This is a genomic window from Kribbella pratensis, assembly GCF_004366075.1.
GTDB classification, from domain to species: domain Bacteria; phylum Actinomycetota; class Actinomycetes; order Propionibacteriales; family Kribbellaceae; genus Kribbella; species Kribbella pratensis.
Genome location: NZ_SODU01000003.1, coordinates 903,846 through 959,600 on the forward strand (window position 1 = coordinate 903,846; position 55,755 = coordinate 959,600).

58 protein-coding genes (2 of these 58 running past the window's edge) are annotated in these 55,755 nt (G+C 68.2%); 42 read left to right on the forward strand and 16 right to left on the reverse strand.

From position 1 onward, the window contains the following. The 3 genes in view from EV137_RS28520 to EV137_RS28530 are tightly spaced (at most 55 nt apart) and all read left to right on the forward strand, a layout consistent with a single transcriptional unit that may run on beyond the window. Positions 1-544, forward strand: partial view of a TauD/TfdA dioxygenase family protein gene (locus tag EV137_RS28520; RefSeq protein WP_134131450.1) — the 3' portion only. 386 nt of this gene lie to the left of the window's left edge; 544 of the gene's 930 nt are visible here — the last part of the coding sequence; its start codon lies beyond the left edge, outside the window; the stop codon is at positions 542-544. A gap of 55 nt (positions 545-599) precedes the next feature. Then, on the forward strand, positions 600-1,193 hold the full coding sequence (locus EV137_RS28525; protein WP_134131451.1) for a TetR/AcrR family transcriptional regulator: 594 nt from the start codon (positions 600-602) through the stop codon (positions 1,191-1,193). Then, positions 1,190-2,137, forward strand: a complete 948-nt coding sequence (locus tag EV137_RS28530) for a R2-like ligand-binding oxidase (RefSeq protein WP_134008953.1) — start codon at positions 1,190-1,192, stop codon at positions 2,135-2,137. The genes EV137_RS28525 and EV137_RS28530 overlap by 4 nt, the downstream gene beginning before the upstream one ends. On the opposite strand, the gene EV137_RS28535 is transcribed toward EV137_RS28530, so the two are convergent. After that, on the reverse strand, positions 2,111-3,274 hold the full coding sequence (locus EV137_RS28535; RefSeq protein ID WP_134131452.1) for an MFS transporter: 1,164 nt from the start codon (positions 3,272-3,274) through the stop codon (positions 2,111-2,113). The two genes, EV137_RS28530 and EV137_RS28535, sit on opposite strands and share 27 nt — an antisense overlap. 88 nt (positions 3,275-3,362) lie before the next feature. On the opposite strand from EV137_RS28535, the gene EV137_RS28540 reads away from it, so the two are divergent. Next, positions 3,363-4,241, forward strand: a complete 879-nt coding sequence (locus EV137_RS28540; RefSeq protein WP_202871185.1) for a LysR family transcriptional regulator — start codon at positions 3,363-3,365, stop codon at positions 4,239-4,241. 76 nt (positions 4,242-4,317) lie between these two features. Here the strand turns inward: EV137_RS28540 and EV137_RS28545 are convergent, their stop codons facing one another. Continuing rightward, positions 4,318-4,755, reverse strand: coding sequence for a winged helix-turn-helix transcriptional regulator (locus EV137_RS28545; RefSeq protein WP_134131453.1), 438 nt, complete (start codon positions 4,753-4,755; stop codon positions 4,318-4,320). A gap of 50 nt (positions 4,756-4,805) precedes the next feature. Between EV137_RS28545 and EV137_RS28550 the strand changes: the two genes are divergently transcribed. Continuing rightward, positions 4,806-5,993 (forward strand): MFS transporter, encoded by a 1,188-nt coding sequence (locus tag EV137_RS28550; RefSeq protein WP_134131454.1) that lies wholly within the window; start codon positions 4,806-4,808, stop codon positions 5,991-5,993. On the opposite strand, the gene EV137_RS28555 is transcribed toward EV137_RS28550, so the two are convergent. Then, positions 5,932-7,551, reverse strand: a complete 1,620-nt coding sequence (locus EV137_RS28555) for an AMP-binding protein (protein ID WP_238175609.1) — start codon at positions 7,549-7,551, stop codon at positions 5,932-5,934. The genes EV137_RS28550 and EV137_RS28555 overlap by 62 nt on opposite strands. A 110-nt stretch (positions 7,552-7,661) precedes the next feature. On the opposite strand from EV137_RS28555, the gene EV137_RS28560 reads away from it, so the two are divergent. Genes EV137_RS28560 through EV137_RS28580 form a run of 5 tightly spaced genes read left to right on the forward strand, consistent with a single transcriptional unit; the run spans position 7,662 to position 11,395 of the window. Next, positions 7,662-8,291: a nucleotidyltransferase domain-containing protein gene (locus EV137_RS28560; RefSeq protein WP_134131456.1), complete on the forward strand. Its 630-nt coding sequence runs from the start codon at positions 7,662-7,664 to the stop codon at positions 8,289-8,291. Continuing rightward, a complete protein-coding gene (locus tag EV137_RS28565) occupies positions 8,291-8,704 on the forward strand; it encodes a HEPN domain-containing protein (protein ID WP_202871186.1) in 414 nt (137 codons plus the stop codon). Before EV137_RS28560 ends, EV137_RS28565 begins: the two co-directional genes overlap by 1 nt. Continuing rightward, a complete protein-coding gene (locus EV137_RS28570) occupies positions 8,689-9,309 on the forward strand; it encodes an SIMPL domain-containing protein (protein WP_134131457.1) in 621 nt (206 codons plus the stop codon). Before EV137_RS28565 ends, EV137_RS28570 begins: the two co-directional genes overlap by 16 nt. Positions 9,310-9,369: 60 nt before the next feature. Next, on the forward strand, positions 9,370-10,605 hold the full coding sequence (locus EV137_RS28575; RefSeq protein WP_134131458.1) for an Nramp family divalent metal transporter: 1,236 nt from the start codon (positions 9,370-9,372) through the stop codon (positions 10,603-10,605). A gap of 19 nt (positions 10,606-10,624) precedes the next feature. Next, a complete protein-coding gene (locus EV137_RS28580; RefSeq protein WP_238175610.1) occupies positions 10,625-11,395 on the forward strand; it encodes a metallophosphoesterase in 771 nt (256 codons plus the stop codon). Here the strand turns inward: EV137_RS28580 and EV137_RS28585 are convergent. Further along, positions 11,369-11,932 carry a TetR/AcrR family transcriptional regulator gene (locus EV137_RS28585; RefSeq protein ID WP_134008935.1) on the reverse strand — a complete coding sequence of 188 codons (564 nt, stop codon included), beginning with the start codon at positions 11,930-11,932 and terminating at the stop codon, positions 11,369-11,371. The two genes, EV137_RS28580 and EV137_RS28585, sit on opposite strands and share 27 nt — an antisense overlap. Before the next feature lie 83 nt (positions 11,933-12,015). Between EV137_RS28585 and EV137_RS28590 the strand changes: the two genes are divergently transcribed. Both EV137_RS28590 and EV137_RS28595 read left to right on the forward strand, forming a co-directional pair. Next, positions 12,016-13,065, forward strand: coding sequence for a saccharopine dehydrogenase NADP-binding domain-containing protein (locus EV137_RS28590; protein WP_134131460.1), 1,050 nt, complete (start codon positions 12,016-12,018; stop codon positions 13,063-13,065). Positions 13,066-13,115: 50 nt separating this feature from the next. Continuing rightward, positions 13,116-13,490 (forward strand): DUF427 domain-containing protein, encoded by a 375-nt coding sequence (locus EV137_RS28595; protein ID WP_134131461.1) that lies wholly within the window; start codon positions 13,116-13,118, stop codon positions 13,488-13,490. On the opposite strand, the gene EV137_RS28600 is transcribed toward EV137_RS28595, so the two are convergent. After that, the gene (locus tag EV137_RS28600; RefSeq protein ID WP_134131462.1) at positions 13,454-14,227 is read right to left on the reverse strand and encodes an alpha/beta fold hydrolase; all 774 of its coding nucleotides are present in this window, start codon (positions 14,225-14,227) and stop codon (positions 13,454-13,456) included. The two genes, EV137_RS28595 and EV137_RS28600, sit on opposite strands and share 37 nt — an antisense overlap. Before the next feature lie 108 nt (positions 14,228-14,335). Between EV137_RS28600 and EV137_RS28605 the strand changes: the two genes are divergently transcribed. The 3 genes from EV137_RS28605 to EV137_RS28615 are packed head-to-tail and all read left to right on the forward strand — an operon-like array spanning position 14,336 to position 17,921. Then, complete coding sequence (locus EV137_RS28605; protein WP_134131463.1) at positions 14,336-15,118, forward strand: GNAT family N-acetyltransferase; 783 nt, start codon at positions 14,336-14,338, stop codon at positions 15,116-15,118. Then, on the forward strand, positions 15,115-15,636 hold the full coding sequence (locus EV137_RS28610) for a P-loop NTPase family protein (RefSeq protein WP_134131464.1): 522 nt from the start codon (positions 15,115-15,117) through the stop codon (positions 15,634-15,636). The genes EV137_RS28605 and EV137_RS28610 overlap by 4 nt, the downstream gene beginning before the upstream one ends. 2 nt (positions 15,637-15,638) lie before the next feature. Beyond that, positions 15,639-17,921: a helicase-associated domain-containing protein gene (locus tag EV137_RS28615; protein ID WP_134131465.1), complete on the forward strand. Its 2,283-nt coding sequence runs from the start codon at positions 15,639-15,641 to the stop codon at positions 17,919-17,921. Between the two features lie 13 nt (positions 17,922-17,934). Here the strand turns inward: EV137_RS28615 and EV137_RS28620 are convergent, their stop codons facing one another. Further along, positions 17,935-18,345: a DUF4259 domain-containing protein gene (locus EV137_RS28620; RefSeq protein WP_166680038.1), complete on the reverse strand. Its 411-nt coding sequence runs from the start codon at positions 18,343-18,345 to the stop codon at positions 17,935-17,937. Between the two features lie 81 nt (positions 18,346-18,426). On the opposite strand from EV137_RS28620, the gene EV137_RS28625 reads away from it, so the two are divergent. Beyond that, positions 18,427-20,067: a DNA repair helicase XPB gene (locus EV137_RS28625; RefSeq protein ID WP_134008919.1), complete on the forward strand. Its 1,641-nt coding sequence runs from the start codon at positions 18,427-18,429 to the stop codon at positions 20,065-20,067. Positions 20,068-20,172: 105 nt separating this feature from the next. Here the strand turns inward: EV137_RS28625 and EV137_RS28630 are convergent, their stop codons facing one another. The 4 genes from EV137_RS28630 to EV137_RS28645 form a co-directional block, all read right to left on the reverse strand. Further along, positions 20,173-21,033 (reverse strand): type IV toxin-antitoxin system AbiEi family antitoxin domain-containing protein, encoded by an 861-nt coding sequence (locus EV137_RS28630; protein ID WP_134131466.1) that lies wholly within the window; start codon positions 21,031-21,033, stop codon positions 20,173-20,175. 153 nt (positions 21,034-21,186) lie between these two features. Next, complete coding sequence (locus EV137_RS28635; RefSeq protein WP_134008915.1) at positions 21,187-21,897, reverse strand: FadR/GntR family transcriptional regulator; 711 nt, start codon at positions 21,895-21,897, stop codon at positions 21,187-21,189. Positions 21,898-21,924: 27 nt separating this feature from the next. Next, the gene (locus tag EV137_RS28640; protein WP_134131467.1) at positions 21,925-22,860 is read right to left on the reverse strand and encodes a dihydrodipicolinate synthase family protein; all 936 of its coding nucleotides are present in this window, start codon (positions 22,858-22,860) and stop codon (positions 21,925-21,927) included. A 14-nt stretch (positions 22,861-22,874) separates the two neighbouring features. Further along, positions 22,875-23,936, reverse strand: coding sequence for a sialidase family protein (locus tag EV137_RS28645; protein ID WP_134131468.1), 1,062 nt, complete (start codon positions 23,934-23,936; stop codon positions 22,875-22,877). 47 nt (positions 23,937-23,983) lie between these two features. Here EV137_RS28645 and EV137_RS28650 point away from each other — a divergent pair, with 47 nt between their 5' ends. The 5 genes from EV137_RS28650 (at position 23,984) to EV137_RS28670 (ending at position 30,354) form a co-directional block, all read left to right on the forward strand. Further along, positions 23,984-25,606, forward strand: a complete 1,623-nt coding sequence (locus EV137_RS28650; RefSeq protein WP_134131469.1) for an extracellular solute-binding protein — start codon at positions 23,984-23,986, stop codon at positions 25,604-25,606. Next, on the forward strand, positions 25,607-26,551 hold the full coding sequence (locus EV137_RS28655; RefSeq protein ID WP_134008907.1) for an ABC transporter permease: 945 nt from the start codon (positions 25,607-25,609) through the stop codon (positions 26,549-26,551). Continuing rightward, positions 26,548-27,435: a carbohydrate ABC transporter permease gene (locus EV137_RS28660; protein WP_134008905.1), complete on the forward strand. Its 888-nt coding sequence runs from the start codon at positions 26,548-26,550 to the stop codon at positions 27,433-27,435. The genes EV137_RS28655 and EV137_RS28660 overlap by 4 nt, the downstream gene beginning before the upstream one ends. Positions 27,436-27,535: 100 nt before the next feature. After that, positions 27,536-28,306: a phosphatase PAP2 family protein gene (locus EV137_RS28665; RefSeq protein ID WP_134131470.1), complete on the forward strand. Its 771-nt coding sequence runs from the start codon at positions 27,536-27,538 to the stop codon at positions 28,304-28,306. Between the two features lie 38 nt (positions 28,307-28,344). Continuing rightward, a complete protein-coding gene (locus EV137_RS28670; protein WP_134131471.1) occupies positions 28,345-30,354 on the forward strand; it encodes a HelD family protein in 2,010 nt (669 codons plus the stop codon). Here the strand turns inward: EV137_RS28670 and EV137_RS28675 are convergent. From EV137_RS28675 to EV137_RS28685, 3 genes are read right to left on the reverse strand one after another with little or no spacing between them, the layout of a single operon-like run. Beyond that, on the reverse strand, positions 30,340-31,758 hold the full coding sequence (locus EV137_RS28675; RefSeq protein WP_134131472.1) for a hypothetical protein: 1,419 nt from the start codon (positions 31,756-31,758) through the stop codon (positions 30,340-30,342). The two genes, EV137_RS28670 and EV137_RS28675, sit on opposite strands and share 15 nt — an antisense overlap. Next, the gene (locus EV137_RS28680) at positions 31,755-32,756 is read right to left on the reverse strand and encodes a hypothetical protein (RefSeq protein WP_134131473.1); all 1,002 of its coding nucleotides are present in this window, start codon (positions 32,754-32,756) and stop codon (positions 31,755-31,757) included. The genes EV137_RS28675 and EV137_RS28680 overlap by 4 nt, the downstream gene beginning before the upstream one ends. Positions 32,757-32,787: 31 nt before the next feature. After that, on the reverse strand, positions 32,788-33,978 hold the full coding sequence (locus tag EV137_RS28685; protein ID WP_134008895.1) for an MFS transporter: 1,191 nt from the start codon (positions 33,976-33,978) through the stop codon (positions 32,788-32,790). A 207-nt stretch (positions 33,979-34,185) separates the two neighbouring features. Here EV137_RS28685 and EV137_RS28690 point away from each other — a divergent pair, with 207 nt between their 5' ends. The 4 genes from EV137_RS28690 (at position 34,186) to tuf (ending at position 40,853) form a co-directional block, all read left to right on the forward strand. Continuing rightward, a complete protein-coding gene (locus EV137_RS28690; protein WP_134131474.1) occupies positions 34,186-34,497 on the forward strand; it encodes an ArsR/SmtB family transcription factor in 312 nt (103 codons plus the stop codon). Between the two features lie 55 nt (positions 34,498-34,552). Next, entirely contained in the window at positions 34,553-36,802 is a 2,250-nt protein-coding gene (locus EV137_RS28695; protein WP_134131475.1) for an outer membrane protein assembly factor BamB family protein, read from the forward strand. Between the two features lie 205 nt (positions 36,803-37,007). Continuing rightward, complete coding sequence (locus EV137_RS28700; protein ID WP_134131476.1) at positions 37,008-39,389, forward strand: HD domain-containing protein; 2,382 nt, start codon at positions 37,008-37,010, stop codon at positions 39,387-39,389. A 276-nt stretch (positions 39,390-39,665) separates the two neighbouring features. After that, on the forward strand, positions 39,666-40,853 hold the full coding sequence (gene tuf / locus EV137_RS28705; protein WP_134131477.1) for an elongation factor Tu: 1,188 nt from the start codon (positions 39,666-39,668) through the stop codon (positions 40,851-40,853). 19 nt (positions 40,854-40,872) lie between these two features. Here tuf and EV137_RS28710 read toward each other — a convergent pair whose 3' ends face one another. Next, positions 40,873-41,139 (reverse strand): DUF4031 domain-containing protein, encoded by a 267-nt coding sequence (locus tag EV137_RS28710; protein ID WP_134008886.1) that lies wholly within the window; start codon positions 41,137-41,139, stop codon positions 40,873-40,875. Continuing rightward, the gene (locus EV137_RS28715) at positions 41,136-41,840 is read right to left on the reverse strand and encodes a copper homeostasis protein CutC (protein WP_134131478.1); all 705 of its coding nucleotides are present in this window, start codon (positions 41,838-41,840) and stop codon (positions 41,136-41,138) included. The genes EV137_RS28710 and EV137_RS28715 overlap by 4 nt, the downstream gene beginning before the upstream one ends. Before the next feature lie 100 nt (positions 41,841-41,940). Here EV137_RS28715 and EV137_RS28720 point away from each other — a divergent pair, with 100 nt between their 5' ends. The 10 genes from EV137_RS28720 to EV137_RS28765 all read left to right on the forward strand — a co-directional run bounded on the left by EV137_RS28720 (position 41,941) and on the right by EV137_RS28765 (position 48,236). Further along, the gene (locus EV137_RS28720; protein WP_134009171.1) at positions 41,941-42,978 is read left to right on the forward strand and encodes a LacI family DNA-binding transcriptional regulator; all 1,038 of its coding nucleotides are present in this window, start codon (positions 41,941-41,943) and stop codon (positions 42,976-42,978) included. A 73-nt stretch (positions 42,979-43,051) separates the two neighbouring features. Further along, the gene (locus EV137_RS28725; RefSeq protein WP_134131479.1) at positions 43,052-43,276 is read left to right on the forward strand and encodes a hypothetical protein; all 225 of its coding nucleotides are present in this window, start codon (positions 43,052-43,054) and stop codon (positions 43,274-43,276) included. Between the two features lie 108 nt (positions 43,277-43,384). After that, positions 43,385-43,729, forward strand: coding sequence for a DUF8819 family protein (locus EV137_RS28730; protein WP_133782362.1), 345 nt, complete (start codon positions 43,385-43,387; stop codon positions 43,727-43,729). A gap of 58 nt (positions 43,730-43,787) precedes the next feature. Next, positions 43,788-44,153: a hypothetical protein gene (locus tag EV137_RS28735; RefSeq protein WP_134131480.1), complete on the forward strand. Its 366-nt coding sequence runs from the start codon at positions 43,788-43,790 to the stop codon at positions 44,151-44,153. Then, on the forward strand, positions 44,150-44,584 hold the full coding sequence (locus EV137_RS28740; protein ID WP_238175612.1) for a hypothetical protein: 435 nt from the start codon (positions 44,150-44,152) through the stop codon (positions 44,582-44,584). The genes EV137_RS28735 and EV137_RS28740 overlap by 4 nt, the downstream gene beginning before the upstream one ends. Then, positions 44,581-46,089, forward strand: coding sequence for a multicopper oxidase family protein (locus tag EV137_RS28745; RefSeq protein ID WP_134131481.1), 1,509 nt, complete (start codon positions 44,581-44,583; stop codon positions 46,087-46,089). The genes EV137_RS28740 and EV137_RS28745 overlap by 4 nt, the downstream gene beginning before the upstream one ends. A 125-nt stretch (positions 46,090-46,214) precedes the next feature. Continuing rightward, positions 46,215-46,544 carry an ArsR/SmtB family transcription factor gene (locus tag EV137_RS28750; RefSeq protein ID WP_134131482.1) on the forward strand — a complete coding sequence of 110 codons (330 nt, stop codon included), beginning with the start codon at positions 46,215-46,217 and terminating at the stop codon, positions 46,542-46,544. Between the two features lie 26 nt (positions 46,545-46,570). Beyond that, the gene (locus EV137_RS28755; protein ID WP_134131483.1) at positions 46,571-47,041 is read left to right on the forward strand and encodes an SRPBCC domain-containing protein; all 471 of its coding nucleotides are present in this window, start codon (positions 46,571-46,573) and stop codon (positions 47,039-47,041) included. A 2-nt stretch (positions 47,042-47,043) separates the two neighbouring features. Continuing rightward, positions 47,044-47,643 carry a dihydrofolate reductase family protein gene (locus EV137_RS28760; protein WP_134131484.1) on the forward strand — a complete coding sequence of 200 codons (600 nt, stop codon included), beginning with the start codon at positions 47,044-47,046 and terminating at the stop codon, positions 47,641-47,643. A 2-nt stretch (positions 47,644-47,645) separates the two neighbouring features. Continuing rightward, positions 47,646-48,236 (forward strand): dihydrofolate reductase family protein, encoded by a 591-nt coding sequence (locus EV137_RS28765; protein WP_134131485.1) that lies wholly within the window; start codon positions 47,646-47,648, stop codon positions 48,234-48,236. Here EV137_RS28765 and EV137_RS28770 read toward each other — a convergent pair. After that, complete coding sequence (locus EV137_RS28770) at positions 48,215-48,886, reverse strand: aminoacyl-tRNA hydrolase (RefSeq protein WP_238175613.1); 672 nt, start codon at positions 48,884-48,886, stop codon at positions 48,215-48,217. The two genes, EV137_RS28765 and EV137_RS28770, sit on opposite strands and share 22 nt — an antisense overlap. A gap of 33 nt (positions 48,887-48,919) precedes the next feature. On the opposite strand from EV137_RS28770, the gene EV137_RS28775 reads away from it, so the two are divergent. The 7 genes from EV137_RS28775 to EV137_RS28805 all read left to right on the forward strand — a co-directional run. Continuing rightward, a complete protein-coding gene (locus EV137_RS28775; protein WP_134131487.1) occupies positions 48,920-49,711 on the forward strand; it encodes a thymidylate synthase in 792 nt (263 codons plus the stop codon). Next, positions 49,708-50,163: a dihydrofolate reductase gene (locus EV137_RS28780; RefSeq protein WP_134008862.1), complete on the forward strand. Its 456-nt coding sequence runs from the start codon at positions 49,708-49,710 to the stop codon at positions 50,161-50,163. The genes EV137_RS28775 and EV137_RS28780 overlap by 4 nt, the downstream gene beginning before the upstream one ends. Positions 50,164-50,261: 98 nt before the next feature. Then, a complete protein-coding gene (locus EV137_RS28785; protein WP_134008860.1) occupies positions 50,262-51,524 on the forward strand; it encodes a toxic anion resistance protein in 1,263 nt (420 codons plus the stop codon). 41 nt (positions 51,525-51,565) lie between these two features. Then, positions 51,566-52,147, forward strand: a complete 582-nt coding sequence (locus EV137_RS28790; RefSeq protein ID WP_134008858.1) for a hypothetical protein — start codon at positions 51,566-51,568, stop codon at positions 52,145-52,147. After that, positions 52,144-53,520 carry an AAA family ATPase gene (locus tag EV137_RS28795; protein ID WP_134131488.1) on the forward strand — a complete coding sequence of 459 codons (1,377 nt, stop codon included), beginning with the start codon at positions 52,144-52,146 and terminating at the stop codon, positions 53,518-53,520. The genes EV137_RS28790 and EV137_RS28795 overlap by 4 nt, the downstream gene beginning before the upstream one ends. Next, positions 53,517-54,845 (forward strand): GlnX family signal transduction membrane protein, encoded by a 1,329-nt coding sequence (locus EV137_RS28800; RefSeq protein ID WP_134131489.1) that lies wholly within the window; start codon positions 53,517-53,519, stop codon positions 54,843-54,845. The genes EV137_RS28795 and EV137_RS28800 overlap by 4 nt, the downstream gene beginning before the upstream one ends. Continuing rightward, positions 54,842-55,755, forward strand: the 5' portion of a protein-coding gene (locus EV137_RS28805) for a glutamate ABC transporter substrate-binding protein (protein ID WP_134131490.1). 82 nt of this gene lie beyond the right edge of the window; the window shows 914 of its 996 coding nt (coding positions 1-914); it begins with the start codon at positions 54,842-54,844; the stop codon falls past the right edge of the window. The genes EV137_RS28800 and EV137_RS28805 overlap by 4 nt, the downstream gene beginning before the upstream one ends.

Sequence of the window (55,755 nt, forward strand, 5' to 3'; positions counted from 1 at the left end):
CACCACCTGGGCCAACACGGTCACGGCGTACGCGAAGCTGCCGCAGTCGCTGCAGGCGCTCGTCGATCGCCTGTGGGCGGTGCACAGCAACAAGTACGACTACGCCGGGCATGCCGACGAGCGGCGTATCGGCGGTGTGGACGTGAAGGTCGAGGAGCACCGCAAACAGTTCGAGTCGAAGGTGTTCGAGACCGAGCACCCGGTGGTCCGCGTCCATCCCGAGACGGGCGAGCGCGCGCTCGTGCTCGGTCATTTCGTACGCCGGTTCGTCGGACTGAGCAGCACCGAGACGACCGCGCTGTTCCAGCTCCTGCAGAACCGGGTCACGAACCTCGACAACACCGTCCGCTGGCAGTGGCAGCCGGGCGACCTGGCGATCTGGGACAACCGCGCGACGCAGCACTACGGCGTCGCCGACTACGACGACCTCCCCCGCCGGCTGCACCGGATCACGCTCGCCGGCGACGTACCCGTCAGCGTGGACGGCGTCCGCAGTACGCCGCGGACGGGCGACGCCTCGCACTTCTCCGCACTTGACAACTGAAGACAAGATGTCCGAGCACTTGACATTCGGAGGAGCTTTGTAAACCCTCATCCGCATGGACTCGTTTGCCGATCGAACCAAGCGCCGGCTGCGTGACGAGTTGCTGGACGCTGCGCAGGACGCCATCGAAACAGGTGGGTACGACGGGCTTCGGATGGCCGAGGTGGCTCGTCGTACCGGGGTGTCCCGGCAGACCGTCTACAACGAGTTCGGCGGCAAGTGGGGCGTACTGGAGGCCGTCGCTGCACGCGAGACCGAACGGTTCCTGCTGGATGTGAACGCGGCGCTCGCCGAGCAGTCCGATCCGATCGACGGTCTCCGGGCCGCCGTCGAGCGGGCGCTCACGCTCGCCGGGGCGAACCCGCTGATCAAGGCGGCGCTGAGCCAGCCGGGATCCGACCAAGCCAGCCAGCTGCTGACAACACGGGGGCAGCAGGTGCTGGAGCTGGCACAGCTACGGCTGGATGCCCATGTCAGGGAGCACTGGCCGGAGGTGCCGGCGGAGGACGCGACCAACTGCGTCGACGTCGCCTTGCGCGTCGTCATCAGCCACATCGTCACCCCGGGCCCTCCCCCGGCGGTGGTGGCGGCGCAGTTGGCTCGCGTCCTCTCGCCCTTCTTAGCCGAGTCACGGAGGTTGCACGTATGAACGAGCTGCACAGACAGGGCTTCACCTCGCTCCGGGCCGGTGGGCTGAACTGGGACGCGTTGCCGCTGCGGCTGTTCGACAAGGGCAACCGCAAGTTCTGGAACCCGCGCGACATCGACTTCAGCCAGGACGCCAAGGACTGGCAGGAGCTGGGCGACAACGACAAGGACAATGCGTTGATGCTCTGCTCGCAGTTCATCGCGGGCGAGGAGGCGGTGACCGAGGACCTGCAGCCGTTCCTGCGGGCGATGGCCGCCGAGGGGCGCTTCGGCGACGAGATGTACCTGACCCAGTTCTGCTTCGAGGAGGCCAAGCACACCGCGGTCTTCCGGCTCTGGCTGGACGCCGTCGGCGTCACCGAGGACCTGCACCGGTACGTCGAGAACAACCCGGGCTACCGCGCGATCTTCTACGAGGCGCTGCCCGTCGCGCTCAAGTCGCTCGCCGACGACCCGTCACCGGCCAACCAGGTCCGCGCGTCGGTGACCTACAACCACGTGGTGGAAGGAACTCTGGCCCTCACCGGGTACCACGCGTGGAACCTGCTCTGTACGGCGCGCGGCGTCCTGCCCGGGATGCAGGAGCTGATCCGCCGGATCGGCGACGATGAGCGCCGGCACATGGCGTGGGGCACCTTCACCTGCCGCCGGCACGTCGCCGGGGACGCGTCGAACTGGAAGGTCGTCACCGACACGATGGAGGAGCTCCTCCCGCACGCGCTGACCCAGATCCAGTGGGCGATGGACAACTCCCCCGAGCTCCCGCCGGAGATCAACCCGACCGCGTTGATGACGTACGCCGGCGATCGGGCCACCCGCCGGCTCGGCGCGATCGAGTCGGCCGTCGGCGCGGACGTCGCCGGGATCGACCTCGACTACTCCCCCGAGAAGCTCGAGGACGACTTCGGCGACGAAGACTCAGCCGCGCTGGCGGCGGTTCGCTAGCAGAACAACGAGCGCTGCCGTCGCCAGTACTGCGGGAAGCCAGGTGACCATCGTCGTACCGAGATGGTCGGCGACCTGGCCGCCGGTGAAGGCGCCTAGTGCGATCGATCCGTTGTAAATGCCCACCAGCACGGCGGACGATGATTCGGGGGCACTGGGCGCCGCCGCGTGTCCCCACGCCTGGGTGCTGACACTAGTTCCGCCGTACGCGAGGCCCCAGATCACCAATAGGACAAGGGATCCGGCGAGGGTGGCGCCGAGGACGGGCATGGCCAGCGCTGTCAGGGCGATGCCTCCGGCGATGACGGTGAGAGCGCGGGTCGGGCGGAGGGCACCGGTGAGGAAGTTGCCGATGACACCGGCCACGCCGTACGCGAGGAGCAGCGTGCCGATCAGCGCCGGGCCGGTGTGCGGCTCGAGGAGCGGGCGAACGTAGGTGTACGCCGCGAAGTGGCCGGTCACGATCAGCGCGACGAGGACCAGCCCTACGCGCACCTGCTTGATCTGCAGCACTTCCCGTACGTCGGCCAGCCGGACTGCACGCTCCGGGGGTAGGGTGGGCAGGAAGGTGCTGAGAGCAACAGTTAGTCCGAGGGCGAGCAGTCCGACGCCGGCGAAGGCCCAGCGCCAACCGACGAGTTCACCGACGTACGCCCCGGCCGGAATCCCTAGCACGGAGGCGATTCCGATGCCGCTGAAGATGAGTGAGGTGGCCGGTCCGGCGGCGTGTTCGGGTACGACGCGGCGCGCGAGGCTGACCGTGAAGAGCCAGACGCCGCCGATCGAGATGCCCATCAGGACGCGGGCTGCGAGGAAGATCGGGTAGACCGGGGCTGTTGCGGCGATGAACGCGGCGACGGCGAGCAGGACCATCAGACCGCTGAGGACTGTTCTGCGGTCGAGCTTGCCGAGCAGCAACGGGAGGACAGGTGAGGCGACTGCCGACACGATGCCTGTGACGGTGAGGCTCAGGCCGGCGGTGCCTTCGGTGATGTGGAGAGTGTCGCTCATCGGGGTGAGCAGGCCGACCGGGAGCATCTCGGCGGTGACCACGGTGAAGACCGTGGCGGCCATGGTCACGGACGCGGCCCAGGCCCGCGCGTCGGTGGCCGACTGGTCGACGCAGATCGTTGTCATATCACCAGTGAGCCGTCGCAAGGTGGTGCGGAACAACGGCGATCTGGTCATGCTTGTATTAGCTGAGCTAATCGATGATCGTGGAGTCATGGCTGTCGAGATCCGCGAACTGGAGTGTTTCCTGGTGTTGTCCGAGGAACTGCACTTCGGGCGTACCGCGGAACGGCTCTACCTCTCGCAGAGCCGGGTCAGCCAAATGCTGCAGTCGCTGGAGCGGCGGATCGGCGGGCCGTTGTTCGAGCGGACGAGCCGTCGGGTCGCGCTGACGCCGTTGGGCAAGGAGTTCCTGACGTCATTGCGGCCGGCGTACGCCGCTCTGGAGCGGGTGGTCGAGAACGCCCACGAGTACGCGGCCTGCGTGAAGGGCAAGCTGCGGATCGGGTTCCAGGGGTCCGCGAACGACGACATGCTCCGGGCGGTGTCGGCGTTCCAGGCGCGTAATCCGAACTGCCTGATCGACGTCTGCGAGCTCCCGCTGAACGATCCGTTCGGGGCGCTCCGTCGCGGCACCGTCGACGCGGCCGTCGTACTGCTGCCGGTCGCCGAAGACGATCTGGTCGTGGGTCCGGTCTTCTCGCGCCACCCGCAAACCCTCGCGGTGTGCAAGCGGCACCGGCTCGCCGACCGGGCCTCGATCGACGCCGAGGACCTGGCCGGCGAGACCCTGATCGCCTTCTCCGGCCCGGCGCCCGGCTACTGGCGCCAGGCCCAGGCGCCCACCCAGACACCCAGCGGCGCGCTCATCCACCGTGGCCCCGACGTCGCCACCTTGCAGGAAGGCCTGTCGCTGATCGCCGCCAACCGCGGCGCGATGCTCGTCTGCCAACCCACCGCCGCCCTCAACGGCCGGGCCGGCATCGTCACGGTCCCCCTGACCGGCCTCCCCGACTCCGCCCTCGCCCTCGTCTGGCGCCGCGGCGAACAGACCCCCTCCGTCAAGGCCTTCGCCGAACACCTGAAGACCTAACGACAGGAGGTGTCGGTCGGCTGGGTAGTGCACCTGAGCGGGAATCCGGTTGTGCGTACGGTGTCTCGCCGGTGCACTACCTGTCCTTGCGTACCTCGGTGTCGGCTGCGGTGACCAGGCGGCCGTCGGCGGCGTGTACTTCGAGTGGTCGCAGGGGCTGCTGATCGCGGCGGTCCAAGAGTTGTGAGTGCGGCTCGCCGGCCTCGAAGGCGAAGGCCTCACCCCACTGGCGCAAGGCCACGATCACCGGGAAGAGCGCCTCACCCTTGGCGGTCAGGACGTACTCGTGGCGGGCGCCGGCCGGGACGGTCTCGAGAATGCCGTTGTCGACCAGAGATCGCAGGCGTGCGCTGAGGATGTTCTTCGCGACACCGAGGCTGCGCTGGAAGTCACCGAACCGGCGGCTGCCGTCGAACGCGTCGCGCACGATCAGCAGCGACCACCAGTCGCCGACCACATCCACCGACCGCGCCACCGGGCAGCTCTCACCGTCGAACCTGGTCCGCTTGACCATCCCGCACCTCCTGGTTGCAACATGCTACCAACTCCTCTTACGGTGGCAACATGCAACCAAAACTCCTGGCCGTGGCAGCCGGCGTCGCGGTCGCGACCGTGTACTTCGCCCAGCCGCTCCTCGTCACGATGGGAAGCGACCTCGGCATCGCGCCCGGGACGGTCGGCGTCGTCGTCACCGTGACGCAAGTCGGCTACGGCCTCGGTCTGTTCTTCCTCGTACCGCTGGGCGATCTGCTCGACCGTCGGCGACTCGTCCAGGTCCAGTTCCTGCTGCTGGCGGTTGCGCTGCTCACCACTGCTCTCGCCAGGAACGCCGCGATGTTGATGATCGGACTCGGCGCGGTCGGCGCACTCGCCGTCGTCGCGCAGTCCCTGGTCGTGCTCGGCGCCGCGCTGAGCGATCCGGCCGAGCGCGGCCGGACGGTCGGCACCATCACCACCGGCATCGTGCTCGGCATCCTCCTGGCCCGCACCGCGTCCGGTGTCCTCACGGACCTCCTTGGCTGGCGAGCCGTCTACCTGATCGCATGCGCCGCCTCCCTTGCAATCACAATGTTCTTCGTCCGGTCTGCCCCACAGCCCAGGGTTCGGTTGACGTACGGCGAACTACTGCGGTCGACCGTTGATCTCTGGCGCGAGCGACTGTTCCGCGAGAGCGCGATCCGCGCATTCTTCATCTTCGCGTCGTTCTCCACGCTCTGGAGCTCGATCGCCCTGCCGCTGTCCGAGCGTTCGTTGTCCCACACCGAGATCGGTGCGTTCGGCCTGATCGGCGCGGCGGGCGCACTCGCAGCCGGCCCGGCGGGGCGGCTTGCGGATCGCGGCTACGGGCGAGTCGTGACAACAGCCGCCTCGGTGCTGTTGGCAACGAGTTGGGCGGTCACGGCCTGGACGCCGAGATCCCTGGTGGCGTTGGCGATCGGCACGATCCTGCTCGACCTCACCGTACAGGCCGTGCACGTCACCAACCAGAGCCGGATCTACCCGCTCCGGCCGGAGGCGGGCGGCCGGATCATCGGCGGCTACATGATCTTCTACTCACTCGGCAGCGGCACCGGCGCGATCGCGTCCACCATGCTCTACGAACACGCCGGCTGGACCGGCGTCTGCCTCCTCGGCACAGCCTTCGGACTGGGCTCGGTCCTGACAACGCTCAGCCGAGCACCGCGAGGGGTCACAGGCCCAGGAGTTCGACGGACTTCTCGCGCATCTCGACCTTGCGGATCTTGCCGGTGACGGTCATCGGGAAGTCGTCGACGAGCAGGACGTAGCGCGGGATCTTGAAGTGCGCGAGTTTCCCGGTGGCGAAGGTCCTGATCGCTTCCGCGTCGAGCGGATCCGCGCCGGGCTTGAGTTTGATCCAGGCGCAGAGTTCCTCGCCGTACTTCTCGTCGGGGACGCCAATGACCTGGACGTCGGCGATCGACGGGTGCGTGTAGAGGAACTCCTCGATCTCCCGCGGGTACACGTTCTCGCCGCCACGGATGACCATGTCCTTGATCCGGCCGACGATGTTCACGTACCCGTCCTCGCGCATCGTCGCGAGATCCCCGGTGTGCATCCAGCGCGCCTCGTCGATCGCCTCGGCGGTCTTGTCCGGCTCGTCCCAGTACCCGAGCATCACGGAGTACCCGCGGGTGCACAGCTCGCCGGGCTCACCGCGTTCGACAACCAGCCCGGTGGCCGGGTCGACGAGCTTCACCTCGACGTGCGGCATCACGCGGCCGACGGTCGACGTACGGCGGTCCAGGTCGTCGTCCCGCCTCGTCTGCGTGGACACCGGCGACGTCTCGGTCATGCCGTAGCAGATCGCGACCTCGGCCATGTGCATGTCCGCGACGCAGCGCTTCATCACCTCGATCGGGCACGGCGATCCGGCCATCACACCGGTCCGCAACGACGTCAGGTCGTAGTCCGCGAAGTCCGGCAGGCCGAGTTCGGCGATGAACATCGTCGGTACGCCGTACAGCCCGGTGCATCGTTCGTCCTGGACGGCTTTGAGCGTCGCGGCCGGGTCGAACGCCGGCCCCGGGATCACCATGCACGCGCCGTGCGTGGTGCAGCCGAGGTTGCCCATCACCATGCCGAAGCAGTGGTAGAACGGCACCGGGATACACAGGCGATCCTCGGCGGTGAACGCGATCGTCTCGGTGACGAAGAAGCCGTTGTTCAGGATGTTGTGGTGGCTGAGGGTCGCACCCTTCGGGAATCCCGTCGTACCGCTGGTGTACTGGATGTTGATCGGATCGTCGAAGGACAGCTCCGCCTCGCGGGCGTGCAGCTCGTCGACGGGGATCCGCGAAGCGTCGTCGCGCAGGGCGTCCCAGTCGCCGGTGCCGAGGTAGATCGTCTCCTCGAGGGCGGCGAGGTCAGGCTTCACTTCCTCGACCATCGACCGGTAGTCGCTTGTTTTGAAGGCGGTTGCGCTGATCAGCAGCCGGACGCCGGACTGGTTCAGCGCGTAGGCGAGCTCGTGCGTGCGGTACGCCGGGTTGATGTTCACCAGGATCGCGCCCATCAGCGCGGTGGCGTACTGCGTGATGGTCCACTCGGCCTGGTTCGGGGCCCAGATGCCGACCCGATCACCCTTCGCGATCCCGCGGGCCATCAGGCCGCGCGCGACCAGTTCGACCTCGGCGCCGAACTCGTCGTACGTCCAGCGCCGTCCGGTCTGCACCTCCACGAGCGCCTCACGGTCGCCGTACGTGCTGATCGTGCGTCTCAGGTTCGCGCCGATCGTCTCACCCAGCAACGGAACCTCGGACACCCCGGACGCATACGACGGCAGGCTCATGCTTGCCATATTCACGCCGCCCAGATACCTCCGCAAGTCCGCCGGGCCAGCTAACTAAGTTCTGAAAAGCGGGCATATGCCTGATAAAGTGGGCATAGGAGGTGGTGCAGATGCAGTTCCCTGAGCCGATGTCGAGCGTCGTTCCTGGGTTACACGGCCGGGTTCTCGGCGTCCTCGCGCGAACCGACCGGCCGTTGACCGGTCGCGCGGTAGCCGGGTTACTGAGGGCACCGGCCAGCCCGAGCGGCGTCCAGAAGGTGCTGGATGATCTGGTGAGCAACGGCGTCGTGCTTGCAGAGCCGGCCGGCCGGGCACGCCTCTACACCCTCAACCGGGATCACGTGGCATACCAAGCGATCGATCAACTCGCACGGCTGCGGGAGTTGCTGCTCGAACGCATCAAGGTAGAGGCCAAGACGTGGGCCGTACCGGCGAAGGCGATCTGGCTCTTCGACTCGACCGCGCGCGGACAGGGTGGGTCGGACAGCGATCTCGACCTCCTGATCGTCAGGTCTGACGACGTCGACGATTCGGATCCTCGCTGGCTCGAGCAGGTCGAAACCCTGTCCGCACACGCAACCCTCTGGTCCGGCAACTCGTGCGAGGTCGTCGAATACAGCGCCCAGGAGGTGCAGGACCTGATCAGCCACGGCGAGCGCCTGGTGACCGAGCTGCGGAGGGACGCCGTACCTATTGCCGGCAGCACACCCCGCCAAGTCCTCAACCGGAAGGCCGGCTAGTGCCCGCACTCGACGACGCCCGGGCACACCTGGCGAAGGCCAGGGAGTTTCTGGAGGCCGCCGAGCTGAACAACGATCTCCAGCTCTACAACGCCGCAGCATCGAACGCCGTCACCTCCGGCATCAACTCCAAGGACGCGATCTGTCTTGCGCTGACCGGCCAGGCTCGCAAGTCCGACAACCACGCGGAGGCGGTTGTGGAGTTGAAGAGGGCTGGGGCAGCGGGCCGAGACAGCAGTACGACGCTGTCCCGGTTGCTGAAGCTGAAGTCGAAGTCGCAGTACCAGGCGAGCTCGGTGTCGGCGGCCGACGCGGCGAAGAGCATCGACTGGGCGGCTCGTCGATGCTGCAGTGTGAGATGCCCAGGTGACTTGCGGGTGATGCCAGACTGGCGGTTATGGACACAGGGGTGAGTGTTGTCGGGTCAGGGCAGGTCAGTGGTACGCCGGATATTCTGCGTGTCACGTTCGGCGTCGAGCAGGTCGCTCCGGATGTCGCGGCCGCTGTGGCGACGGTCGGCGAGCGTACGGACGCGGTGATTGCGGCGCTGCGGGCGCAGGGGGTCGAGGAGTCGCAGCTGGGCACGAGTTCGGTGAACGTGTTCCAGGAGTACCGGGAGCCCGGCTCGGACGCGGCGTACCGGGCGTCGCACACGGTCCTGGTGGAGACGAAGGACCTGACCGGCTTCGGCGCGCTGCTGAACGCCGCCGTGGATGCTGTCGGCAACAGTCTCGCGCTGCACGGGCTGCAGTTCGACATCGAGGACAAGTCCGAGCTGCTGGTCCAGGCCCGGGAGCTGGCGTTCCAGCAGGCCAAGACGAAGGCCGCGCACCTGGCCGGCCTGGCCGGGTTCTCCCTCGGCTCGGTGACCGCGATCTCCGAGAACCACGGCCACGCGCCACTCGGGCTGGAGAGCCGGCGGCTGTCGGCGTCCAAGGCGTACGACTCGGCCATCAACATCGTGCCCGACGACCAGAACGTCGTGGTCTCTCTCCAGGTGCACTTCGCCTGGGCGTAACGCGCGTCTCAAATCGAGCACAGGGCTTGCGTTGTCGGCGGCGTCGTACAGACTGCTCTCATGTATGCACCGGCGCCGCTGCGGCGGCAACTGAGTCGGTCCGGGCTGTTACTGCTCGGACCGGCGTTCGTCGCCGCCGTGGCGTACGTCGATCCGGGCAACTTCGCCACCAACATCGCCGCCGGCGCGACGTACGGCTACCTGCTGTGCTGGGTGGTCGTCGGCGCCAACCTGATGGCCGTCCTGGTGCAGTATCTGGCCGCCAAGGCCAGCATCGCGACCGGCCGGACCCTGCCCCAGCTGTGCCGTGACCACTTCCGCCGATCGACCTCGACCGGGCTGTGGGCGCAGGCCGAGGTGGTGGCGATCGCGACCGACCTGGCCGAGGTCGTCGGTGGCGCGATCGCACTGAATCTGCTGTTCGGCGTCCCGCTGCTGATCGGCGGCGTGATCACCGGCATCGTCTCGTTCGGGCTGCTCATCTACCAGTCGAAGCGCGGCCAACGACCGTTCGAGGCCGCAATCATCGGCCTGCTCGCCGTCGTACTGATCGGGTTCGTCGTCTCCACGGCGAAATCGGAACCATCGGCGAGCGGCGTGGTCGGCGGCCTCGTGCCGCGGCTGGACGGCACCGATTCACTCGTGCTCGCGGCCGGAATGCTCGGCGCGACCGTGATGCCGCACGCGATCTGGCTGCACGGTGCACTGGTCACCGACCGGCACTGGAAGACCATCCGCTCCGAGCTCGGCAAATCGCGCGTCCTGCGGGCCACCCGGGTCGACGTTGCGGTCGCGATGGCGCTCGCCGGAGCGGTCAACCTGGCGATGGTCGTGCTGGCCGCGGCCGCGCTGAAGGGCAGCGGCGCCGATTCCCTCGACGCCGCGCACCTCGCGATCGGCGAGCGGCTCGGCCAGCTACCGGCCCTGCTGTTCGCACTCGCGCTCCTGGCCAGCGGCTTCGCGTCCTCCTCGGTCGGGACGTACGCCGGTTCGGTGATCCTGGACGGCTTCTGGAAACGCCACGTCCCACTCCCGGTCCGGCGGCTGATCACCCTGATCCCCGCCCTGCTGATCCTTGCGATCGGCATCGACCCGAGCCGCGCGCTGGTGGTTTCCCAGGTCGTGCTGAGCTTCGGCATCCCCTGCGCACTGTGGCCGCTGGTGAGATTGACCGCTTCCCGGCGCGTCATGGGCGACCTCGTCAACCGGAAGGCGACTACTCTCGCCGCATGCCTGGTAGCCACCGCCGTCACGGCCCTCAACGTCGTACTGATCGTGCTGACCGTGCGGGGATGACGTGACCCGGGTGTACGCCGTGAGTGACATCCACGGCCACCTGGAGAAACTGACGGCCGCACTGCACGCCGCCGGTCTCACCGATGCCGACGGCAACTGGACCGCCGGCGAGGACACCCGGCTGTGGTTCCTCGGCGACTTCTTCGACCGCGGCCCGGACGGCATCGGCGTACTGCGGTACGTCCGCGGCCTGATCGACCAGGCACCGGAGGGCGCGATCCGGATGCTGCTCGGCAACCACGAGATCCTCGCGCTCGGGATGTACAAGTTCGGCGACACGTTCGTCCCGCACGACGGCATCACGCTGCGCAGCTTCGAGCGTTCGTGGGCCCTGAACGGCGGCCAGGACCGCGACCAGGAACTGCTCACCGACGACGACGTCGCCTGGCTGCTCGACCAACCGCTGCTCGGTCTGGACGCCGACCAGTTGCTGATGCACTCGGACACCGCCGAGTACGTCGAGTGGGGCGACACGATCGACCAGATCAACTCCACGGCCGCGGCCGAGCTGCACTCCGACGACATCGAGGTGTGGTGGGAGATCTGGCGCCGGACGACGTCGCGGTACGCGTTCCGCGGCCCGAGCGGTCCGGACGTCGCCCGGATCCTCCTCCAGCACCTCGGCGGCCGCCGGATCGTGCACGGCCACAGCATCGTCGCCGACCAACTCGGCATCGACCCGCAGTTCCTCACCGGCCCCCACCTGTACGCCGACGGCCTCGCCCTGGGCATCGACGGCGGCGCCTTCGACGGCGGCCCGTGCCTAGTGGTCGAGCTCACCGCGGAGTGACTCGACAACCACATCAAGGCAGGACCGGAATGATCGCTTTCCGCCGGCGTCGATCCACCGGCTGAACGCGTTCTGGAGCACCGCCGAGCCGACCTGCGCCATCAGCGCGGCGTCCTCTGCCGGCAGCCCACGCTCCTCCAGCCCTTCGCGGAGCGCAGCGGTGACGGATGCGAGCTTGGTCCGCTCACGCTCCTGCAGCTCGGGGCTCGCGGCGATCACGGCACGACGTACGTCGGTGTCCTCGGCCATGTCCGCGAGCAACTCACCGATTGCGACGGCGGTCTGCAGTACGGCGGGCCACGGTGCAACCGAGGGGTCGACGGCGCGGATCGCCTCGGTCACGGCCGCGGGCAGGCGTTGCGAACCCGCGAACAGAACCTCGCGCTTGTCCGGGAAGTAGCGGAAGTACGAGCGCCGGGTCAGGCCGGCGTGCTCGGCGATCTGGTTGACGGTCACCGCGTCGTACCCGTGCTCGGCGTACAGCTCGAGGGCGGCCTTGCGCAGCCGCTGCTCGGCTCCGGGGTCCCATCGCGCCATGCCCGGAGTCTAGCAAGAGTGATGTCTCAGAGTGTTATCGTTGCTGATGACACTCTGAGACATCACTTCCCAGGAGGCTCGACATGATCTGGATTCTTGGTGCGACTGGGCGGACCGGGCGCGAGATCGCGGCCCAGGTCGCGGCGCGCGGCGGTACGCCGGTACTCGTCGGACGCAACGCCGAACGGATCCACAAGACCGCCGCCGAGCTGGGGCTGGCCGGCGTCGAGGTGATCGAGACCGATCAGCCGGCCGCCGAGATCGCCCGCCGCCGGCCGGCCGTGGTGGTGAACACGATCGGCGGGTACGCCGAGACCGCCGTGCCGATCGCGCGGGCGTGCCTCCCCGGCGGGCACTACGTTGACCTGGCCAACGATCTGGTCGCGATGCCGCGGCTGCTGGCGTTGCACGACGAGGCGGTCGCCGCAGGCAGCACATTCGTGACAGGTGCCGGGTTCGGAGTGCTGGGAACCGAGGCAGTGGTCGCTCGCCTGTGTACGGATCGACCGACGCCGAGCCACGTGCAGGTGGACGCTCTGCCGTCCGTGGCGATCGACGGCGGGCTGCTCGGCGAGGCGCTGGCGCGGTCGATCATCTCCGGGCTGACCACTGGCGGGCTCCGCTACGAAGGTGGCCGGATGGTCCCGGCGCGACTGGGAGCCGATCCGCGCGAGCACTCGCTGCCAGATGGTCAGACGGCGAAGTCCGCCGGGGCTGCCACCGGCGAACTGCTGGCGGCGCAGCTGTCGAGTGGCGCGCCGGCTGTTGTCGCGACGTCCGCGTTGATTCCGGGTTCACGCGTCGTACGGGTGTTGCTGCCGGTGGCCGGGGCGTTGCTGAAGATCGCGCCGCTACAACGGTTCGCCGTACGACGGCTGGCGGCGGTCGAGGGGAAGCCGGCGCCACGTCCGCGTGAGCACACCTGGGGACACGCGGTCGTGTCCTGGGCCGACGGGACGACGCGGGAGGGCTGGCTGCGTACCGGGGACGCGATGGACTTCACCGCGAGCGTCGCAGCGGAAACCGCCGTACGGCTGGCTCGCGGCGAGGGCCGGCCCGGCGCATACACACCAGCCCGCGCCCTCGGCCCCGAACTCGCAGAGGCCGCTGGTGGAACTATTTCAGTCTGCTGATCATGCCCGATCCGGGAATGGCGCCGGCTCGGGCGGGGTTGTCAGCGGTTATGGCGGAGAAGACTGTGAAGATTCCTGGACCGGACCACCCGATCACCGTGGGAAAGAACCCGGACCGCGTGGTCGTGAAGGTCGGCGACCAGGTCATCGCGGACACGCGGGACGCGCTGTCGCTGCAGGAGGCGAGCTATCCGGCGGTGCAGTACATCCCGCGGGACGACGTCGACCTCACGTTGCTCGAGCGTACCGAGCACCAGACCTACTGCCCGTACAAGGGTGACGCGTCGTACTACAGCCTCCTCCCGGCCGGGGCGGACGGCGTGAACGCGGTCTGGACGTACGAGCAGCCGTACGACGCGGTCGCCGACATCCGCGACCACGTCGCCTTCTACCCCGACAAGGTGTCGATCGAGATCATCGCCTGAATCACCGGGGCGAGGAGTTCCGGCGGTACGACGTGAGTCTGGTCGGGTAGTTCTGTGAGTGTCGCGTTCGGCAGGATCGGGACGATGCGGTGGGCGGCGTCGATCATGAACGGCGCGGTCGCCGTCCCGGCGATGACGAGAGTCGGCGGTTTGATCGCTCGGAGCGTTTCGACCGGGGTGGTGCCTTCGTGGCCCATGACGGCGAAGTCGTAGGCGAGCGTCGGCGCCAGCTCGGCGAGGCCCGGGGTAGCGGCAAACTGCAACGCCTCGGGTTTGGGCACGCCTGTCATCAGCAGGAACAGCTCGACCGCCTCCCGGTTCTGGCCGTCCCGGATCAGTTCGAGCACCTTCTCACCGTCGTCCGACGGGTCCACGTCGTCCGGCCCGTACGGCGGCTCGTGCAGCACGACCTTGGTGAACGGCAGCCTGCTCGCTGCGATCGCCGCCAGCCCCGCACCGGACGAGTGCCCGTAGAGAGCCGCCGTACCGCCGACGGCTGTGAGTAGCGCGGCGATGTCGTCCACCTCGCGCAGGACGTCGTACGGCGGGTTGTCGCCGGAGTCACCGCGGCCGCGGCGGTCGTACGTCACCACGTCGAAGTGGTTCGCCAGCTCGTCGGCCAGCGGCCGGAGCGCGTGCCGATCGCACAGGGCTCCCCCGACCAGGATCAGCGGGTGTCCGCTGCCCAGCCGGTCGTAGGCGATCGTCGTACCGTCCGCGGACGTCACTTTCTCCATCTGCTGCTCCTCTGTCGTCGTAGCTGACGTACAGGACGTCGGAGCCGTTCGGGACGCTTCGACATATCTGGTGGCGCGTGGACTTGCTGGGTGGTTCACTGCTTCGCGATGATCACCAGAGTCGATGACTACCTGCACAGGGTCCCGTTGTCCGGTTCGGTTGCCGAACAGGTCGGACCGTTCACTCTGTTCCGCAGTACGACGGTTTGGCCGTACTACGCGCGCCCTGTGCCCGGCTCGGGGGTGAAGATCGAGCCGGCGGACATCGAGCTGGTACGCGCGCGGTGTGCCGAGCTGGAGATCCCGCTGAGCTTCGAGTGGGTCGTAGAGACCTGTCCCTCGTTGGGCGACGCTGCGGCGGCTGCTGGCCTCAACGTGGTCCAGCACCCCTTGCTGGTGCTGGAGCGCGCGGACTTCCGGCCTGTCACGGCTGATGCCCGCTGCGAGATCCTCTCCGCTGACGAGGAGGTGGTCCGGCAGGCGCGTGCAGTTGCGGGACTCGCGTTCAGCGAGCCGGGTACGGGCATCGGCAAGGCTGGACCGGCCGAGAGAGATGCAGCGGCTGCCGCGATGTCGGCCGACACGGTTTTGGCGCTGCAGAGCAGGGTTCTCCGCGGCGTGGCTGTAACTGCCGGTGCGTTCACCGACGACGGCATGGTGGCCAGCGGGACTCACCAGCCGGTCGACTCCACCACGGAGATCGTCGGCGTCGGCACGCTGCCTTCCATGCGTCGCCGCGGCCTTGCAGCCGCCGTGACCTCGGCTTTGGTCGAGCACGCACTGGACAACGGCGTGGACCTGGTGCTGCTGTCCGCCGAGTCGGACGCGGTCGCAGCGGTCTACGAACGCGTCGGCTTCCACCGGATCGGACACGCCGGAGCAGCTGAGTGACTGGGAGTTCTAGCACCCGCCTCGTCGTACTGCGCGGGAACTCGGGCTCCGGCAAGTCCACCACGGCCCGGACGCTGCGTGAACGTCTGGGCCGCGGTACGGCGTGGGTCGAGCAGGACTACGTCCGCAGGATCCTGCTCCGCGAGTACGACCTCCCGGGTGGCGTGAACATCGGCCTGATCGATCTGAACGTCCGCTACGCCCTCGACCACGGGTACGACGTGGTGCTCGAGGGCATCATGGACGCCGGCCGGTACGGCGACATGCTGCGACGGCTCACGGTCGACCACCGCGGGACGACACTGCACTACTACTTCGACATCCCGTTCGCGGAGACCGTCGTACGGCACAGCACCCGGGACCTGCCCGGCCTGGAGCCGGACATGATGAAGGACTGGTACCGGGAGCACGACGTACTCGACGGAATCGAGCAGACCATCATCGGTCCGGACTGTGCACTGGACGAGACCGTCGCGAAGATCCTGACCGACCTTGGCGAGGATCCCGTACCGTTGTAGGGATGAGCACGACCGAGCCGACCCGCCCCCGTACCCTCGCTGAGGCGTTGCGGGGCTGGGACGACGCCGCACTCGGTGAACTGCTGCGACGGCGACCTGACCTGGCGTTGCCGATTCCCGCGGACACCGGGCAGTTGGCTGCGCGGGTGACGAGCAACGCGTCGGCTGCGCGTGCCATCAACCGGCTGGACGAGTTCGGTGTGGATCTGCTGGAGGCGCTGTCCGCGCTGCCGGAGCCGGTGAACGTGGAGTTGCTGTCGCAGGGGGTCGGCCAGCCAGAGGAGGTGGTCCGGCCGCGGGTGACTGAGCTGCTGGAGCTCGCTCTGGTCTGGGGTACCGAGGACGACCTGCGGCCGATCCGTGCGGTGCACGAGCTGCTTGGACCGACACCGGCTGGGCTCGGTCCGATCACGACGCGGCACTTCGGCGATCTGGATCAGTTGATCGACGACGCCGGTCCGGACGCGCGCGCCGTACTCGACAAGCTCACCTGGGGTCCGCCGACCGGTTCGGTGGAGAAGGCCGACCGGCCGGTGACGATCGCGTCGGCCCGGACGCCGGTAGAGCGGTTGCTGGCGCGCGGTCTCGTCGTACCCAAGGATGCGAACACGGTCGTGCTGCCGCGGCAGATCGGGCTGCACCTGCGGGGTGGGCGGGTGCTGGCGTCTACACGACCGGTGCCTCCGCCGCTGGCCGGTAAGAAGGTGTCGGCCGCTATCGCTGACCGGGCTGCCGCTGGTGCTGCGCTCGACTTGGTGCGGCTGGTTGACCGGGCCCTGGAGCAGTTGGGGACCGAGCCACCGCCAGTGCTGCGCACAGGTGGCATTGGTGTCCGTGAGGTGCGCAGTCTGGCCGCAAAGATCGGTGCGGAAGAGCAGACCGCTGCAGCGGTGCTGGAGATGGCGTACGCCGCGGGGCTCGTTGCCGCGGTGGAGGTCGGGACCAGTGAGATGTGGCTGCCGACCAGTGCGTACGACGACCGGCTGGAGCTGGACCTTGCGCATCGATGGGCTCAGCTCGTCATGGCCTGGTTCTCCGGCCTCAGGGCGATCGGACTGATCGGGCGGCGGGACAGCACCGGCAGTACTGCAGCTGCGCGTGAGCGACTGATCAACGCGTTGGCACCGGACCTGGAGCGGTTGCTGGCACCAGAGATCCGGGTGCTGGCGTTGCAGGCACTGGCCGAGGCTGGTGCGGGTACTGCGCCAGCTCCGGAGACTGTAGTGATGTGGGTGGCTTGGCATCGTCCACGGCGCGGTGGGCAGTTCCGGGACGACCTGGTCGAGTGGAGCGTGTCTGAGGCCGCACTGCTCGGATTGACGGGGCTGGGGGCGCTGGCGGCACATGCGAAGCCGTTGCTGGGACCGGAGCCGACAGCTGACGAGCTGGCCGAGGCGATCAGCCCACTGATGCCAGAGCCGGTGTCTGAGGTGCTGCTGCAGGCTGACCTCACGGCGGTGGCTCCTGGGCCTTTGGTGCGGACCGTGCAGGACGAGCTGTCGGCCATGGCGGACGTGGAGTCCGACGGTGGCGCCGGCGTCTACCGGTTCAGTGAGAGCTCCGTACGGCGTGCATTCGACCTCGGACGTACTGCGGAGCAGTTGCACGCGTGGTTGGCGGAGCATTCACGTACGCCGGTGCCTCAGCCGTTGACGTACCTGGTCGACGACGTTGCACGACGGCACGGCGTACTGCGGCTGGGGACCGCGTCGACGTACCTGCGGTGTGATGACGAGAACGTACTGACCCAGCTGCTCAACTCGAACCTGCCTGGTGTGCGGTTCCGTCGGTTGGCGCCGACCGTGGTGGTGTCGCCGTCACCGCCGGACATGGTGCTCAGTCGGTTGCGGGACGCCGGGTTGGCTCCGCTGGCGGAGACGTTCGACGGTGCGCTGCATGTGACCGGTGCGCCGCGGCGTGGCGAGGCGCCGCGGCGACGTACCAGCCGGGACTTCAACGAGAGCGCGTTCGACCTGACCGACGACCAGGTGAAGGCGGTCATCGAGAAGGTCCGCGCCGGCGACCGGATCGCCGCGGAACGCCCCGGCGACGACGGCCTGATCTCACCCGCCGCCCCCGCCGAGACCATCGCCGTCCTCACCAACGCCGCCGAGGCGCACACCCGCACCTGGATCGTCTACGTCGACCACAACGGCCACTCCTCCGAACGCATCGTAGAACCCGTCCGAGTAGCCGACGGCTGGCTGACCGCCTACGACGAAACCACCGAAACCCCCCGAACCTACGCCCTCCACCGAATCTCCACAGCCCGCCCAGTCGACTGACCCTCGCGGACTGTCAGGCCAGCCGGGTCAGCAGGTCGGCGACCACCGCCTGCCAGGCCTCGTAGTCAGCCGGCTCGGCGTCCTGCCACAGGTCGACCAGCTCGGACTCCCCAGCACGTACTCGTTCCGCCGCAGCTCGCGCCAGCTCCTGCAGCGCCGCCACCTCAGGGTGTCGCGCGACCCACTCCAGGCCGGCCTCGCTGTACGGGTTCGCCGGCAACCCTCGACCCACCGAGGCGGCGACCAGCTCCGCCGCAGCCAGCGCCTCGGATCCTGGCCCACTTTCCAGGTACTCGTCGGCGGGCAGCCCGGCTACCTCGCGCAACAGCTCCTCGACCTGTTCCGCCGTACCGCCGTCGGCCAGATTTCCCACCCAGTCAGCAGCGACATCATTGCCGAACACCGACTCGTCCCAAGCACCCATAGCCGCGCAATCTACAGCGCCGCGGTTGGTTGTTGGGTCAGTCAGGCACAATGGAGGGTCGGGGCGACGATAGGAGTGCGGGTGACGGACGGTCCTTTGATCGTGCAGTCGGACAAGACCTTGTTGCTGGAGACGGCGCATGCGGACGCTAGCGACTGCCGGAAGGCTATAGCGCCGTTCGCCGAGTTGGAGCGGGCGCCAGAGCACGTGCACACGTACCGGCTGACACCGCTGGGCCTGTGGAACGCGCGGGCCGCGGGGCATGACGCCGAGCAGGTGATCGACGTACTGCTGCGCTACAGCCGGTACCCGGTCCCCCACTCGTTGCTGGTCGACATCGCGGAGACGCTGGACAGGTACGGGCGGCTGCGGCTGGAGAAGCACCCGCAGCACGGTCTGGTGCTGGTGACGACCGACCGGCCGGTGCTGGAAGAGGTGCTGCGCAGCAACAAGGTGAAGCCCATGCTGGGCGCCCGGCTCGACGACGACACCGTCCTGGTGCACCCGTCGGAGCGTGGTCACCTCAAGCAGACCCTGCTGAAGCTTGGCTGGCCCGCCGAGGACCTGGCCGGGTACGTCGACGGCGAAGCACACCAGATCGACCTGGTGACGGACGGTTGGGAGCTGCGCCCCTACCAGGAGCAGGCGACCGACTCGTTCTGGCACGGCGGCTCCGGTGTCGTCGTACTCCCCTGTGGCGCCGGCAAGACGATCGTCGGCGCGGCCGCGATGGCGCAGGCGTCCGCGACCACACTGATCCTGGTCACCAACACGGTGTCGGCTCGGCAGTGGAAGGACGAGCTGCTGAAGCGGACCAGCCTCACCGAGGAGGAGATCGGCGAGTACTCCGGTGCGCGCAAGGAGATCCGTCCGGTCACGATCGCGACGTACCAGGTGATGACGACGCGCCGGAAGGGCGTGTACACGCACCTGGAGCTGTTCGACGCGCGCGACTGGGGCCTGATCGTGTACGACGAGGTTCATCTGCTGCCCGCGCCGATCTTCCGGATGACCGCCGACCTGCAGACCCGTCGCCGGCTCGGGCTGACCGCGACGCTGGTCCGCGAGGACGGGCGCGAGGGTGACGTCTTCTCGCTGATCGGCCCGAAGCGGTACGACGCTCCGTGGAAGGACATCGAGTCGCAGGGCTGGATCGCGCCCGCGGACTGCATCGAGGTGCGCGTGGATCTCGAGCAGACCGAGCGGTTCGTGTACGCGACCGCCGAGCCCGAAGACCGCTACCGCCTGGCCGCCTCCACCCCGGCGAAGTCGAAGCTGGTACGGCGGATCGCCGAGCACCACGCGGACGAGCCGCTGCTCGTCATCGGTCAGTACATCGATCAGCTGGACGAGCTGGGTGAACGCCTGGAGTGCCCGGTGATCAAGGGCGAGACCACGGTGAAGGAACGGCAGCGTCTCTTCCAGGCGTTCCGCACCGGCGAGATCAAACGGCTCGTGGTCAGCAAGGTCGCCAACTTCTCCATCGACCTCCCCGAGGCGTCGGTCGCCATCCAGGTCTCCGGCACCTTCGGCTCCCGCCAGGAAGAAGCCCAGCGCCTGGGCCGAGTCCTCCGCCCCAAGGGCGACGGCCGCACCGCCCGCTTCTACTCCATCGTCGCAAGAGACACCATCGACGCCGAATTCGCCGCCCACCGCCAACGCTTCCTAGCCGAACAAGGCTACGCGTACACCATCGTCGACGCGGAGAACCTGTTCGCCTGATCTGCAGCTCGACAGGAGGTGTCGCGCCGAAGCGCCCACCCTCACCCTCAACCGGCCGGCCACCTGCCTGTAGTGGACGTATACGTACTGTCGAGCTGCCGGACTTCACGCGGCGAGCCGCTGAGCTAGTGCCGCGCGGACGGTCGCGACAACCCAGGCCGGGTCGCCGATGATCTGTTCGTAGGTGAACCGGAGCACCAGCCAGCCGGCCGTGTTGAGCTCGTCGTACCGGTAGCAGTCGGCTGCGAAATCCCGTCGCGACCCGTGGAATTCGAAGCCCTCCGCCTCCAGGGCCAACCTGGCACGGCGATGTCCAAGATCTACTCGGGCGTGGAACCCGTCGTGCGACACCAGCACCTGCGGTTCAAAACCGTCGATGCCCGCGCTGATCAGGAGTGCCCGGAGGATCGACTCCAGGAAACTGCCGGCCAACGGAGTGGCCGCGGCGGCTACCAGGCGTGCGTTCGGGCAACCGGCACCCCGCATCGCAGACACCTCGGCGAGCAGCTCCTCCGGATGCAGGTGCCGAGTGGCGAGGGCAGCGTCGGCGACAGCAAGCGCCTCGGCGAACGGAAGCACGCGGCAGCAATCGACGACAGTGCGGGGCAGGGACGTGATCCGGTCCTGCCGCTCGGATGAACTGACCTTGGCCCAATGCAGCACAGCAGGTGGACCTGGTCGCGGACGGCGGTGCGGCGGCAGGATCAGATGGGGCTTCTCCGGCGCAACCAGCAAGGGCAGGCCAGCTGCGGCGGCCGCGCTTACGTGCGAGAGGACGCCGTCATAGGCCAATACGGCGACCATGTCGGCCGGGAGGCCGGGTAGCGCGTAGACCCCAAGCGCGATCCGCTGGATGTCACCACGAGCGACCGCCTTCGCGACAGCATGTCGCGTGACCACGCCGGTCAATTCGGAGGCGGTGGCCCAGCCGCCCCGGCGCGCCAGGATCTGATCGACCGATTCCATCCCGGGATGGTGCCTGAACTTGCCCGGCCGATGACTTTGTTCATCCACAGGCGGCAGCTCGACAGGAGGTGTCGCGCGGACGCGCCCGCCTTCACGCTCAGCCGGTCAACCACCTGCCCGCAGTGGACATATACGTACTGTCGAGCTGCAGAGTTATTCGCCGAGGCGGGTGTGGATGCCGTTGAAGTGGCGTTTCATGGAGTGGGCGTAGGTGTCGGGGTTGGCGGACTGGAGCGCGTTCAGGAGGTCTCGGTGCCAGGCGGCGGCGTCGGCGGGGGTGTAGCGGGCGCCGGGGAGGCGGGCGTCGACCTGGGCGAAGGTTCGCCAGAAGACTGACAGCAGGTCGATGACCAGGGCATTGCCCAACGGCTCGTAGAGGGCTTGGTGGAAGGCCCAGTCCTCGTCGGGGAAGTACTGCCCGTCGGCGGCCTTGGCTTCCATGCGTTCGACGATGGGCTCCAGGGCGTCGTACCCGTGCTCCTTGAAGTGCCTGACCACGTCGTCGGCCAGGCCGACCTCGATGGCCTGGCGGACCTCCAGGACGTTCTGGACGTCGCGGAGGTCGCCGGCCATCGACTGGGACATGCGGAACGCGAGGCCGTCCTCCAGGGACTGCAGGTTCACCTCGCCGACGTACGTGCCGTACCCGTGCCGGATCTCGATGATGCCGACCGCCTGCAGCGCCTTCATCGCCTCGCGCAGCGGGTGCCGGCCGACGCCCAGCTGCGCCATCAGGTCCTGCTCGTTCGGCAGCGGGTCACCCGCCTTCAGACCGCGTTCCAGGATGTACGACTTCATCGCGTCGCGGATGAAGGACTGATTCCCTGCCGCACCACGTGCCCGGCTGAGCCCACCCGTTGTCACTGCCGGCCTCCCTCTACCTAGGACCGCTCAGTGTAATCCGGCGCGGTCCAGGAGCGGTCGGACTGCGGCGATCTCCGTGTCGTTCAAGGGGATCGAGGGGTACGCCGTGACCGGGCAGTCGATCACGCCCAACAGGTACAACCCCGCTTTGAACGCACCGAGTGCCGCCGAGCTGGCCCCCATCCGGGACCGGTCCGCCACGTTGATGATGTCGAACAACCGGAACAACCGGTCCTGCTCGTCCCGCGCCGCCGCCACATCACCACTCACCGCAGCCTTGAACAACCGCACATACCCGGCCGGATCCACATTCCCCAGACCAGGTACGACGCCGTCCACCCCGAACGCCAGCGCGGAGTCGACCGTCACCTCGGACCCAGTCATGATCACGAAGTCGTCGAGCGACCTCTCCCGACGGGACAGCACCAACTCTCGCAGCGAAGTCTCCTGCCCGGACGAGTCCTTCACACCCGCAATCACCCCCTGCTCGCCAAGAGACATCACAAGAGCAGCCGGAAGCTTGGTGCCCGCCCGAGGCGGGATGTCGTACGCATAGAGAGGCGTGTCGCCCGCAAGCGACGCCAGCCGCACGAAGTGGCGCTCGATCTCAGCAGGGTGGGTGGCCGCATAGAACGGCGCCGTGGCGACAATGCCGTCCACACCGGCCTTCAACGCGGCAGACACGTGCGCAGCGACCCGGTTGGTCGACGTGTCGATGACGCCGGCCAGTACCGGTACCTGTCCCGCCACCTCTGCGACAGCCGCCTCCAGCACGACTTGTCGTTGCTCGTCGGTCAGGAACGTGCCCTCGCCGGAGGTGCCGAGCACGAACACTCCGTCCACACCCCCGGTCAGCTGGTACTGGATCAGCCGAGCCAGCGATGCAGTATCGACGTCGTACGACGGGGTGAGCGGAGTAACCAGCGGAGGTACGACACCGGTCAGATGGGCGGATGCGGTCAAGGGGTCTCCCAACCTCAAAGGGCGAATGTGGCGAAGCGCAAGGTCGCGAACGAGGACGTCTCACCGGCCTCGTAGAAGATCCCGATCGAGCCGTCGGGCAGCAGCACCAGATCGGAGTACCCGGCCATGCCCTCGTGCACGACCAGAGTCGGCTTCCACGACATACCGGAATCCGCACTGACGAAAACGGTCAGTTCCCGACGTGACGTCGGGTTGACCGGTGTGGACAACAGCAACCGCCCGTCCGGCAGGCAGAGCACGCTGCCCTGGATGCCGGGTGCGGTGATCTCGGGAATCCCGGCGTACGGCGCATCGAGGGTCTGACCGCCGTCGGACGACCAGGCGTGCACACGGGCCGGGCCGGTGCCCTGGTGGTTGCGGGCGTTGAAGTACAGCCGCCCGTCGGGCAACTCGGCGACAGCGGTCTCGTTCGCATTGATCTCCGCACCGTCGTTGCGGTCCACGAAACCGACCGACCAGGAAACCCCGCCGTCGTCGCTGTAGATGCAGTGCCCGCCGTTCAGCCTGACGAGGTCCTCCTCGAAAGAGGACGGCACAAAAGAATGATTGGCCGGTACGACGAGACGCCCGGAGCGCAGCGTGATGCCGTGACAGGGCCCCGTGGCGTACCAGCCCCAGTCGCCCGGCTTCACCTCTGCCGTGATCTCGCGCGCAGGGCTCCAGGTCGCACCGTCGTCAGCGGACCGCTGCACGAACACCCGACGGCCGGACTCAGGATCGGTGCCCCGGGCAAGCGACATCTCGATCGCGTCGGCGCCGTTCTGCACCGTCACCAGCACGATGTCCCCGGAAGTGGGGTCGACCAACGGCACCGGGTTTCCACAGGTCTTGCCCGGCACCGCCGACACCACCTGCAGCGGCAGCCAGGTCCGGCCGCCGTCGAGCGAACGACGCAGTACGACCTCGATCTCCCCCGCGTCGCCGGCTCCGTGCAGCCGGCCCTCGCAGAAGGCGAGCACCAGCGAGCCGTGCGCCAGCACCGACGGGATGCGGAACGTGTGATAGCCGCTCCCCGCCGGATCGAAGATTTCCAGAGCGCCGACTCTTGAAGACATAGGACGTACTATGTCATGGTGTGGCCCTCCGATGGAAGTGAGGCCTCATGCCGGTCAGCAGAAGAACATTCCTCGGCGGTGGTCTGGCCGCCGCCGCTGTCGCGGTCACGGGTACGCCGCTGCTGGCGGGGTGCGCGTCCGACAAGAAGAACACCGCCGCGGCGAACGCGGCCGTCAAGCTGCCGACGTACACGAAGTACGGCCAGATCAAGCCGGACCTGCCCGGCACCGACGTGGTGCTGGACGGCTTCCTGAAGTACCCGGCGAACCCGGTGAAGGCGATTGCCGATGCTCCTGGTGACGGCAAGCCGATCACGTTCATGACGAACATCCCCGGCGCCATCCCGCCCGCCGCCGACAAGAACCAGTTCTGGCAGGAGCTCAACAAGCGCCTGGGCTCCGAGCTGCAGATCAGCATGGCGTCGAACGACGAGTACAAGGACAAGTTCGCGACCCGGATCGCGGGCGGCGACCTGCCGGACATCCTGAACATCCCGCCGGACACGCCGCAGATCCCCGGCCTGGTGAAGTCCAAGTGCATGGACCTGACCGAGCACCTGTCCGGCGACGCGATCAGCAAGTACCCGTTCCTGGCGAACATCCCGACCGAGTTCTGGAAGGGCTGCGTCTTCAACGGCGCCATCTACGGCGTCCCGGTGCCGCGCGGCATGTCCCGTACGTCGCTCGCGCTGTACCGCGAGGACCTGCTCGCCGCGAAGGGCATCAAGGACCCGGCGCCGAAGAACTTCCAGGAGTTCTTCGACCTGGCCAAGGAGATGACCGCGGCCAAGCAGAACAAGTGGGCCTGGACCCGGGTGCCGATGTCGACGATCCGGATGATGCTCGGGATCCCGAACGTCTGGAAGGAAGAGGGCGGCAAGTTCACCTCGATGTACGAGCACGAGGCGCAGGAGCAGGCCCTGGAGGCCGGCCGCAAGATGGTCGCCGCCGGTGTGATCAACCCGGACGCGTTCAACGACAAGGCGAGCGCCCGCAAGCAGTGGTTCAACGGCGGCATCGCCGCGTTCGACTACGACAGCTTCGTGGCCTGGAACCAGTACTACAACGACAACAGCGCCGGTGACGCGTTCGCCGTGAACATGCTCGACGTCCCCGGCTTCGACGGCGGCGAGGGCAAGCCGTGGATGGGTTCGGCGCTGAACAACGTGACGGCGTTCAGCAAGAGCAGCACGCACTCCGCCGAGACACTGCTGAAGGTCGCGAACTGGATGGCGGCGCCGTTCGGCACCGAGGAGTACCTCTTCCGCAAGTACGGCGTCGCGGGCCGGCACTACACGTTGCAGGGCACGGACCCGGTGCCGACCAAGGTGGGCACCGTGGAGACCGGCATCGGCCTGCAGTACATCAGCGACTCGACGCTGGCGCTGTACTGGGCCGGCAAGCCGGACGTGCCGCAGAAGCAGCACGCGATCCAGGAGAAGGTCGCGAAGCGGCTCGTGTACGACGCGTCGTACGGGCTGTACTCCGACACGGCGTCGAAGAAGCAGACCCAGCTCGCCAAGACGATGACCGACCTGGAGGGCCAGATCGTGCAGGGCAAGAAGCCGGTCTCGGACTGGAAGGCAGCCATGCAGAACTGGAAGTCCTCCGGCGGCGACAAGATGCGCTCCGAGTTCGAGCAGGCCCTCTCGGACACGGCAGGGAAGTAGATGCTGCAACGATCCAAGACGCGCCCGCAGCAGCAGCTGAGCCTCGGCCGGCGGCTGCTGCGGGACCGTGTGCTGCTGCTGTTCGCGCTGCCCGGGATCGCGCTGATCATCGCGTTCCACTACGTGCCGCTGCTGGGCAACGTGATCGCGTTCAAGGACTACCAGCCGTTCCTCGGGATCAACGCGAGCGACTGGTCGGGTTGGGAGAACTTCAGTGTGATCTTCAACGGCGACCCGGCGTTCCTGCGGGCGTTGAAGAACACGCTGATCCTCACCTGTCTGCAGTCGATCTTCGTGTTCCCGGCGCCGATCCTGCTCGCGCTGCTGCTGAACTCGCTGTTCTCCGAGCGGATCAAGCGGATCGCGCAGAGCATCCTCTACCTACCGCACTTCATGTCCTGGGTGATCGTGGTCGCGCTGTTCCAGCAGATGCTCGGCGGCAGCGGCCTGCTGAACAACTACCTGCGGTCGCACGACCTGTCGACGATCAACATCATCGGGAACTCCGAGCTGTTCCACGTGCTGCTGACGTCGCAGATCATCTGGAAGGACACCGGCTGGGCGACCATCCTGTTTCTGGCCGCGCTGTCCCAGATCGACTCGCAGCTCTACGAGGCCGCGAGTGTGGACGGTGCGAGCCGGATGAAGCAGCTGTGGCACGTCACGCTGCCGGGACTGCGCGGGATCATCATCCTGCTGTTCATCCTGCGGCTCGGTGACTCGCTGACCGTCGGTTTCGAGCAGATCATCCTGCAGCAGCAGGCGGTCGGCCGGGACGTCAGCGAAGTACTGGACACGTACGTCTACAACAACGGCGTACTCGGCGGCGCCTGGGGTGTCGCGGCGGCGGTCGGCCTGGTGAAGGGCATCGTCGGCGTCATCCTCGTGCTGACCGCGAACAAGGTGGCGCACATCTTCGGCGAGCAAGGGGTGTACCAGCGATGAGTACCAGGATTGTCCAGGGCGTGCCGATGCCCGGCTGGCCGATGCGGATCTTCAAGGGTCTCGTGCTGCTGGTCTTCTGCGCGGTCGTGATCGTCCCGTTCGTCGGGGTGATCTCGACCAGCGTGGCGCCGAACAAGCAGATCAACGAGTCCGGCGGTCTGGTGCTGCTGCCGAAGTCGATCAACTTCGGGGCCTACGAGTCGTTGTTCGCCGGCGGCGTGGTGACGCGGGCGTTGTTCGTCAGCATCTTCGTCACGATCGTCGGGACGCTGCTCAGCCTGACCGTGTCGTGCCTGCTGGCCTACGCGTTGTCGCGGCCGGGTTTCGTCGCCGGGCGGCCGATCCTGCTGGTCGTGCTGTTCAGCATGCTGTTCTCCCCCGGCATCATCCCGTTGTACCTGACGGTCAAGGGCGTCGGGTTGCTGGACAGCATCTGGGCACTGATCGTGCCGACGATGATCAGCGCGTTCAACGTCGTCGTACTGCGGGCGTTCTTCATGAACCTGCCCAACGAGCTCACCGAGAGCGCGCGGATCGACGGCGCAGGTGAGCTGAAGACGTTCACCAACATCGTGCTGCCGCTGTCGAAGGCGGTGCTGTCGGTGATCGGCCTGTTCTACGCGGTGGCCTACTGGAACGCGTTCTTCTCCGCGCTGCTGTACCTGAACGACTCGAAGCTCTGGCCGTTGCAGCTGGTACTGCGGACGTACGTCATCAACGACACCCAACTCGGCAGCGCCGAACTCGGCACCGAACTGCTCCCGCCGCAGGCCTCGATCCAGATGGCGATCCTGGTGGTCTCGATCGTGCCGATCCTGGTGATCTACCCGTTCCTGCAGCGGCACTTCGCCAAGGGCGTTCTCACCGGCGCCGTGAAGGGCTGATCACAGCTGCGTCTCAGCCACCCGTTCGGGGGTTGCCCAGGGCAACGTCAGGGTTGCGCCTGGGCAAACCCTGTGGGAACGACGGGTACCGTCGAACGGTATGGGGATAGCTGCTGCCGAACGGGTGGGGACAGGCCGGGCACAAGTCTTCTGGAGGGTGGTACGGGAAGCAGTCCTGCTGGCGACGCTGTTCCTGGTCTACAGCGCGGGCCGGCAGATCGCGGCCCGGCACACCGGGTCGGCGTTCGACCATGCGCACGAGGTCCTGTCACTCCAGAACTGGCTACAGCTCCCGAACGAGGCGTCCGTCCAGCACTGGGTGCTGCAGTTCCCGCGGCTGGTGGAGGGCGCGAACCTGTACTACGCCAGCGTGCATGCCCCGCTGACTGCCGCCGTACTGCTCTGGCTGAGCATCTGGAGGCCGACGGCGTACTCGCACGTCCGGTGGACGATGGTGTCGCTCACCGGGCTGGCGCTGATCGGTCACATCGCGTTCCCGCTGGCGCCGCCGCGGATGATGCCGGGCTTCGTCGACACCGGACTGCGCTTCGGCCAGTCCGTGTACGGCCCGGACCACACCGGCGGCGCGGTGAACCAGTTCGCCGCGATGCCGAGCCTGCACGTCGGCTGGGCCGCGCTGATCGCGTTGTCGATGATCCTGATCACCCGGTCGCGCTGGCGGTGGCTGTGGCTGCTGCACCCGATCATCACGTTCAGCGTCGTCGTGGTGACCGCCAATCACTACTGGCTGGACGGCATCGTCGCTCTGGTCCTGCTGGCGGCCAGCCTGCCCCTCCTCCTGCGGCCCGGTCTGCAGGCCGACAGGCCACGGACCCGTAATTCGGTTCCACCGCGCAGAGTGCTCAAGTAACGTAGCTGGGCTCCCCCACTCTCGCCGGAGGTTTCAGCATGCCCTCAGACACGTCCGACACTCTCCAGGCCGAGAAGGACTACCTGAAGACCTCCCGGGCGGCCCTGGCGCTGATGCGGGAGAAGACCGGCGCGCTGGAGATCCACAGCGCGGACCGGGTCAACCAGGAGTTCCTGCAGGCCGCCATCTTCCGGCGGATGAAGGAGCTGGAGGACGACCCGGACGTGCCGCTGTTCTTCGGCCGGCTGGACTACCTCGAGCCGACCGAAGAGACGTTCCACATCGGTCGCCGGCACGTGAACGACGCGCAGGGCGAGCCGCTGGTGGTGGATTGGCGGGCAGACATCTCGGTGCCGTTCTACCGGGCCAGCAAGACCGAGCCGATGGGCGTCGGGGTACGTCGGCGGTTCGGCTTCACGCATGGCGAGATGACCGCGTTCGAGGACGAGGACCTCACCGCGAGCGGGCAGGACGAACAGCACAGCGACATCCTGGACGCTGAGATCGAGCGCCCGCGTTCCGGCCCGATGCGCGACATCGTGGCCACCATCCAGCCGGAGCAGGACGTGATCGTCCGGGCCGGCGTCGACGAAACCATCTGCGTGCAGGGGGCACCTGGCACCGGAAAGACCGCGGTCGGGCTGCACAGGGCGGCGTACCTGCTCTATGCGTACCGCGACCAGCTCAGCCGGGCCGGTGTGCTCGTAGTGGGTCCGAACGCGAGCTTCCTGCGGTACATCGGGGACGTCCTCCCCGCACTGGGCGAGATCGAGGCGAAGCAGACCACCGTCGAGGAGCTGGTCGCCCGCGTGAAGGTGGCCGGTCCGGGGCCGGCAACGGTCGACGTACTCAAGGGCGACGCCCGCATGGCCGAAGTACTGCACCGGGCCGTCTGGTCGCACGTCAAGCTCCCGGAAGAGTCGCTCGTCGTGCCACGGGGAGCGCATCGCTGGCGAGTGGCGGCGTACCAGGCCGAAGAGCTCGTCACCGAGCTGCGCAGCCGTGGCATCCGGTACGGCGCCGGCCGCGCGATGCTGCCGCAGCGGCTGGCCCACGCCGTGCTGCTGCGCATGGAGGCGGCCGGTGACTCCCCCGACGACCGAGTGCAGGACTCTGTCGCGCGCAGCCGTCCGGTGAAGCAGTACGCCGACGCACTCTGGCCGGCTCTGGACCCGGCGAAGCTGCTTTTCCGCCTCTTCACCGACCCGGAACTCCTCGCCGAGCACGCCGACGGCATCCTCACTGCGGAGGAGCAGGCACTGTTGCTGTGGGACAAGGTGCCGCGGTCACCCGGTGCGGCCAAGTGGTCCGTTGCGGACGCCACTCTGATCGACGAGATCGCCGACCTGGTCGACCGTACGCCGTCACTCGGGCACGTGGTGCTCGACGAGGCACAGGACCTCTCCGCGATGCAGCTGCGCGCGGTCGGCCGACGCTGCTCGACCGGCTCGATGACTGTGCTCGGCGACATCGCGCAGGGGACCACACCGTGGGCGACACCGTCGTGGGACGAGGCACTGAAGCACCTGGGCAAGACCAGCGCCCACACCGAGGAGCTGACCACCGGCTTCCGCGTCCCCGGACAGGTGATCGAGTACGCCGCCCGCCTCCTCCCCACGATCGCTCCGCACCTCAAACCACCCACAGCGGTACGACGGGCGCGCGGCGAGCTGACCATCACTCGCGTACCGGACAGCCTGGCTGCTGCAGTGACAGCAGTCCGTGAAGTGTCAGAGCGCCCCGGCTCGATCGGCCTGATCGTCCCGGACGCACTGGTCCCCGCAACCCGGAAAGCCTTGCAGGGCATCGCTTTCTCGGTTCTTGGCGATGAGGACGACGTAGACGCACACCTGGACGTCGTACCGGCGTCTCTCGCCAAAGGTCTCGAGTTCGACCACGTGGTGCTGGTGGAGCCGGCCGGCATCGTCTCTGGCGAAGCCGACGAGCGGACCGGACTCCGGCGCCTCTACGTCTGTCTGACTCGTGCCGTCACGTCACTGGTCGTTCTGCACAGTGAAGACCTGCCGGCGGTACTAGAAACCCCGTGACCCGCCGGACCGGCGCGACGAGCGCCGGGACGACCCGCCACCGCTGGAGCGCGTCCGCGACGAATAGGAGCGGCGGCGGCTCGAGCCGCTGTACCAACTGCTCCCACCGTCATCGTCGGAACCGCTGCTCGACGAGGCCGCCCAGTCACCGACGGAGCTGCCGACGTTCGAACTGAAGCGCCCGAAGCGCGCACCTGGTCGACGGGACCGCCAACGCGACCGCATCTCCTCGCCGCGACGCCGGAAGTCGGAGTCCGGGAACCACCACACACGGCCGTCGCCCTGCGACCAGTACCCGTCGACGTACGCCGCGAGGTCCTCGGCGTGCTCCCAGTACGGCCGCTCGATCTGCCAGCCCTTCACCATCCGGATCTCGGGCTTCTCGCCGGCCTCGTCGCGCTGCTTGCACGCCGCGCAGACGTCCACGTTGCGCGCAGCGCCTTCCTCCGGCTTCCACTGCACCGCGGCCACACTCGGACCGTGCCGCGGGTCGAAGAAGCAGGGCGGCGTCGGCTCCGGGATCGGCTCGCCCGCGCGCACTGCGTCCAGGCAGCGAAGACCGTAGCGGGCCGAGCCGAGCAGCGTCGTCACTGCCTGGATGTCGTTGTCGCCCTTGGCCTGGTCGAGCCGCTGCCGTGCCTTCTCGACGATGTCCAGCACGTCCTTCGACAGCTTCGACTGCTGCGGGTCCGAGACCGTCGGCAGCGCGGAGACCTGCTGCGAGAGCGCGATGATCTCCTCGTTGAGCAGCGGCTGCGCGACCTTGAGGTGGGCCTTCTCGTCCTGCCGACGCGCGCGTCGGGCACCCAGCCCGGTCACGGTGACCCAGAGCCCGATGATTCCGGCCACGCCACCGGCGTACGGCGCTGCGTCGACATAGAACGGCTTGTTCACGACCTGGGCGCGCTGGATGAACCTCTCGAGCATCGACTCGTAGTCCGGCGCACAGCAGTCGACCGCTTGGTCCACCGCATCGCCCACGAAGTACGTCGGCCCGTGGTCGGCTCGCTGTACGGCGTGCAGCCCGCGGCCGTTGGACTGCGACGACGCATCGACCAGTACGGCGTACACGCCCTCGACGCCGACGCGGTCGTACAGCTGGTCCGCGATCTCCTCGCCCTCCCAGGCGGGCCGCGAGTAGTACTTGCTCTCCGACTTGTTGATCTTCTGCGCCGGGATCACCGCGATCCGGATCGGTGCGCCGGCGCTCTTCGCGGCCGCGTCGAGCTGGGCGGTCTCGCTGGGGCTCAGCTCCGTCACGTCCGGGTCGACCCAGACACCGGCGTCGCCGAGGTGGCCTGCCACGGTGTTCATGTACGCGTCGGGGTCGCCGGCCGCGTGCGCCAGTGGCGCGGGCAGGACCCACAGGGTGATGACGGCGAGCGCGCCGAGCAGACGTTTCATCGTGCTCCTCCCGAGAGCCGCTCACGGCAGGCGTTGCAGACCGGGACTTCTCGCGGCCGCCCGCCAGGTGGCGTGTACATCCAGTCCGTCACGGAGGTGCCGTGGCCGGCGTCGAAGAAGCAGGTGGCACGGCGGGCAGGTGCGGGTGTTCCGGCGACCTTCGCCTGCGCACAGGCCAGCCGCCACCGTCCGTACTCGACCGTGGATCGCACTTCACGCAGCTTGTCGTCGTCGGGTTCCCCGTCGACCACGCGGCCGGCGTCGGCGTACGCATCCATCGCCGCCTGCACGTCCGCTGCCGTGTCCATGCCGTCCAGACGCACGTCCGCGGCATCCAGTTCCTCGCCGAACCGCGTGACGTCCTCCCGAGCGGTCGCGCGCCGCTCGTCGAGCGAGTCGACCTCGTCCGGCAACACGTCGTACGACGGCCGGTAGAGCGCAGGACCTTCGTTCTTGCGCGACCGTGTCCTCCACCACCAGTCGGCGAGGCCAGCAATCAGCACGACCAGGGCGACCAGCAACGGCCAAAGCCAACCAGGTGTGCCTTTGGACGCCTTCTGTACGCCGAGCTGGTCCAGCACCCCGTTGAGCATGCCGACCGGGTCCGAGCGGCTGTGCTTGTCCAGCTCGCTTGTGAGGATGTCCGCGATGGGTGTGTCGACCCCGACCGCGCTCCCCCAGGCGATCGCGCCACCGAACACGACGAGGTAGATGCCGTCGGCCTGCTGCCGATCCACCAATTGGTCGACGTACGTGTGTGCGGCCGCGCTCTTGTCACCTGTGGTGAGTACGGCAGCGGGCACGACTGCGATGCGAATCGCCGGGTCGTGCCCGCTCACTCGTTCCGCCAGCTCAGCGGCGTCCTTGTCCGGTACCAGTGACCGCTGCGTCGGGTCGACGTACACAGGCGACGTCTTCCACCCGTCGACCACCGCAGCGGGGTCGTTGGACCCCGTCAGGGTGGTGGCGAGCAACAGCACACCGGCAAGCAGACGCATGGGCAGAAGAGTGCCCTACTGCCGGTTCTCCTCAGTCAGCGGCGGCTGTGACGTAGATGTCCTCGTCCCGCTCGAGCTTCTCTACCTGCTGCAGGGAGGAGTCCCGCCAGAGCGCGTAGAGAAGGCCCAGCACGACCAGAGACAGTGCGGAGGCCAGCACGGGGAGGTAGCCGACCCCGAGCGTCTGGATGACCAGTCCGCCGACCACAGCGGACAGTCCGGCACCCAGGTAGATCGCGGACGCGTTGAGGGAGATGAGCAGTCCGCCGCCAAGCTCCAGCAGCAGGTTCTGGATGGGTGGGTTGAAGGCCCAGGTCAGCATGCCCCACACCACCAGAGCGGCTCCGGCGCCGACCTCGGTCGTCAGTGTCAGGTCGAGGGTGGCGAGGACAGCAGTGATGCCGGTCATCAGGACCACCAGGGTCCGGAGGCTGCCGAACCGGTCGGTGATCCGGCCACCGAGGAAGTTGCCGATGACAGCGCCCACGCCGTACAGGAGTAGCAGGAGACCGGTGACGTTGCCGGTCAGGCCGGCGGTGTGCTTGAGCAGCGGGACGATGTAGATGTACACGCTGAACGCGGCGAGCACGGCAAGCACGGTCATCGCCAGGATGATCTGCACGCGTCGGTCCGTCACACCGGCGAAGCGCTCGCGCAGGCTGACCACAGGAGGTGCGTCGACCTTCGGGAGCGCGGTCCGCTCGGCAATGGCGACCAATACGGCGACAGCAGCGATGAGAGCGAACACGCCCTTGTAGCCGAGTGTCGGGCCCAGCAGCGTGCCTGCGGGTACGCCGAGCACCAGTGCGAACGTGAGACCGCCGAACACGATTGCCACAGCCCTACCGCGTTCCTCGGGTGGCATCAGGCTGGTGGCGAACAGTGTGGCGGCCGGTGTGTAGACGGCGGCGCCGAACGCCGCCACGACGCGGCCGACGATCAGGATCGGGTAGTTCACGGCCAGCGCCGCGATCAGGTTGCCGAGCGCAGCCAGCACGAGTGCGGCGATCAGGAGGGTACGGCGCTCCCACCGGCCGGTCAGCGTGGACAGGATCGGCGCACCGATCGCATACGACAGCGAGAACGCGGTGGCGAGCTGGCCGGCTGCGGTCAGCGAAACGTGCAGCTCGGAGCTGACGTCGGGCAGCACCCCGGACACGACGTACGCGCTGGTGCCGACCGCGAACGCACCGGCGCCGAGCAGGTAGATCCGTGCGGACATCGAAGACCTTCCGGTCGAGGTTCAGTAGTTCGATCGTCATCGTACTACGATCTTCGTCGAACTTCGACCGACGTCGTACTATGGACACATGGCTCTACTAATGCCACGCCTCCGGCGCGGCGGGTCCCGGGGCTTCGACTCCCGGCCTTCCCTCGTCGCTCCGGTCGCTTCGCTCCCTCCGCTCCTCAGTCCAGGCCGGGAGGCCCCGTGACCAGCAAAGTCCTCCCGCAGCCGGAGCGGGACGAGATCCGCGTCGACGCGGTTCTCCAGGCGCTGGGCGAGCCGGTCCGGCTGACGATCGTCCGAGCGCTTGCCGAGAACCCGGCCGGCGTCTGCTGCGGCGACATCGAGCTGCCGGTGACGGCGTCCACGCGCGCCCACCACCTCAAGACCCTGCGCGAGGCAGGCGTCCTGTCCACGCACACCGACGGCACCCGCCGGATCAGCATCCTCCGCCGCGAAGACCTGGACGCCCTCTACCCAGGCCTGCTCACCGGCATCTTGTCGGCGAAGCAGTAAACAACCGCAAGGTTGCGGTGGGATGTTGTAGAAGTTCGGCTGGCAGACTGAAGCCGTGGTGGAGCTCCGGGCGCGGTGGGACGACCTGGTGCCCGGGTCTGCCTCGCTCGCGGACGAACTGGTCGCGCGGTACGTCGAACGCACCCGGCGCGCGTACCGCGACCATTACCTCGGCATCGTCCTGACCGCGCTGGACTCGCTCATCCAGCTCTCCACGGACCCCACCAGCGTCCGGCTCGCCGCCTGGTTCCACCGTGCCGTCCACGAGCCCGGCGGCACCCCCTCCGAGGACGCCGAGGCGTCTGCCCGGCTCGCCGAGCGCCTCCTCCCGCAGTACGGCGTACCGCCGATCCGCATCGCCGAGGTCGCCCGACTGATCCGTCTGACCGGTGACCTCGCCACACCACCTCCGGACGCCTATGCCCCACCCCGCCGCGACGCGAACGGCGACGTACTGCTGGACGCGGTCAACGCGATCCTCGCCTCCGACCCCAGCCGGTACGCCGTACACACAGCCGAGGTACGACGCGACGCCGGCGACCGCAAGGTCGCGCTCGAGAACCGGTACGACGAAGTCCGCGAGCTGCTCGACGGACACCTCTACCGCACGCAGCTGGCTCGGCAACGCCTCAGCCCGGTCGCCCGGGTCAACCTCGAAGCAGAGCTCGCCGGACTCGACACTGAACTCCCAGCCCCGTGGCGCGGTTGGCAACAAGCCGCTCTGACTGCCACAGCCACCTTCACCGCGATCGCAGCCGCCGTGGTCGCGATCGCCGCGTCAGGCGCGTCCTGGCAGACACCAGCAGCACAAGACGAGGCCGGCTGGCCGACGGTCGCACTGGCCGTCCTCTCCTTCTTCAGCGCACCAGTCCTGTTCCGGTGTGCCCGTAGCGCCAGCCAGCGCGCCCGCCTCATCGCAGGCGCCGTACTGGCGATTGCTGTGACCGGTCTGCTCATCGCCTGGGCCCAAGCGCCGAGAACGAACGTAGCTGTCGGCGTGGGCCTCCGCGTTCCGTTGCTGATCTCCGCACTGGTCCTGCTGCTGGTTGCTGGAGCAGCAGCTCTCGTAGCGTCACTCCTCCGCACACGGACAGCCCGCTACCTCCCGGCGCGCAACCTCGGCCAGCAGCTAGCCTGGCTCGCCGTACCGGGAGCAGTCGCCCTCATCCTGCTGCTGATCGTGCAGCCCCTGTCCCGCAGCTACGTGCTCGGCTCCAACGAGCGGGTCGAGGGAACGCCGCGCGACGCCGGCAAGGCCAGCCCTTCGGTCCTCGACGGCAGCGTCGCGTGGGTCAGCGATTCCGTCGCGGGCACTGGCGCGGAGGAAGCGATCGGCACCAGGTACGGCGTCGCCGTACCCCGCCCGAGCGGTGTGGTCGAAATGCTCGACGCGGCCACCGGTGCGCTGCGCTGGCGCTACAGCCGCTCCGACTCCGACGAGAAGCCCGTGATCGCGGCCACCGGCAACGGCGACTACGTACTGGCGCAGTTCGCCGACGTCGGCTACCTGCTCCTCGACGCGAACACAGGTCGCCGCGAGGCCGCGTGGCCCGGCCGTACGCGAGACCGCTTCATCCTGCAGACCCAGCCCCTCCTGACCGGCGAACGCTCCGGCAAGCTGCACGGTGTCGATCCAGGCGGTCACGAACGCTGGACCTACGACTCCGGCGACTGCACCGAGCTCGGCGCCATCGCCACCGCCGAGACCGTGCTCACCTTCGTCGGCCACACCTGCGACGACCGTCCGGACGAGATGACCGCACTGGACGTCCAGTCGGGCAAGAAGCTGTGGACCAGGACCTCAGCCGACACCTACCGCCGACCGGTCGTCGTGGCCGGTCTGGTGGTCGTGGCCGAGCCCGGCGGCGACTCCGACGTACCTGCCGCGCTGACCGCGATCGAGCCGCGCACCGGTGACATCCGCTGGCGCTGGGACGTGCCGAAGTCCTGGGCCTGCCGCACGCTGCTGAACGCGGCAGGGAAGTACCTGATCGTCGTCGACTGCCCGGGGCCGAGCAGCCAGGAGAACCGCCGGAGCGTCGTCACCGCGATCGACGCGAACACCGGCCTGACCGCCTGGCAGACCCTGGCACCGGTGAGCCCACGGACCAAGGTCACAGTGACTGCCGACGGCCGTGTCATCTCCCTGGGCCGCGGCGCCGGAGGCTGCGTCGCGAACGTGGTCAGCCGCGCCGGCTTCCGGCAGGTCAAGCTGCCCACCGGCATCATCTGCAGCCGCGACCCACGAGCTGTCGGCAACCTGGTCCTCACCTCCGGACCGAACACCGTCATCGCCCTGCGCTAGTGACTCCGCGTAGTGGACGTCCGCCGAAGGTCGCCCGACCGACGCCGGAGTGTGACGTAGGCCGCAATTCCACGGCTGCAATTCGTTGCGGAGCGCATCTGTCGGAGCGGTCAGGTGACGAGCCGATATCGCTTTGGCCACGGACCGATCCGGGAACCCCGGATCGGTCGGCCGAGACTCCCTACCGGTGCCAGACTCCTTAGCCATGGACCTGCGCGACCGGTGGAATCGCCTGCTGCCGCACGCGCAGCCGTTGGGCGACGATCTGCTGGCTCGTTACGCAGAGCAACATCGCCACTATCACGACCAGCAGCACCTGACCGAGGTCCTGCAGACCGTCGACGAGCTGGCCGAGTACGCCGACGACCCGGACACGGTCCGGCTGGCGGCCTGGTTCCACGACGCGATCTACGACCCGCAGGCCGACCCCGGCGAGAACGAAGAGGTCTCGGCCCAGCTGGCCGAGCTCGAGCTGGCGGCGTACGGCGTCGAGGCCGAGCGGGTCGAGGAGATCGGCCGTCTGGTCCGGCTGACCGCGAAGCACGACTGTGCCGAGGGCGACCGCAACGGCGCGGTGCTCTGCGACGCCGACCTGCGGATCCTGAGCCTGCCGGCAGCGCGGTACGACGAGTACGCCGCCGGGATCCGGCAGGAGTACGCGCACGTCGCCGACCGGGATTTCGCCCGCGGCCGGATGTCGTTCCTGAAGAGCCTGAGCGAGACGCGGTTGTATGCGACGCCGCGCGGCCATGAGGAGTGGGAACGACCGGCCAGGGAGAACCTGACCCGGGAGGTCGGGTCGCTGGGCCCTAAGGCGGCCCGGCCGATCGGCGGGCTGGTCCCGGTCATCTACTTCGGCGCCGCACTCGGTGCGGTCGTCGCCTCGTCTGTCCTCCTCGGCCGCGGTCTCGGAGCGGCTGCCAAGTGGCCGGCCGACCCGTCCGACATCGGCGGCTTCCCGGTCTGGGCACCGATCGCCGGTACCGCTGTGGCTACCGCATTGGCCTGTGCGTGGTTCCGGCGGTCCCAGCAGCGTCTGGTGACCGTCCCGGCGATCGTCTTCGCCGCAGTCGGGCTGATCGCGATCGGCGTGTGCTGGTGGCGCTGGCCAGTCGCGCAGCCCGGTGCGGCCATGTCGGAACGCTGGCCGTACCTGTTGCTCGCTTCTGTGGCACTAGTGCTTGGCGGTGCGTTGCTGGCGTTGGCACGACGGTTGCGACTCGCGCCGCCGTACGCACAGGGTCCTCCGCGTTGGCTGGGGGTCGGTGCGACGGCTGTCTGCGGTGCGCTGCTGGCGTGGGTCGTGGTGTCGGCTGGTGAGCCTTTCGTGCAGGCCCGGCTGGAGACCGCCAACACGGTCAGCACGACCACGACAGCTCAGCCGACGCAGCTGCCGGTGCAACTCGACGGGACGCTGGCCTGGAGCCGTCAGGTCCCGGCGACCGGCGCCATCACCGGTACGGCGGGTGGAGTCGCGGAACTGCGCTCGGACGGCGTGGTCATGTCCGACGCGGCCACGGGTCAGATCCGGTGGCGCTATGCGCGGGCCGACGTACAGGACGCCGCCTCCAGTGGCGCCAAGGGACTGGTGGTGTCCGCGGACGGGCGGACCATCGTCGCGCATCTCCCCCGCTCCGAGTACCGCGAACCCGCCGGCATCAAGCTGCCGACGTACGCCGTACTGAACGCTGTGAGCGGTGAGGTGCTGACCGAGGTCGACACCGACGGGACCGCACTGGCCGTCGACTCGAACCAGCTACTCGTGGCTGAAGGCAACTACGTGGTCGCGCACGGCGTGAGCAGCCCGACGCACTGGCGTGCGCAGGTGCGCTGCAACGTGACGCAGGGCGAGCTGGTCGCCGACCAGGCGATCGTCGTGGACGCCTGTGCCGGGAACAGTGCCGTCGTACGCGGTCTGGACATCAAGACCGGGGCCCAGCGGTGGGAGGTCGACCTCGGCGCACGGATCGACCTGAGCGCGGAGCTGGACCCGTCGACGTGGGTCGGCGAGCTGGTCGCCGTACCGGACACCCGTGAGGTATCCGGGCTGATCTGGACGGCCGCCGCCGGCGGCACGCTCCACCAGTGGTCCGTGGACATCGGCGAAGGCCACATGCTCTGGACAACCCCCGTGCCGGGCACGCCAAGGCCACGGCTCGGGTCCTCGTCCTGCGACGCGCAACTGGCCGCCACGCACGCGTCACTGGTCCTGATCACCTGCCGGACCGGGAACGACCCTGGGCAGCCCCAGACGTACGACGTGTCGTCGTCGAACCCTGCTGATGGGACACCGCAGTGGCATCACCTGCTGCAGGTGCCGCCGCGGCTGCAGCAACCGGAGTACCCGCGGAACGGGTTCGGACTGCTGCCGGACGGCCGTGTGGTGACGCTGATGCCGCAGCCGAACGGCAGCTGCTCTCCGGTGATGATCGGCACCACCGGCATCCAGTCGCGACCGATCCTGCCCAGCCCGAACACGCAGTCGGTGGCCAAGTCCGAGGAAGTCACGTGCAACAAGCCGGCCGTCACCGTGGCCGCCGCCCGCCCGATCTTCTCCGACGGCACCCGGCTCTTCGCACTCAACTAGGGAATATCTGTTGCCGCGGTAGTGGTTGACACCTACCGTGATCCGCATGTTCCGCGTGGTTTTCGAGTTCGACCTGTCAGGCAAGAGCCTGACGGGCGCTCCCACGTGGGCACCGTCAGTCGATTCAGCCACTCGAAGCTGACCCTCCTCCTGCTGAGCAGGACCCGCGGAGGAGGGTGGCTCGCACCGGCCCCCTCCACGCGGTGACAGCGCTGTGAGGGCCTGCCGGAGGGTCCTGGTTTCCAGCCGAATCTTCTGACACACAAAGGATTTCTCATGGCCAAGAGCCAGTTCGTGCGGACCAAGCCGCACCTCAACATCGGGACGATGGGTCACGTCGACCACGGCAAGACCACGCTGACCGCCGCGATCACCAAGGTGCTCGCGGAGCGCGACCCGAGTGTCAACCGCTTCGTCGCCTTCGACGGCATCGACCGTGCGCCGGAGGAGATGCAGCGCGGGATCACGATCAACATCTCGCACGTCGAGTACGAGACCGCGACCCGGCACTACGCGCACGTGGACATGCCCGGGCACGCCGACTACGTGAAGAACATGATCACCGGCGCCGCCCAGGTGGACGCCGCGATCCTGGTCGTCTCCGCCCAGGACGGCGCCATGCCGCAGACGCGGGAGCATGTGCTGCTCGCGCGCCGGGTGGGCGTGCCGTACCTGGTGGTCGCGCTGAACAAGGCGGACACCGTCGACGACCCGGAGCTGCTCGACCTGGTCGAGCTGGAGGTCCGTGAGCTCCTCACGGAGTACGGCTTCCCCGGCGACGACGTACCGGTCGTTCGCGTGTCCGGACTGAAGGCGCTGGAAGGCGACCCGCGGTGGACCGCCGCTATCGGCGAGCTGCTGGACGCGGTCGACAACTACGTGCCGGTGCCGGACCGTGAGCTGGGCGAGCCGTTCCTGATGCCGATCGAGAACGTGCTCACCATCAGCGGCCGCGGCACAGTGGTCACGGGTGCGGTCGAGCGCGGTTCGCTGAAGCTCGGCGACGCGGTCGAGGTCGTCGGTCTCGGCCCGACGGTCACCAGCACGGCGATCGGTATGGAGACGTTCGGCAAGTCGCTGGAGTCCGCGGACGCGGGCGACAACGCGGCGGTGCTGCTGCGTGGCGTGAAGCGCGACGAGGTCCGTCGCGGCCAGGTGGTGGCGTTGCCGGGCAGCGTGCAGCCGCACCGGAAGTTCCGGGCGAACCTGCACGCGCTGTCCACGGCCGAGGGCGGCCGGCACACGCCGTTCGCCGCGGACTACCGGCCGCAGTTCTACTTCCGGACCACGGACGTGTCCGGCGGGATCGACCTCGGTGAGATCGCCCTGGTGATGCCCGGCGACACGATCGAGCTCGGAGTGGAGCTGGAGAAGCCGATCGCGATGGACGTCGGCCTGGGCTTCGCCGTCCGCGAAGGCGGCCACACGGTCGCCGCCGGCACAGTGACCGAACTGCTCGACTGAACGAGAACGGCCCTCGACCTCAACCGGTCGAGGGCCGTTTTCTGTGTCGTAGGCCAGCCGCGATCAGTCGCTGTACGAGCTCGCGGCTGGTGACCGGTACGGCGCCGGCGGCGATCAGGTCGTCGTAGCGGTCACTGGGTACGTCGTAGTGGTCGCGGTCGAAGCCCCGGGCCGGAATGCCGGCCGCCTTCGCGAAGGCGTGCAGCTCCTCGTAGGACTCGTCACTGACCAGGTGCGACCAGATGCGGTTCCAGGCCGGCCAGGCGGGCGGATCGATCAGGATCATTCGCGCGCGTCCTGGGCGTCGAGCAGGTTGCGCCAGGAGCGGACGAACCGGGAGTTCACGTACGCCTTCGTCCACGAGCCGTCCTGGCGGACCGACGTACCGACATGGAAACGCCGTACGCCGCTCTGGTACAGCCAGGGCACGTGTTCGGGCTGCAGACCGCCACCAGCCATCATCACGCCGGCTACCGCGGGGTCCTCCTTGGCCAGCTTGCACAGGTCGTCCAGACCGTGGCTGACACCAATGGACGAGCCGGCCGTCAGTACGCAGTCCAGTCCGGGCAGGGTGCGTAGCGCACGCCAGGCAGCTTGCTGGTCGAGCACTGCGTCAACAGCGCGGTGGAACGTCCACGGCGTACCAGCGAAGGTGCTGACCAGTGCGGAGACTGACTCGACGTCCACCTGGTTGTCCGGGGTCAGGAACCCGAGCACGAAGCCGTCCGCACCAGCGGACAGGAAAGACTGCGCCATCGCGGTCATCCGGTTCAGGTCGGCGCCGTTCGCGGTGAACGAGTTCTCCAGTCGCAGCATCACCCGCAACGGCAGGTCGGTGACGCGGCGGATCGCACTGACGGTCGACACCGACGGGCACAACCCGTCCGCCTCCATCGAGGCGCACAGCTCCAGCCGGTCCGCCCCACCCTCCTGTGCTGCCTCCGCATCCGCCGGATGCAGCGCGATGATCTCCAGCAACGAACCCATGGGCGCCATCATCTCCCATATTGCTGTTGCACTCCTCCAAGGTCTTCTGTATCGTTTTTCTAGAACGATTTAGAAGAACGATACAGATGAGGTGACCGAGATGCCGGGCGTGACGCTGAAGACCGTGGCCAAGGCCGTGGGTGTGTCGCCGTCGACCGTCTCGAACGCCTACAACAAGCCTGATCAGCTCTCGACCGCGCTGCGCGAGCGGATCCTGGCCACCGCCCAGGAGCTCGGGTACGCCGGACCGGACGCCTCGGCACGCGCCCTGCGCAGCGGGAAGGCCGGTGCGGTCGGGGTGCTGTTCACGGACAAACTGGCCTACGCCTTCTCGGACCCGTACGCGGTCGGCTTCCTGGCCGGGCTCGCGGAGGTCGCCGAGGAGTTCGCCACCAGCCTGCTGCTGATGCCGCTCAGTTCCACGGACATCGCCGGCGGCAGCAACGCCGTACAGCAGGCCGCGATCGACGGGGCGGCGATCTTCTGTGTGCCGGGCGGTCATCCGGCGCTCGAGATCCTCGCCAACCGCGGGATCCCCGCGGTGTCGACCGATCGGGGCGATCACCCGGACCTGTCCTGGGTCGCGATCGACGAGGTCGAGGCGGCCGCGCAACTGGGCGAGCACCTGACCCGGCTCGGTCACCGCGAGGTCGTCGTTCTGGTCGACAACGCGCAGGCAGCCGGCGGCCAGCCGGTGGAGCTGACGCTCGACGAGGTCGGGTACACCGACTGCGAGCTGCGGATCCGGGGCCTGCAGAAGGCGATGCCGGACGCGCGGCTGCGGATCGTCTCCGGTGGCCACAACGCGTTCGCCTCCGGGTTGCGGGGCGCGGAGTTCGTGCTCGACTCGCAGAACCGGCCGACGGCGATCGTCGGACTGAGCGACGTGCAGGCGCTCGGCGCGCTGGAGGCGATGAAGGTCCGGGGGCTGACCCCGGGTCGCGATCTGACCCTGGCCGGATTCGACGACATCCCCGCCGCGTCGGCGGCCGGGTTGACGACCGTCCGGCAGCCGATCAAGGACAAAGGGCGCGCGGTCGGCCGCATCCTGCTCGACCCGGCCGTCACCGAACGCCAGCTATTGATGCCGACGCAGCTGATCGTCCGCTCGAGCAGCGGACCGGCTCCCAAGCACTGACAACTCCACACACCTCCCTGGGACCACTCGGTTCCCGGGTCGATCAAGCACGCTCTCAGGAGGGAGCAGAACCATGACGTACTTCATTGCCGGCAACACCGCCGTCGAGAACGCCCTCACCCTCGCCCACTCGGCGCTCCCGAACGCTCCCCAGCAGCCGTACGACGAACCCCGCCCGCGTCGCGTCTTCACGGTCCGCGCCCGGATCAGCGCCGTACTGCGCACCGTCGCCGAACGCGAACTCCGCCTCGCCAACCGCATCGACCCCACCCCCACCTGCCCAACCCCAGCCAACTGACCCACTTTGAGCACCCACCAGGCAAATCCACGGCGGAAACCTGGTTGGTGGGGACTCAAAGAGCTCGCCGCGTGGATTTGTCGGAGCCGTCTGGCACTCTGAAGGGCGATGAACGAGCCAGGGGTGTTGCTGACCGCGCGGGCGATGGTGCTGCACGACCTCGCCGCGCGCGGCTTCGACGACGCGGTGATGGTGTCCTTGCTGGAGGACGCCGTCGCCGGACGTCAGTGGTGGCTGGACCAGTGGCCGGACGGTGCCGAACACATCGCCGGCCTGGTCGCGCAGGACGTCCAGGACCGCCTGGTCGACTCCGGGGTCCGCTGGCCGCGCTGCACCGCCTGTGACGACCTGCACGACCACGAGCTCCGCATCGAGCCGGAGCTCGGCCCTGACCCGCAGTGGGTCTGCGAACGCGCCGGCATCTCCGTCGCACCCCTGGGGCACCTCACCTGACCCCTCCGGGTAATACCTGATTGCCCTACATGTAGCCAGACTACTATTGTCTGTCTACATGAAGGTCTTGAACGTGCTCCGGGCGACGGCCGGAGTCCATGCACTGGCGATCTGCCTGCAGCCGGTGTTCGCGGGCGTCTACCTCGACGGCTCCCCCGCCGGCATGCGGATGCACGAGCCGATCGGGCTGGCCCTGGCCTTCCTCGGACTCACACAATTGCTACTGGCAACGATCTGGTGGCGGACCGGCGGCCGCTGGACCGCGCCCGCGGCGAGTCTGCTGATCATGGCGGGCGAGGTCGTCCAGATCGCCATGGGTTACAGCCGTCAGCTGGCGATCCACGTCCCGCTGGGCATCGCGCTGGTCGCGGCCGCGGTCGCCTTCGCGTTCTGGGTCAACAAGCGGCAGGTGGTCACCGCATGATCACCCTCGTACCTCAGCCGGCGGCCAAGGTACGTCGGCCGCGCGCCAGCCTGCACGTCCTGCGGATCACGCTGATTCTGCACGCCGCGTTCGTGATCGCCCAGCCGGTCGCGGCGGGCTACTTCCTGTCCGGCAACGTCGACGCGATGACGAGCGTGCACAGCACGGTCGGCGGCACCATCTGGATGATCGCACTCCTCCAGACCGTCGCGGCCGCCTGCTACACGCTCGCCGGCCGCGGCCGGATCTGGCCGGCGCTTGTCTCCGTGCTCCTGGTCGTCGCCGAGTTCGTCCAACTCACCTTCGGTTACCTGCAGAACTTCGCCGTCCACGTCCCGCTCGGGACCGCGATCGTCGGCACCGTCTGCTGGATGACGGTCTGGTCCTTCCGTCGCACCGCACGTCTGAGCCGCCGGGAGGCGAAACGATGAAGATGTCCCGCCGCGGATTCATAGGTGTCGCCGGCGCCACGCTGGCGCTCAGCGGCTGTGGCCAGGAGGCCAAGCCTGCACAGGCCGGAGAACTCCTGCGCAGCAAGGCGAAACTGCCCACGCCGTTCCAGGTCCCGCTGCCGATCCCGCCGGTCAAGAAGCCGACCCGCTCCGACGCAAAGGCCGACTACTACCGGGTCGTCCAGCAGAAGGCGAGCCTGGAGATCCTCCCCGGCCTGAAGACCGAGGTGATGGGGTACGACGGCCTGCTGCCCGGCCCCACGTTCGACGTACGCAGCGGTCGCACCACCGTGGTCGAGCAGGTCAACCAGCTCGACGTGTCGACGGTGGTCCACCTGCACGGCGGCCACACCCCCGCGCCGAGTGACGGCTGGCCACTCGACCTCATCATGCCCGCGAACGGTCAGCACGGCGGACACCACATGTCCGGCGGCGACATGACGATGGGCAAGCGCACCTACACGTACCCGAACACGCAGCGCGCGGCGACCCTGTGGTACCACGACCACACGATGGACTACACCGCACCACAGGTCTACCGCGGACTGTTCGGCCTGCACATCATCCGCGACGACAAGGAGGAGAACCTCCCGCTGCCGAAGGGCGATCGGGAGATCCCGCTCGTCATCGCGGACCGGGCGTTCGACGCGGACGGGTCGTTCTTGTACCCCGCCGCGAAGGACGGTCCCGGCGTCGAGTCGGCGTACATGGAAGGTGTCGTCGCGGACGTCACGCTGGTGAACGGCGCACCGTGGCCGGTGCACGAGGTGGACGCGGTCCGGTACCGCTTCCGCATTCTCAACGCCGCCAACGCCCGACGGTACGAGCTCGCCTTCGACAAGGGCCCCGCGAAGTTCGTGCAGATCGGCAGTGACGGCGGACTCCTCGACAAACCGGTCGAGCACAAGACGCTGGTGATCGCGCCCGCCGAGCGGTTCGACGTGATCGTGGACTTCTCGCAGTACCAGCCCGGCGACGAGGTCACGGTCGTCAACAAGCTGGACAACAACTCCGGCGTACTGCGCTTCAAGATCGCCCGCAAGGCACCCGACGACACGAGCATCCCGGCGACGCTCTCGTCGTACGCCGTGACACCCCGGCCGGCCGGTGTCGTACGGCGGGAGTGGCGGTTCCGGCGGGGTGACGCCGGAGGCCACCGGGGCTGGACGATCAACGGGAAGGCGTTCGATCCCGCGGTGATGCAGGCGCAGGTGAAGCTGGACCAGTACGAGATCTGGTCGTTCGTCACCGACGTCCACCACCCGGTGCACGTCCACCTCGCGCCGTTCCAGGTCCTCACCCGCGGCGGGAGCAACAAGCTGTCGGCGTACGACCACGGCTGGAAGGACACAGTCGACATCCGCCCGGCCGAGGTCGTCGAGGTCCTCGTCAAGTTCAGCGCCCACAAGGGCAAGTACCTGATCCATTGCCACAACCTCGAGCACGAGGACATGGCGATGATGGCGGCCTTCGAGACGATCTGACGTACTGCGCGACCCCCGGCACGGCACCAGCCGCGCCGGGGGTTTCTGGTGTGACCCCCTTGACGATCGCGGACGCCTCTGCCTATAGTCAACGTATCGGTTGATCAAGGGAATGGTTGATAAAGATGATGGTTGACGATGATCAGCTCGACCGGTCGTTCGCGGCACTGGCGGACCCGGTCCGGCGAGCGATGATCGCGCGGCTGTCGCGCGGCCCGGCCACCGTGAACGAACTGGCCGACCCGTTCCCGATCACCAAGCAGGCGGTGTCGCGGCACATCCAGGTGCTCGAGGCCGCCGGGCTGATCACCCGGACCCGGGACGGCCAGCGCCGCCCGTGCCACCTGGTGCCGGCCGCCCTCGAAGCACTGACGAGCTGGATCGACGAGTACCGGCTCGAAACCGAACGCCGCTTCCGCCGCATGGACGCGTTGCTGAACAAGACGAACGAGTAGTGAGTGAGAGACAAGGAGCAGGATCAATGACTGGAACCGTTATCAACACCCCGGCCGGCACCCCGTTCGTCGAGGTGACGCGCGAGTTCGCCGCCACGCCGGCGCAGCTCTTCCGGGTCATGACCGACCGCGACCTGGTGTCCGAGTGGCTCGGTCCGCGGGAGCTCGACGCGACCGTCGAGGAGTACGACGTACGGACCGGTGGGAAGTACCGCTACATCCACCGCGACGAGTCCGGCGAGTACGCGTTCCGCGGCGTCTTCCACGCCGTGGAGCAGGACAAGCTGGTCATCCAGACCTTCGAGTGGGAAGGCGCGCCGGGCGAGGTCTGCCTGGAGAAGATGACGCTCGAGCCGACCGAGAAGGGCGTCCGCCTGCACCAGCAGTCGGTGTTCCCGTCCGTCGAGGCCCGCGACCAGTCGATCGAGCACGGCATGGAGCACGGCATCCACGACTCGATGGATCGCCTGGCCGAGCTGGTCGCGAAGGAGAGCTGATCATGAGCCAGGTCGTTGTCGACATCTCGGTGTCGCTGGACGGCTACGTCACCGGGCCCAACGCCGGCATCGGCAACGGGCTCGGTGACGGCGGCGAGGCCGTGCACGACTGGGTCTTCCACGGCACCGACGCGGACCGCGCCGTCCTGGACGCCGCCTTCGAATCGACCGGTGCGGTCGTCCAGGGCCGGAACCTGTTCGACGTGATCGACGCCCCGGACGGCTGGAGCGACGAGATGGGGTACGGCGCGAAGCCGACCGGTGAGATCAACCCGCCGGTCTTCGTCGTCACGCACACGCCGCCTGCCAAAACTCGCCTGGGCGACCGGTTCCGGTTCGTGGGCAGCCCGGCGGAGGCGATCGCACAGGCGACAGAAGTTGCCGGCGGCAAGGATGTTTACGTGATGGGCGGCGGGCAGATCTGCCACGCGGTGCTCGCCGAAGGACTGGCCGACGTACTGCGTTTGCACCTGGCTCCCGTCGTACTAGGAGGCGGAACCCGGTTGTTCCCCGCCGAGGCCGCGCCGGCGTACGCGCTCGAACTGATCGAGGCCGTCTCGACTCCGGCGGCCCAGCACCTCACATACCGGATGGTGAAGTAGTCATGGGAAACGTCATCGCATCTGCCGTCGTGTCGCTCGACGGCTTCGTCGCAACCACCGAGGACGAGGTCGGACCGCTGTTCGACTGGTACAACAACGGCCCGGTCGAGCTGTACGGGACCGATCCGGGCCGGCCGTTCCATGTCAGCCAGGCGAGCGCGGACTACATCAACACCGCCTGGGGCAAGGTCGGCGTGGTGCTGTGCGGCCGGCATCTGTTCGACATCACCAACGGCTGGGAAGGTGTCCCGCCGTTCGGCGAGCACGTCGTTGTCGTCACGCACCGGCCACCGACCGACTGGCCGTTCCCGGATGCGCCGTACGCCTTCGTGAGCGGGATCGAGGAGGCCGTCGCGAAGGCCCAGGAACTCGCCGGCGACCGTGACATCTCGCTGGCCGCGGGGAACCTGACCGGCCAGGCCTTGCGGGCCGGCCTGGTCGACGAACTCTCGTACAACCTCGTCCCGGTGATCTTCGGGACCGGCAAGCGCTTCTTCGGGGACTACGCCGGGGACCAACTCCTGCTGGACAACCCGAAGGTCATCGAGGGCGACCGAGTCACCCACCTGCACTACCGCGTCAGCAAAGGATGATCGGCGATCACGGTGCGCGAGCCGGGAGCCACCTCGGTGAAGCCGGCGTCCTGCACCACCGGGAGACGCGTGGCCAGCAGTTCCTGCCACTGGGCGCGGCCGGCGGTCCGCACCGCCAGCGCGAAGTCGGCCGCCGCCCACTCCTTCCTCCCCGCTGACGACAAGGCCCACCACGCCAGCTGCGCCGCATGCCCACACTGCGCCATCGCCTTGCCACTGGACATCTCGAGGGTGGGGCTGAGCCACAGGACCGGCACGCGGGGTTCGAGGGGCGGAAGGTCGGCAGTGTCCTCGAAGTCGGTGCCGGTGACCTGCAGCTTGAACAGCTCAGGAGGTACGTCGTCCACCCCTGTCGGCGGAAACACCCGAACCTCGGCCACAGCCTCCAGTGATCCGACACCCGTCCCACGCACCGTGATCCCCGGCAACGCCTCGGCGCGGCGCCATTCGATTCCCCGGGCACGCTTGGTGATCTTGCGGATGCGGTTGTCCTGCCAGGCGGCCATCGCCGGCGCCCACTCGCCCTCGCCGTACGACCGCTCGTCGGCGAGGATCGCGAGCACCGCCCGCGCCGCCGTCTCCAGCGCGTCGGTCTGGGACGGCCGCGTCTTCTTCTCGACTCGCACGACGAGTGTGAGCACTTGTTCCACACCGCGAGTCTGCCAGGGCTGTAGGTTGGCACCATGCAGCAGTACCTGGATCTTCTTCGGCATGTGTTGGACAACGGGGTGGAGAAGGGGGACCGGACCGGGACGGGCACGTTGAGCGTGTTCGGGTACCAGTCGCGGTACGACCTCAGCCAGGGTTTCCCGGCCGTGACGACGAAGAAGCTGCATCTGCGGTCGGTGATCGGGGAGCTGATCTGGTTCCTCAGCGGCTCGACGAACGTCAAGTGGCTGCACGAGAACAACATCTCGATCTGGGACGAGTGGGCCGACGAGAACGGTGAGCTCGGTCCCGTCTACGGCTACCAGTGGCGGTCCTGGCCGACGCCCGACGGGCGGCACGTGGACCAGATCGCCAACCTGATCGCGTCGATCAAGAACAACCCGGACTCCCGCCGGCACATCGTGAACGCGTGGAACGTGGCCGACGTGGACGACATGGCGTTGCCGCCGTGTCACACCATGTTCCAGTTCTACGTCGCGGACGGCCGGCTCTCCTGCCAGCTGTACCAGCGGTCGGCCGACATCTTCCTGGGCGTGCCGTTCAACATCGCGTCGTACGCGCTGCTCACCCACATGGTCGCGCAGCAGACCGGGCTCGAGGTCGGTGACTTCGTGCACACGCTCGGCGACGCGCACCTGTACCTGAACCATCTGGACCAGGCCCGCCTGCAGCTCACCCGCGAGCCGCGTCCGCTGCCGACCCTCCGACTCGCGAAGCGCGACTCGATCGACGGCTACGAGATCGCCGACGTCGAACTGATCGGCTACGACCCGCATCCCGGGATCAAGGCCCCCATCGCGGTATGAGCATCATCCTGATCGCCGCGGTCGGACGGAACGGTGTGATCGGGCGGGACAACGATCTGCCCTGGCGGATCCGCGAGGACCTGCAACGGTTCAAGCAGCTCACCCTCGGCCACACCCTCGTGATGGGGCGCAAGACCTACGACTCGATCGGCCGCCCGCTCCCGGGCCGCCGTACGGTCGTCGTCACCCGGCAACCCGGCTGGTCCGCGGACGGCGTCGACATCACGTACTCCCTCGAAGAGGCTCTGAAGTACGACGGCACGCTGTACGTCGCCGGCGGCGGCGAGATCTACCGCCAGGCTCTCCCGTACGCCGACACCCTCGAGCTCACCGAGGTCGACCAGTCCCCCGACGGCGACGTCACCTTCCCGGAACTCGACCCGACCACCTGGACCGAGACCGCCCGCGACCCCCGGGAGGGCTTCTCCTTTGTCAGCTATCGCCGCAGCTAACAACGAGTAGGCAACAGCGTGACCAGGAAGACCTGGAACCGCGTAGATTGTGTGCGCGTCACGGAGGTATCCAGGGGCGCCTCTCGGAGGGGAACACGATGACTGAAGCCGACAACACCGCTGCCCAGCCCGCTGCCGCGCAGCCCGCTGCGGCACCGCTGCAGCCGCCGACGGCCACCGCGCCGGGTCTGATACTGACCGCACCGCCGCCGTCACAGCCGGTGGCCGAGACTGCCGCGCCGAGTATGGCTCCGGCCGTCGACCCGGCCGCATTGCCAGGGCTCGACAGCAAGGTGGACACCTTCCTGACGGCGCTGATGGCAGCCGAGCCCCGCTCGCCGGAGTTCGCGTCGAAGGCCGGTGACGTGCGCAGCATGGGCGACGTCGACATCCGCGCCGCGGCCGAGAGCTCGAACCGGCTGCTCCAGTCGCCGGTGCGGGCGCTGCAGGAAGGCGGCCTGTCGGAGGGTTCGACCGTCGGCAAGACCCTGCTCGAGCTGCGCCGTACGGTCGAAGACCTGGACCCGAAGGAAGCCACGGGGGTGAAGAAGCTCCTCGGGATGATCCCGTTCGGGGACAAGATCGAGGACTACTTCCGCAAGTACCAGACCGCGCAGAGCCACCTCGAGGGCATCCTGCACGCGCTGCGCAACGGTCAGGACGAGCTCGGTAAGGACAACGCCGCGCTGAACCTGGAGAAGCAGCAGCTCTGGGACGCGATGACGCGGCTGAACCAGTACGTGTACGTCGCCGAGCGCCTGGACGCGCGGCTGTCCGCAGCGATCGCGGAGCTGGAGGTGACCAACCCGGAGAAGGCGAAGGCATTCCGCGAGGACGTGCTGTTCTACGTCCGGCAGAAGCACCAGGACCTGCTCACGCAGCTGGCCGTGTCGATCCAGAACTACCTGGCCATCGACATCGTGATCAAGAACAACATCGAGCTGATCAAGGGCGTCGACCGGGCGTCCACGACCACGGTCTCGGCGCTGCGTACGGCGGTCATCGTCGCGCAGGCACTCGGTAACCAGAAGCTCGTGCTGGACCAGATCACCGCACTGAACACGACCACCAGCGGGATGATCGAGCGCACCTCGGAGATGCTGCGCGACAACTCGGTGGCGATCCAGCAGCAGGCCGCGTCCGCGACGATCGGGCTGCCGCAGCTGCAGGCCGCGTTCGCGAACATCTACGCGACCATGGACGCGATCGACACGTTCAAGGGCGAGGCGCTGGACAACATGGCCGCGACGATCGGCACGCTGGAGAACGAGGTGACCAAGTCCCGCACGTATCTGGAACGGGTCGCCCAGCAGAACCAGCAGGTCGTCCACGGCAGCCTCGACCTCAACCTCGATCGCTGATCCACACCACCACCATCTGAGAGCGAGAGACGGGGGACTGCATGGCGCTCGGCGACTTCTTTGCGCGGCTGACCGGTCGCAAGGAGGAGCCCGAGCCTGCCCCGATCCCCCGGCCGCCGACGAACGACGACCTGCTGGCGGCGCTGGTCCGCGTCGAGCAGCTGGTCGCGGGCGGCGCCGTACCGGCCGTCGTCGCCTCGCGGGTCGCCCGGGTGGTTCGCGTCGTCCGGGAAACCATCCCGCGGCTCGGGAACCTGGGCGGCAGCGTGCAGGCGTACTCCGTGATGGCGACGGCGACCGACTACCTGCCGGAGGCGATCGGCGGGTACCTGCGGCTGCCGCGGCAGTGGGCCGACACGCGTCCGGTGGACCGCGGCAAGACGTCGCTGATGATCCTGATCGACCAGTTGGACCTCTTGGCCGCGACGATGGACAAGGTCTTCGACGCGGTGAACCGCGCCGACGCGGCGGCGCTGATCGCCCACGGCAGGTTCCTGCAGGAGAAGTTCGGCACCGGCTCCACCGGCGGAGGCTTGGCCCTCGGCCCGACCGAGTCGACCCCGCCGCCCGACCTGGGACCGGCGGGACCACTGGCACCACCACCTGGACGAGGAGGGTCATGAGCGGCGCGGGGGGAAAGTCTCTGCAGCAGGCGTTGTCCGAGCTGCTCGTGGTCGCCGGCCGCGCCGGTGTCGCCGACGATCGGGCCCGGTCGGAGGCGCTGTCGCTGGCCGCCGCACTGGCCGAGTCGGCACCCGGTGCGCCCGCCGACTGGGGCAAGGCGTTCGAGGGCGCGACGACGCAGGACTTCTTCGACGCCGCCGTCCGCGGACGGCGTTGGCGCGGGGCCCCGACGGCTGTCCTGACCGAGCTGATCGCCAACGGCTCGGCAGAGAAGACGGCGTACGCCGAAGCTCTGGCGGAGGTTGCATCCGCAGCCTGCACGTTGGGTGAGCCCACGATGCGGGTCGTCGGTAACGCGTCGGTGGCAGCTGCTGCCCAGCTACAAGCTGCTGGTGCCCGTCCGCTGCAGGTTGCATCGACCCCTCAGCCGAAGACCCCGGAAGCACCGCAGGAAGAAGCGGCGGCAGCGGAAGAGCCGGCCAAGACGGTTGAGGAGTTGCTGGCTGAGCTCGACGAGCTGACCGGGCTGGCTCGGGTCAAGCGCGAGGTGCACCGGCAGGTCGCCGTACTGCGGGTTGAGAAGTTGCGGACCGAGGCGGGCCTGAAGAGCCCGACGATCACGCGGCACCTGGTGTTCGTGGGGAATCCGGGCACCGGTAAGACGACCGTCGCGCGGCTGGTGAGCGGGATCTACAAGGCGCTCGGCCTGCTGTCGAAGGGGCAACTGGTGGAGGTCGACCGCTCCGAGCTCGTCGCCGGGTATCTCGGTCAGACCGCGACGAAGACCGCCGAGGTGGTCGCCTCCGCGGCGGGCGGCGTGCTGTTCATCGACGAGGCGTACAGCCTGACCGCCGGCGACCGGGGCGCCGACCAGTACGGGCGAGAAGCCGTCGACACGCTGGTCAAGGAGATGGAGGACCGGCGCGACGACCTGGTCGTGATCGTTGCCGGATACCCCGAGCCGATGGAAGTGTTCATCGCCGCGAACCCCGGGCTGGCCAGCCGGTTCCGGACCACGATCGAGTTCGAGAACTACAGCGACGACGAACTCACCGACATTCTCACCGGGCTCGCCGAGGCCGCGGACTACGAACTGGTTCCGGAGGCGGTGGAGAAGTTCCACGAGGTGCTCGCCGCGACTCCGCGGGACAGCTCGTTCGGCAACGGACGGTTCGCGCGCAACGTGCTGGAGGCCGCGATCGGGCGGCACGCCTGGCGGCTCCGCGACGTACCGGCTCCCACGACGACCCAGCTGCGTCAGATCCTCGCCGAGGACCTCACCGAGCAGCCCGCCGACGCCGTTGATCCCGAAGAGCCGGCGACAGCCGGTACTTCGGACGTCACGGAGATCGAACAAGGAGAAGAGGCGTGACCCAGACGCAGAGTGCGCCGCCCGCGACCGTGCCGACGGCCCCACCGCCGGGTACGACGCTGCAGGCGCCGAACGCCAGGACCGCCGGCCCCCGCGGCGCCGTCGCGCAGTGGTTCGAAGGTACGCCGGGCCGGATGCGCGCGTTCCTGATCCTGGCCGCCGCGATGAGTGTGGTGTTCGGCCTGGCCGCCGCGCAGGGCTTCAGTCAGTCCGACGGCGCCCTCGACCGGGCGCAGGCGAACACCGCCCAACTGGTCCGCATCCAGGCGATCCACACCAACCTGGTCAGCGCGAACGCCGACGCCACCAACGCGTTCCTGGTCGGCGGTCTCGAGCCGCCGGAGCAGCGTGCGCACTTCGTCAACTCGCTGGCCGCGGCCGCCGGGCTGATCGCCGAGGCCGCGACCGCGCAGCCCGCGGACCGCGACGTGCTCGGCGCACTCAACAAGACGCTGATCACGTACGGCGGCCTGATCGAGCAGGCCCGTGCCAACAACCGCCAAGGTCTCCCGATCGGTTCGCAGTACCTGAAGGACGCGAACTCGGTGCTGCAGGACGACTCGCTGCCGCTGGTGAAGGCGCTGGTCGAGGCGAACGAGAAGCGCGTCGACACCGAGTTCGACGGGATCAGCCAGGGCACCATCTGGATCCTCGTCGGGGGTCTGCTCAGCCTGGCGGTCTTCGCGATCACACTGCGCTGGCTGGCCCGCCGTACGCACCGCTACCTGAACGTCCCGATCGCCGCCGGCGCGGCTCTCGTCCTGCTGACCACCGTCGTCGGCGGGGTTTCACTCGCCGGCGCGTCGAACTCCGCGAAGGACACGCGGAGTTCCGAGTACGAGCGGACCCTGGCGCTGTCCCGCGCCCGGATCGCGGCGTACGACGCTCGCTCGAACGAGAGCCTGACCTTGATCGCACGCGGCTCCGGCGACGCCTTCGACAAGGCGTACACCGCCGCGGCTGCCCAGGTCGACGAGCAACTGGGCAAGGTCGGCGGCAACGGCGGCAACCTGCAGCAGCTGTGGACCGCCTACAAGTCGGTCCACGACAAGGTGCGGGAGACCGACGCGAAGCAGGGCAACTGGGACGGTGCCGTTGCGATGGCCGTCGGCAAGGACGAGACCAACAGCTCGGTCGATACGTTCAACGCCTTCGACTCCTCGTCCAACCAGCAGCTGACCCGGACCAGTACCGGGGTGCAGAGCGAACTGAAGGATGCGCGCGACGGTCTTCCGCCGATCGGCTGGCTCGGCGTACCGCTCGGCATCCTGGCCGCACTACTGGTCGCCTGGGGCATGTCGCAGCGTCTGGAGGAGTACCGATGAAGAAACTGATCCCACTCGCCGCGGCCACCGCCCTACTCCTCACCGCCTGCGGCAACGCCAACTACGCCACCACCCAGATCCCGCCGGTGCCGTCGCCGTCGGTCGCCGCCCCGGCCACGCCGGCGCCGGAGAACTGCAAGGGCGTGGATCCGCTCGCGTCCTACCAGCCGGACGGCCCATTGCCGGATCCGAAGGGGCCGATGCCGGCCGGCACCTGGATGGAGACCATCAAGAAGCGCGGCCGCCTGATCGCCGGTGTGTCCGCGGACAGCTTCAACCTCGGCTACCGGGACCCGATCACCGGTCAGATCCAGGGCTTCGACATCGACATGATCTACGCGGTCGCGGACGCGATCTTCGGCAAGCCCGCGCCGGGCGAGGCGCACAAGGTCGAGTTGCGGGTGATTTCCAGCCCGGCCCGGATCCCGTCGCTGCGCGACACCAAGAACCCGGTCGACATCGTCGCCCGGAACATGACCATCAACTGTTCCCGCTGGGACCAGATCGCGTTCTCGGCCGAGTACTACCGCTCCGGCCAGAAGACACTGGTGCAGCTCGACTCCACTGCCAAGAACGCCGATGATCTGTCCGATCAGACGATCTGCGCGCCGGCCGGGTCGACCAGCCTGGACAACCTGAAGAAGCGCAACCCGAAGATCAAACCGATCACGGCCGACACCGACACCGGTTGTCTGGTGCTGTTCCAGCAGGGCAAGGCGCAGGGCATCAGCGGTGACGACACGGTGCTCGCCGGCGATGTCGCGCAGGATCCGTACGCCAAGGTGCTCCCCGAACGGTTCAGCGAGGAGCCTTACGGCCTGGGCATCTCACTTCAGCACCCGGAGTTCGTGAAGTTCGTGAACGGTGTGCTCGAGCAGATCAAGCTCAACGGTTACTGGAAGGCGTCGTA

Coding starts and splice junctions, on each gene's coding strand:
- EV137_RS28735 (WP_134131480.1), top strand. CDS start 43,788: ATGAAGGTCTTGAACGTGCTCCGGGCGACGGCCGGAGTCCATGCACTG.
- EV137_RS28665 (WP_134131470.1), top strand. CDS start 27,536: ATGGGGATAGCTGCTGCCGAACGGGTGGGGACAGGCCGGGCACAAGTC.
- EV137_RS28715 (WP_134131478.1), bottom strand. CDS start 41,840: ATGGGTTCGTTGCTGGAGATCATCGCGCTGCATCCGGCGGATGCGGAG.
- EV137_RS28760 (WP_134131484.1), top strand. CDS start 47,044: ATGAGCCAGGTCGTTGTCGACATCTCGGTGTCGCTGGACGGCTACGTC.
- EV137_RS28560 (WP_134131456.1), top strand. CDS start 7,662: ATGCAGTTCCCTGAGCCGATGTCGAGCGTCGTTCCTGGGTTACACGGC.
- EV137_RS28555 (WP_238175609.1), bottom strand. CDS start 7,551: ATGAGCCTGCCGTCGTATGCGTCCGGGGTGTCCGAGGTTCCGTTGCTG.
- EV137_RS28550 (WP_134131454.1), top strand. CDS start 4,806: ATGCAACCAAAACTCCTGGCCGTGGCAGCCGGCGTCGCGGTCGCGACC.
- EV137_RS28670 (WP_134131471.1), top strand. CDS start 28,345: ATGCCCTCAGACACGTCCGACACTCTCCAGGCCGAGAAGGACTACCTG.
- EV137_RS28605 (WP_134131463.1), top strand. CDS start 14,336: ATGATCACCAGAGTCGATGACTACCTGCACAGGGTCCCGTTGTCCGGT.
- EV137_RS28720 (WP_134009171.1), top strand. CDS start 41,941: ATGCCGGGCGTGACGCTGAAGACCGTGGCCAAGGCCGTGGGTGTGTCG.
- EV137_RS28755 (WP_134131483.1), top strand. CDS start 46,571: ATGACTGGAACCGTTATCAACACCCCGGCCGGCACCCCGTTCGTCGAG.
- EV137_RS28540 (WP_202871185.1), top strand. CDS start 3,363: ATGGCTGTCGAGATCCGCGAACTGGAGTGTTTCCTGGTGTTGTCCGAG.
- EV137_RS28595 (WP_134131461.1), top strand. CDS start 13,116: ATGGCGGAGAAGACTGTGAAGATTCCTGGACCGGACCACCCGATCACC.
- EV137_RS28660 (WP_134008905.1), top strand. CDS start 26,548: ATGAGTACCAGGATTGTCCAGGGCGTGCCGATGCCCGGCTGGCCGATG.
- EV137_RS28675 (WP_134131472.1), bottom strand. CDS start 31,758: ATGAAACGTCTGCTCGGCGCGCTCGCCGTCATCACCCTGTGGGTCCTG.
- EV137_RS28730 (WP_133782362.1), top strand. CDS start 43,385: ATGAACGAGCCAGGGGTGTTGCTGACCGCGCGGGCGATGGTGCTGCAC.
- EV137_RS28535 (WP_134131452.1), bottom strand. CDS start 3,274: ATGACAACGATCTGCGTCGACCAGTCGGCCACCGACGCGCGGGCCTGG.
- EV137_RS28780 (WP_134008862.1), top strand. CDS start 49,708: ATGAGCATCATCCTGATCGCCGCGGTCGGACGGAACGGTGTGATCGGG.
- EV137_RS28600 (WP_134131462.1), bottom strand. CDS start 14,227: ATGGAGAAAGTGACGTCCGCGGACGGTACGACGATCGCCTACGACCGG.
- EV137_RS28620 (WP_166680038.1), bottom strand. CDS start 18,345: ATGGGTGCTTGGGACGAGTCGGTGTTCGGCAATGATGTCGCTGCTGAC.
- EV137_RS28590 (WP_134131460.1), top strand. CDS start 12,016: ATGATCTGGATTCTTGGTGCGACTGGGCGGACCGGGCGCGAGATCGCG.
- EV137_RS28685 (WP_134008895.1), bottom strand. CDS start 33,978: ATGTCCGCACGGATCTACCTGCTCGGCGCCGGTGCGTTCGCGGTCGGC.
- EV137_RS28545 (WP_134131453.1), bottom strand. CDS start 4,755: ATGGTCAAGCGGACCAGGTTCGACGGTGAGAGCTGCCCGGTGGCGCGG.
- EV137_RS28765 (WP_134131485.1), top strand. CDS start 47,646: ATGGGAAACGTCATCGCATCTGCCGTCGTGTCGCTCGACGGCTTCGTC.
- EV137_RS28790 (WP_134008858.1), top strand. CDS start 51,566: ATGGCGCTCGGCGACTTCTTTGCGCGGCTGACCGGTCGCAAGGAGGAG.
- tuf (WP_134131477.1), top strand. CDS start 39,666: ATGGCCAAGAGCCAGTTCGTGCGGACCAAGCCGCACCTCAACATCGGG.
- EV137_RS28745 (WP_134131481.1), top strand. CDS start 44,581: ATGAAGATGTCCCGCCGCGGATTCATAGGTGTCGCCGGCGCCACGCTG.
- EV137_RS28585 (WP_134008935.1), bottom strand. CDS start 11,932: ATGGCGCGATGGGACCCCGGAGCCGAGCAGCGGCTGCGCAAGGCCGCC.
- EV137_RS28740 (WP_238175612.1), top strand. CDS start 44,150: ATGATCACCCTCGTACCTCAGCCGGCGGCCAAGGTACGTCGGCCGCGC.
- EV137_RS28525 (WP_134131451.1), top strand. CDS start 600: ATGGACTCGTTTGCCGATCGAACCAAGCGCCGGCTGCGTGACGAGTTG.
- EV137_RS28795 (WP_134131488.1), top strand. CDS start 52,144: ATGAGCGGCGCGGGGGGAAAGTCTCTGCAGCAGGCGTTGTCCGAGCTG.
- EV137_RS28650 (WP_134131469.1), top strand. CDS start 23,984: ATGCCGGTCAGCAGAAGAACATTCCTCGGCGGTGGTCTGGCCGCCGCC.
- EV137_RS28570 (WP_134131457.1), top strand. CDS start 8,689: ATGGACACAGGGGTGAGTGTTGTCGGGTCAGGGCAGGTCAGTGGTACG.
- EV137_RS28630 (WP_134131466.1), bottom strand. CDS start 21,033: ATGGAATCGGTCGATCAGATCCTGGCGCGCCGGGGCGGCTGGGCCACC.
- EV137_RS28575 (WP_134131458.1), top strand. CDS start 9,370: ATGTATGCACCGGCGCCGCTGCGGCGGCAACTGAGTCGGTCCGGGCTG.
- EV137_RS28615 (WP_134131465.1), top strand. CDS start 15,639: ATGAGCACGACCGAGCCGACCCGCCCCCGTACCCTCGCTGAGGCGTTG.
- EV137_RS28700 (WP_134131476.1), top strand. CDS start 37,008: ATGGACCTGCGCGACCGGTGGAATCGCCTGCTGCCGCACGCGCAGCCG.
- EV137_RS28775 (WP_134131487.1), top strand. CDS start 48,920: ATGCAGCAGTACCTGGATCTTCTTCGGCATGTGTTGGACAACGGGGTG.
- EV137_RS28785 (WP_134008860.1), top strand. CDS start 50,262: ATGACTGAAGCCGACAACACCGCTGCCCAGCCCGCTGCCGCGCAGCCC.
- EV137_RS28680 (WP_134131473.1), bottom strand. CDS start 32,756: ATGCGTCTGCTTGCCGGTGTGCTGTTGCTCGCCACCACCCTGACGGGG.
- EV137_RS28710 (WP_134008886.1), bottom strand. CDS start 41,139: ATGATCCTGATCGATCCGCCCGCCTGGCCGGCCTGGAACCGCATCTGG.
- EV137_RS28645 (WP_134131468.1), bottom strand. CDS start 23,936: ATGTCTTCAAGAGTCGGCGCTCTGGAAATCTTCGATCCGGCGGGGAGC.
- EV137_RS28750 (WP_134131482.1), top strand. CDS start 46,215: ATGATGGTTGACGATGATCAGCTCGACCGGTCGTTCGCGGCACTGGCG.
- EV137_RS28530 (WP_134008953.1), top strand. CDS start 1,190: ATGAACGAGCTGCACAGACAGGGCTTCACCTCGCTCCGGGCCGGTGGG.
- EV137_RS28725 (WP_134131479.1), top strand. CDS start 43,052: ATGACGTACTTCATTGCCGGCAACACCGCCGTCGAGAACGCCCTCACC.
- EV137_RS28655 (WP_134008907.1), top strand. CDS start 25,607: ATGCTGCAACGATCCAAGACGCGCCCGCAGCAGCAGCTGAGCCTCGGC.